Here is a 55,668-nt window from a genome sequence, read left to right on the forward strand (position 1 = left end):
CGCGGACATGCCCTACCGGCGCACCGGACGCAGCGGCCTGAAGCTCCCCGCGCTCTCGCTCGGCCTGTGGCACAACTTCGGCCCGGACCGGCCCGTCGAGACCCAGCGGGCCATCCTGCGCCGCGCCTTCGACCTCGGCGTGACGCACTTCGACCTCGCCAACAACTACGGCCCGCCGCCCGGCGCCGCCGAGTCCGCCTTCGGCGAGTTCCTGAAGGCCGACTTCGCGCGCTACCGCGACGAGCTGGTCATCTCCACCAAGGCCGGCTACCTGATGTGGCCCGGCCCGTACGGCGAGTGGGGCTCGCGCAAGTACCTGCTGTCCTCGCTGGACCAGAGCCTGAGCCGGATGGGCCTGGACTACGTCGACATCTTCTACTCGCACCGCCCCGACCCGGACACTCCGCTGGAGGAGACGATGGGCGCGCTGCACTCGGCGGTGCAGCAGGGCAAGGCGCTGTACGTCGGCGTCTCGAACTACTCGGCGGAGCAGACCCGCGAGGCCGCCCGCATCCTGGGCGAGCTGGGCACGCCGCTGCTGATCCACCAGCCGCGCTACTCGATGCTGGACCGCCGCCCCGAGGACGAGGGCCTGCTGGACGCGCTCGACGAGCTGCAGGTCGGCTCCATCGTCTTCTCGCCGCTGGAGCAGGGGCTGCTCTCCGCCCGCTACCTCGACGGCATCCCCGAGGGCTCCCGGGCCGCGAGCGACAGCCCGTTCCTGCAGTCCGACGCCGTCACCGAGGAGCTGGTGGGCCGGCTGCGCGACCTGAACGACATCGCCAAGGGCCGTGGCCAGACCCTGGCCCAGATGGCGCTCGCCTGGGTGCTGCGCGGCGGCCGGGTCACCTCGGCGCTGGTCGGCGCGAGCAGCCCGCAGCAGGTCGAGGACAGCGTCGGCGCGATCGGCAACCTCGACTTCGACGCGGACGAGCTGGCCCGTATCGACGCGATCGTCAAGCAGTAGCGGCCCGCCCGTCACGGACACACCTGCCCGGGGGCGCCGCCCCCGGGCAGACGCGCGCTAGGAGCCGATCCGCTCCTCCAGGCGCACGGTCACCGTCTCGCCCTCCTCCTTGCCGATGGCCCTGCGCAGCTCGGCCTTCACGGGCAGCTTGTGCGTGCCGTCGCCCAGGGCCATGAAGGAGCTGCGGAACGGATGTCCGTCGATCGTCCCGCGGACCTTGACCAGGCCGCGGGTGCCGAAGAAGTCGACGGACTCGGGCCAGACCAGATAGGTCCAGCCGCCCTCGGCGGGGCTCTTGCGCAGGACGGCGGTGAACTGCGCGTCCAGTGCTCCGGTCGTGCCCATGGTGGTGTCCTCCGGTCCTCGGCGGCTTCTCCCTCACACAGACCGCCGGACAGCGGGAAACTCATCGCGGGCAGGGCCCCCACGTCACAGGGGCACCCGGCCGAGGCGGCCGGGCACGGCCTCGACAGGCGCTCCGCTCACCGGCTGATGTGCTGGTCAGGGCCCCCGTCCCCGGGCCTGGCGGATTTCGGCCAACTCGGGCGCTGAATATGCCAGGAGAGTGGCCGGAAAGTCATGGTGACAGTGTTTCAGTAGTGAACATACTGACCTGCGAGAGCGTTTTCACATCCAGCGACGGCGCCCTCACGCACAGCACGCGAGCTACGGGAAGAGCAGGACCGGGCAGGCGCGCAGGGCAGCGGGGGAGGGACACGTGCACGACGAGTTTCTGTGCCACGTCACGGCGTACGGCGTGTGTGACGGCCGCCGCATCGGAGTCCCCCTGGGAACCTACCGCGCGCCCACGCTCGCCCTGGCGCTGTGGTGGTTGCGCGACCGTGCCTCCTGGATCGCCCAGCGGCTGGACCCCCAGCCCGACGCCGAGCACTTACCGCCGGGCGCGCTCGTGCCGGTGGCCGACACCGTGCCCGACGTGCCCATGCTGCTGCGTGCCTGGTGCGCCGACCCCGCCCAGCAGGAGCGGGTCGCCGAGGACCTGGCGGCCGGACGGCTGGTGCGCATCGCCACCAGCGACGAGACGACCGAGTACGAACTGCTCGCCGAGTCCGTGGACGCCCTGCGGATGCAGCGCGCCGCCCCCGTCCTGGGCATACCCGTCGCCTGACCTGCCGCCCCCTCCCTCCGCCGAGGCGCATAACAGGCCATATCGGTAGAATCTTGGCCATGGCGCAGCCGTCGGTAGCACCGGAGCTCGTCCTGGAGACGGAGACGGGCTCGACCGTGATCATCCCGGGCCACGACTACCACGTGGGACGCGACCCGTCGAGCGACATCGTCCTCGACGACGACCGGGTCTCCTGGCACCACGCGGTGCTGCGGCCGGAGGACGGCCACTGGACCATCGAGGACGAGAACAGCACCAACGGCACCTACGCCGACGGCCGCCGCGTCCACGCCCGGGACGTCGGACCCGGCAGCGTCATCCGCTTCGGCAACCCCGCCGACGGACCGCGCGTGGTCCTCACGGGCCGCCCCGCACCGGCCCCGGAACGCCCCTCCGCCGTCTCCATGCCCGCCCTGACCGGCACCTACCGGGCGCCCACGACCGTCCGGCCGCTGCCCTCGCGCACCGTGCGCATCGGCCGCGCGAGCGACAACGACCTCGTCATCGACGACCTCGTCGTCTCCCGCCGGCACGCCGAGCTGCGCGCCCTGCCCGACGGCACGTACGAGATCACCGACCTCGGCAGCCACAACGGCACGTACCTCAACGGCAGTCCGGTCACCACCGCCCCGGTCGGCCAGGGCGACATCGTCGGCATCGGCCACTCGGCGTTCTGCCTCGTCGGCGACCAACTCCAGGAGTACGTCGACACCGGCGAGGTCTCCCTGGACGTGCAGGACCTCGCGGTCTCCGTCGACCGCGGCCGCAAGACCCTGCTGGACCACGTGTCGTTCCCGGTCGGGGAGAAGTGCCTGCTCGCCGTGGTCGGCCCGAGCGGCGCCGGCAAGTCCACGCTTCTCAACGCCCTCACCGGCCAGCGCCCCGCCGGTCACGGCACCGTCCTCTACGACGGCCGCGATCTGTACCGCGACTACGCCGAGCTGCGTCAGCGCATCGGCCTCGTCCCGCAGGACGACATCCTGCACGCCCAGCTGACGGTCAGGAAGGCCCTCTCCTACGCCGCCGAGCTGCGCTTCCCGCAGGACACGGCCAAGGCCGAACGGCGTGCCCGGGTCGACGAGGTGATCCGCGAACTGGGCCTGGAACAGCGCGCGGACCAGCCCGTGCACAGTCTCTCCGGCGGCCAGCGCAAACGCGTCAGCGTGGCACTGGAGCTGCTGACCAAACCGTCGCTGCTGTTCCTCGACGAGCCGACCTCGGGGCTCGACCCGGGCATGGACCGCTCGGTGATGCACATGCTGCGCGGCCTCGCCGACGACGGCCGCACCGTCATCGTCGTCACGCACAGCGTGCTCAGCCTGGACGTGTGCGACCGGCTCCTCGTCCTCGCGCCCGGCGGCCGGATCGCCTACTACGGGCCGCCCGAGGACGCCCTGCCGTACTTCGGCTTCGAGCAGTGGCCGGAGGCCTTCGAGGCCTTCGAACGGGACGCCGAGCGGGACTGGGCGGGGGACTACCTCGTCTCGCCCTTCCACCGCCGCTACGTCGCCGACGCCAGCGCCCAGCCCCCGCAGCCCCGTTCCGAACCCGTCGTCATCGCCCCGCCGCCCCGGCCGCGCAGCCGTTCCGCACAGCTCGGCACGCTGGTGCGCCGGTACGCGTCCGCGCTGAGCGCCGACCGCACCTTCCTGATCATCATGATCGCCCTGCCGTTCGTGATGGGCGTGATGGCCCGGGCCCTCGCCGGCGGCGAACTCACCCGCGACACGGCGATGAACGCCCTGCTCATCCTCTGCGTGGGCGCGGTGCTCACCGGCGCGGCCAACGCCGTGCGCGAGCTCGTCAAGGAACGGGTGATCTACCAGCGGGAGCGGGCCGTGGGCCTGTCCAGATCGGCGTACCTGATGTCCAAGGTCGTCGTCCTCGGCGTCATCACCGTGCTCCAGGCGGTGGTGCTGACGCTGGTCGCGCTGCTCGGCGTGGACCTCGGCGCCCCGGGCGACGAGGGTGTGCTGATGCCGCCCCTGGTGGAGATCACCATCGCCGTCGCCCTGCTGGCGTTCACCGCGATGATGCTTGGCCTGCTCGTCTCCGCGCTGGTGCGCAAGGAGGAGGTGACGATGCCGCTGCTCGTGCTCATCGCCATCGTGCAGGTCGTCTTCTGCGGGGCCCTGCTGAAGCTGGACGGCGTTCCCGGGCTGGAGCAGCTGGGCTGGCTGGTGCCGGCGCGCTGGGCACTGGCCGCGATGGCCGGCACCGTCGGGCTGTCCCGGATCGTGCCCGACGACCTGACCGACGATCCGCTCTTCGAGCACTCGGCCGGCACCTGGCTGATCGACGTCGGCATGCTGGTGGTGCTGTCGGTGCTCTTCGGGTTCCTGGTGTCCCGCCTGCTGCGCCGGCACGAACCCGCCGTGATGCGGAAGCAGTGAGCGCCCATGACGACTCCCGGCTTCCGGCCCACGCACGTCGTCCCGCAGCACGGGATGCCGGCCTGGGAGGCTCCCGACTCGGCGCGGCCCACCGTCGACCTGGACCCGCTGCTGCCGGTGCAGCTTCTCGAACGGCAGGGCGACTGGGGGCACGTGCTGTGCTTCAACGGCTGGTCCGCCTGGGTCGACGGACGGCGGCTGGTCGCCGTACCCCAGGATCCCCCCACCACCGGCGGGCCGTTGACCCGCACCGCCGATCCGCGTCCGCTGCTGGCCCGCGCGGAGGACGCCCTGGCGCGCTACCGCTCCGCGGTCGAGGACCTCGCCGGCGGCCTCGACGGCGAGTCCTTCCGCACCCGCACCCGCGGACTGCGGATCGGCGTCGTGCTCGACGGCGAGTCCATGTGGCTCTACGACGCCGCCCACGGGCACTGGGTGTACGCCGACGGCACGCGGCTCACCACGTACGCGACGGACGAGACGCCCCGCAGCGACCCGGAGCACGGCCCGGCCGCGCCCCCTCCGGCGCGTCCGCCCACCCGGGTGGTGGCCCCAAAGGACCTGGCCGAACCGCCCCCCGCCGCCCGGCCGTCACGGCCACCGGACGCGCCCCCCACGCGCGTCGTCCCCCCGGAAGGGCCGGTGACCCCCGCGGCTCCCGAACCCACGCGGGTGGTGTCCCCCGAGACGCCCGGGACCCCCGCGGCGCCGGAGCCGACGCGGGTGGTCTCCGCGGAACCGGACGTCTCCGGACGCGAGGCTCCGGCTCCCCGGGCTCCCGAGCCCACGCGGGTCGTGTCACCCGAGGAGTTGGAAGGGGCCGAAGCGGGCGAGGAAGGGGAGCGGGCGGACGGGGCGCCGGCCACGCGGGTCGTGGGACACGAGCCCACGCGCATCGTGTCGCGCGAGGGTGACGGCCGTTGACCCGGGAGACGAGCCTGTTCTCGGGGCGGCCCTCCGAGCTGATCGGGCGGCAGATCGCCGGGTACCGGATCGAGCAGGAGATCGGGCGCGGCGGCATGGCCGTCGTCTACCGGGCCCGTGACCTGCGCCTGGAACGGACCGTCGCGCTGAAGCTGCTCGCCCCGGAACTCGCACGCAACGACACCTTCCGGCGCCGCTTCACCCACGAGTCCCGGGCTGCGGCCGCCATCGACCACCCGCACATCGTGCCCGTCTTCGAAGCGGGCGAGACGGACGGCGTGCTCTACATCGCCATGCGCTACGTCCCCGGCAGCGACCTGCGCCACGTCCTCGACCGGGAGGGCCCGCTGCCGCCCGCGACGGCCGTCCGCGTCGCCGCCCAGGTGGCCTCCGCGCTCGACGCGGCCCATGAACACGGCCTCGTGCACCGGGACGTCAAACCCGGCAACATCCTCGTCGCCCGCGGCACCGACAGCGACCACCCCGAGCACGTCTACCTCACCGACTTCGGCCTGACGAAGAAGTCCCTGTCACTGACCGGCTTCACCACGGTCGGCCAGTTCGTCGGCACGCTCGACTACGTCGCCCCCGAGCAGATCTCGGGCAAACCGGTCGACGCCCGCTGCGACGTCTACGGCTTCGCCTGTGTCGTCTACGAGGTCCTGGCCGGCCATCCGCCCTTTCAGCGCGACGACGACATGGCCCTGCTGTGGGCGCACCAGTACGACGACCCGCCCCCGCTGACCGCGTCCCGGCCGGACATCGCCCCGCAGGCGGACCCGGTCCTCGCCAAGGCCCTGGCCAAGAGCCCCGACGACCGGTACCCGTCCTGCCTGACGTTCGTGGCCGCGCTGCGCGCCGCGACCACCGGCGAGGCCGTGAGCGTGCGCCGGGCCACGAGCGCGGAGGGGCGGGCACCGGGCGGGCCGGAGCCGGCCAGGCAGCCCCCGCGCTGGGCCGAACCGGTCTTCGTGCAGCGGAACTAGGACCGTCAGGCCGGTTCGTCCGGGCGCACCTGGCCCCGCCGCCGGACGTGCCGTGCCAGCAGCGCCCCGGCGAACCCGGTCACCAGCCCCCAGGGCACGGCCAGCCCGACCGCGCCCCACAGCCGGGGGCGCAGGAACAACTCGCCCGCGAGACCGCCGCCCAGATCGCCGATGCCGAGCACGGACAGACCGTAGTGCGCGGAGACGCGCCCGACGAGGCAGATCATGAAGACCGTCAGCGCCAGCGCGACCGCCATGTGCAGGGCGTGCTGCCAGGCCCGCACCCTCGCCGGCGAACGGGCCGCCATCACGAACGCGGCGGCCAGCAGCAGCACCACGGCGGCGACGAGCAGCCACCACACCCGGCCGTCGCGCTCGGACAGCGTCCGCAGGTTCAGCTCGGAGATGTCCGGCGTGCGCAGCACCTCGTCCAGCACGTGCGGCATGGGCAGCCCGAACGGGCCCTCCACCCGGCCGGTCCAGGTGGCGCCCATACCGACGGTCAGCGCCGGCCACACCAGGTTGGGCAGGCCCAGCAGGATCACCGCGAACGTCTCCGCCGCGTGCCCCCGGGTCGCCGCCACGACCAGCGCGATCACCACGCCGAGCACCACGTACGCCAGCAGCAGCGCGACCATCGCGTACGCGGCCGGCCGCACGGACGTCTGGAAGCGCAGCAGCCCACCCGGCAGCGGCGCCCGGCGCGACACCAGCAGGGCGAGCACCAGCACCCCGGCCAGCCACACCACCCCGACGAACACGGACAGGGGGACGTCCGTGGTGAAGCCGATCCGGGGCGAGGCGCCGAACAGGTCACCGAGGTCGCCCAGCGCGTCGTCGCCCAGGGAGATGTCGAACGTGTGGCGGGCGGCGAGCGTCACGCCGATCAGCGCGAGCAGCCACAGGGCGGCGACCCGGGCGGCCCAGCCGGCCAGTTCCGCCGTGCCGGCGACCGCGCGGTGCCGCAGGGGCCGCAGGAAGCCCCAGGCGATGACCAGCGCCCCGGTCAGTGTGACGGACAGCGGGATCACCGTCAGGTCCGCCTGGGTGTCGGCGAGATCGCCGGCGTTCCCGGAGAGTCCCACGGTGCCGCCGACGGCGGTGACCACGGTCGCCGCGACCACCGGTGCGAACGCGCCGTCGGGAAGATCCGCGGCCCCGGCCGCCCAGAGGCCGAGGGCGGACACCACCGCCATGGCCAGCAGCGCGCCGACCACCGTGACGAGGGCGTGTGCCCAGCCGTGGCGGGCGACGGCCCGCTCGCCGGACGGTCGGACCTGGCCGGAGGGGGTGCGCGAACTCACGCTGCCACGCTAAGCAGCACCCGTGCCGGACGCCCGCCGGGCGGGTCCGTCCGCGTCGGCTTGCGGGGCCCCTGGGGCCGGAGCACACAATGAACACGTAGTGGAAAAACGGGAAGAACCGGGATCAATCAGCCCGGGCGTGCACAGGTCGCAGAGAACCCACGCGGGAAGAAGAGCTCGTGAGCGTCGAACCGCCGTCGTCCGGCCGCCCCACAGGACCTCCCTCCGGCCCGCTCTCGGGCCCCTCCCAGCCGCCGCCCGGAGGCGGCCCGCCCTCCGAGCCGACCGGCGGCGGGGGCGGCGAGGGCCCGGAGCCGCGCCGCCCCTGGTGGGGGTCGGTGCCCCGGGTCGCGATCATCGCCACCGCCGTGGTGGCCGCCGTGATCCTCGCCGTCGTGCTGTCCCGGCCGGACGGCGGTGGCACCGGCGCGTCCGACGGCGGCACCAGCACCTCCCAGGGCGAGATCTTCCTGCAGCCCGCCGCCGACACCGGGCCCGACCCGTTCACGGAGTCCACGGCCGCCGAGGAGAGCTCCGCCTCGCCGGTCTCGCCCTCGCCCACCGAACTGGCCCCGCGGAACACGGTCCAGGGCGTGCAGGGCGGCGCCCCCGGGCTCTACGGCGGCACCCGCAACGTGGCCAGCTGTGACGTGGAGAAGCAGATCACGTACTTCGAGGGGGCCCCGGACAAACAGCGGGCCTTCGCCTCGGTCGTCCGCGTCGAATCCTCCGACGTCCCCGCCTACCTGCGCTCGCTGACGCCGGTGCAGCTGCGGATGGACACCCGCGTCACCAACCACGGCTACAAGGACGGCGCCGCCACCAGTTACCAGGCGGTCCTCCAGACCGGCACGGCCGTCCTCGTCGACGACCGCGGCGTGCCCCGGGTGCGCTGCGCCTGCGGCAACCCGCTCTCCCCGCCGGTCGCCCAGCAGACCGCGCCGAAGACGACCGGCGAGGAGTGGCCCGGTTACGACAACGCCAAGGTCGTCATGGTCACCCCCGCCCCGGAACCGGTCGAGGTGTTCGTCATGTGCGAGCCCGACGGCGAGTGGTTCGAGCGGCACAAGGGCGACACGGGCAAGAAGGACCGCAAGACCGAGAAGCCGGACAAGCCCTCTCCCTCGGTGAGCGTGACCACGCCGACGTCGCCGACCGACTCGACCTCGACCGGGCCGCCCACGACCGAACCGCCGTCCTCCGGGACGGAGACCTCGCCGCAGCCGCCGAGCGAGCCGCCCTCGTCCGAGTCGCCGCCGCCCGGCAGCGACCCCGGCACGGGCACCGGTAGCGGAACGGGCAGCGGCACCGGCGGAACCGAGGGCGGCACGGACAGCGGCACGACGGACCAGGCCCCGGCCTCCTGAGACCGCTCCGGCGGTCCCTAGGCGGCCCGGACCACCAGGGCGTGCGCGCCGAGCCCGAGCAGCCGGTCGGCGGGCAGGTCGCCGTGGGCGGTGAGGACCGCTTCGAGGCGGCCGGTGCCGGGCTCGAACGCGACGTCCTGGACGGTGCCGAGCTGGTCGCCCGTCTCGGCGAGGATCCGCAGGCCCGGCAGCTCGTGATGGGGCGGCACCTCGGACGGCGCCGCGGCCGAGCGCACCAGCACGGCGTCCGGGCCCACGGCGTGCAGCGCGCCCCACGGCAGCACGGTCTCCTTGCGGTGCGGGCCCCGCACGCGGACGTGCGTGACCACACCGGACGCGGCGTCGACCGTCAGCGCCTTCACCGTGCCGAGCTCCTCCGCGTCGTCCAGCGTCAGCACCGGCAGCCCCCGCGCCTCGGAGAACAGCATCGTCACGGCGTCCCTTCGCGTTCGTCCTGGAAGGCACCGACCCGGGCGGTGAACTCCGCCAGGTCGTCGGCCACGTAGCGGACCGCGTCGGCGGGGATGACCAGGGCCCGTCCGGAGACGGCGAGCGTCTCGCCGCGCGGCACGTACACGCGGTGCCGACGACGCCGGGAGCCGGACACCAGCGCCTTCGCCGCGGCGATCCGGAAGCCCACGACCCGGCCACTGGCGCCGCCCTCGACGACCACGTCGAGCACCGTGCCGACCTCGGCGCCCTCGTCCGTGAGCACCTTGGCGTGCAGCACCCGGCCCTGCTGGGCCTCGCGACGCGCCACCACGACGGACGTGTCCTGCAGCGCGTGGGCGTCGCGGACCATGACGGCGTCCCGGCCCAGGGAATGCACCGCCGGCCAGGGCAGGCTCTGCTTGAGCGGGCCCGACAGCAGCCCGCGGCCACTGAGCGTGAATCCCGTGATGCGCCCGGCGGCGGCGTCGAAGACGGTGTCCTTGATCTGCGCGAGGGCGTCCCCGCCGAGGGTGACCACCGGCAGGGTCGTCAGGCTCCGCGCGGCCAGCAGCTCGTTCATCGCAGCCCCTTCCGGCCGGGCCTGCGCCGTACCGCGATCACCGTGCCGGACCGCCGTGCGGCCTGCACGGCGAGCGCCCCCACCGTGACGACGGCGAGCACCGCGATCACTGTCACCAGCCATACCCACCAGGCCACCGCGCACCTCCGGTGATCCGCCCGGCCGCCGTCGGCCGGCCCCGATGCCCTACCGGGTGCCCCGCGCGCGGGGGAGAATGCCCCCGGCAGCGCACAAGCCAAGACCGTCGAGACTGCCAGGACTGCACCAGGCGACTCGGGGTACGAGCACTGGTGCAGAGCATCCGGCCAGTCCGGCATCCCAGAGAGAAAAGTATGATCGACCACGTGGACGGGGCAGTGATACCGACTGGTTTCGACGTGCCCGTGGAACCGCTGAGGCGGGCGGCACACTACTCCGGCGAGCAGGGATGCATCGCCGAGGCGCGGTCGTTCGCCGCGCTCTTCCTCGACCAGCTGCGCACCGAGTGGTGCGCGCGGGTCGACGAGCGCGTCGACGGCGCCGTGCAACTGGTGGTGAGCGAGCTGGTCACCAACGCCGACCGGCACAGCAACGGGCCGTACATCCTGGAGCTCGTCGGCACGGACACCGCGGTGACCGTCTCGGTCTACGACAGCAGCTCCGCCCTGCCCCGCATCTTCCCCCGCGACCCCGAGCGCATCGGCCGCCACGGCCTGGAGATCGTCCACGCGCTCGCGGAGCAGGTCAGCGTCGAGCGGGTGCCGGTGGGCAAGCGGGTGCGCGCCGTGCTGCCGCTGACCGCCGGGTGAGTCACCCGGACCCGCGAACCGCCCCTCGCGTCGGTCCGGGCTCTTGCACGGCCGCACGCCTTCTCACCGACGTGAGTCTTCCCGTCGCTCCGAGCCCTCTCGCGCCCGTGAGCCTTCGTTCGAGGTGTCTCCGCGATCCGGGGCATGCGAGGAAAACGGAAAGCGGAAAACAAAGAAGCGGGTGCCATCCCACTCCCGCATGTGGGACGGCACCCGCTGGTCCGCCGTCTGCCGGTCCGCCGTCGGCGTCAGGCGCAGCCCAGCTCGCCCAGCATCCCCTGCCGCAGCCGGGTGATGATCCGCTTGATCAGGCGGGAGACGTGCATCTGGGAGCAGCCGAGGCGCTCGCCGATCTCCGCCTGGGTGGCCTCCTCCACGAACCGCATGTGGATGATCTGCCGGTCGCGCTCGCTGAGCTCCGCCATCAGCGGGGCCAGCGAGTGGAAGTCCTCGACGAGCCGCAGCCCGTCCTCCTCCACCCCGATGAAGTCGGCCAGGACCGCCTCGCCGCCCTCCGGCCCGTCGCCCGTGAGCGCGGCGTCCAGCGAGGAGGAGTTGTAGCCGTTGGAGGCGATCTGCCCCTCGACGACCTCCTTCTCGGAGATGTTCATCAGCGTGGCCAGCTCGGCGACCGTCGGCTCGCGGTCCAGCCGGCTGGCGAGCTCCTCGCGGGCCTTGGCGAGCTCCACGCGCAGTTCCTGCAGCCGCCGCGGCACGTGCACCGCCCACGTGGTGTCCCGGAAGAACCGCTTGATCTCACCGACGATGTACGGCAGCGCGAAGGAGGTGAACTCGACCTCACGCGACAGCTCGAACCGGTCGATGGCCTTGATCAGGCCGATCATGCCCGTCTGGACGATGTCCTCCATGTCGTCGCCCCGGCCCCGGAAACGGCCGGCCGCGAACCGCACGAGCGACATGTTCATCTCGATCAGGGTGTTGCGCGCGTACTGGTACTCGTGCGTGCCTTCTTCGAGTTCCGTCAGGCGCCGGAAGAACTGGCGGGACAGCTCACGGGCGTCCCGCGGGGCGACGGATCGCGGGTCCACGACGCCCGGCAGCGCTCCGTCACCCGTGCTGGCCTCGGCGTTCTCTTCGACGACCTGTGCCTTCGACCGGATCACGGCGGTCTCCATTACCTCTCCCGACACTCACGGCGGACATCTGCATAGGTGCTCCCGGGTTGCGGGTACCCGCAACGACGCGCATCATGCCCACCGAATTCACCGAGGGCGGAACCCGGGGCCCTTCCCCTCCCGGCCGGGATTCCTAGGCTGGAGCGGTGACCGATCACGTGCCGAACGAAACCCGTGTCATTCCCCTGCGCCCGCACGGCGCCCGGCCCCACGGCGCCCGCCCCGCCGCGGCCCCGCCACGCCAGGGGCCGCCTGCGGGCCCCGCCGCGAAGGAGCCCCTGTGGCGGGACCTGGTGGGGGACGTCCTGCGCCGGGAACGCCTCGCGCAGGAGCGCACGCTGAAGGACGTCGCCGACGCGGCGCGGATCTCCATGCCGTACCTGTCGGAAGTGGAGCGCGGCCGCAAGGAGGCCTCCTCGGAGGTCCTCGCGGCCGCCGCCCACGCCCTAGGACTGGGCCTGGGCGACCTGCTGTCCCGGGCCCAGGGCGAACTGATCCGCGTCACCTCCCGGTACGCGGGCAGCGGCCGCCGCGGGGCGTCCCCGTCGTCGCTCGACGGACTGTGCCTGGCCGCCTGATCCGGCCCCGGCCGGCGCCTCAGACCAGCTGCGGGCGCCGGCTGAGCACCTCGTCGGCCAGCCCGTAGGCCACCGCCTCCCGGGCGGTGAACACCTTGTCGCGGTCCATGTCGGCCCGCAGCGTCGCCACGTCGTGATGCGTGTGCCGCGCCAGCACCTCCTCCACCTGGGAGCGGATCCGCACCATCTCCTTGGCCTGCAGGGCCAGGTCGGAGACCATGCCGCGCTGCCCGCCGGTGGCCGGCTGGCCGAGCGTCACGCGCGCGTGCTCCAGCACGAACCGCCGCCCGGGGTCCCCGCCGGCCAGCAGCACGGCGGCGGTGGAGGCGGCCTGCCCGACGCAGCACGTCGAGATCGGCGCCCGCACGAACGACATGGTGTCGTAGATCGCCATGAGCGACGTGAACGAGCCGCCGGGGGAGTTGATGTAGACGGCGATCTCCGTCTCCGGCGCCGCCGACTCCAGGTGCAGCAGCTGCGCGATGACGACGTTGGCGACGCCGTCGTCGATCTCGGTGCCGAGGAAGACGATCCGCTCGTTGAGCAGCCGGCTGAAGACGTCGAAGGACCGTTCCCCTTGCGGGGTCCGCTCGATGACGTTCGGAATCGTGTAGCTCCCCATCACCGCAGCCCCATCCTCGGTCGTGCCGAAGCCGGGACGACGTCCGCGAGGGAGTCCACGACCCGGTCCACCATGCCGTACTCCCTGGCCTCCTCGGCCGTGAACCAGCGGTCCCGGTCGCCGTCCCGGGAGATGGTCTCCGGGCTCTGCCCGGTGTGCTCGGCGGTGATCCGCTCGATGGTCCGCTTGGTGAACTCCAGGTTCTCGGCCTGGATCTCGATGTCGGCGGTGGTGCCGCCGATGCCCGCGGACGGCTGGTGCATCATGATCCGCGCGTTCGGCAGGACGTACCGCTTGCCGGGCGCGCCGACGCTGAGCAGGAACTGGCCCATGCTGGCCGCGAAGCCCAGGGCCAGGGTTGACACGTCGTTCGGGACGAGCCGCATCGTGTCGTAGATGGCGAGGCCCGCGTGCACCGCACCGCCGGGGCTGTTGATGTACAGGCTGATGTCGGTGCGCGGGTCCTCCGCCGACAGGATCAGCAGCTGGGCACAGACCCGGTTGGCGGAGACCTCGTCGACCTGGGTGCCCAGCAGCACGATGCGCTGGGCGAGCAGCCGGGCGGCCAGCTGGTCGTCGAAGCGGGTCGGCGGGGTGTCGCCCTCCTCCGCCCTCGGGGCGAGTGTCGTGAGTGGGGTCATCGGTTCTCCTCGTGGTCGCGGAAGCGCCGTCGACCCCACTGTCGGCCCCGGACGAGGCCGGCAGCCGCTTTCTCTGCCCTCGGCAGATCCGCTGCCGGCAGAGCGCCGGGTCCCGCGTTCCGCCCGGCGGATTTCCCGCGGCACCGATGAGTTCCGGAGCGCCGCGGGGTCGATACCGGCGACAGCGATCCACGCTCCGGGAGGAACCCATGGCGACCGACGGCTTCACCACGTGTCTCTGGTTCGACGGCCAGGCCGAAGAGGCGGCCCACCACTACGTCTCCATCTTCAAGAACTCCAGCATCGGCAAGGTCGCGCGCTACCCCGAGGGCGCGCCGCAGCCCGCCGGCAGCGTGATGACGGTCGAGTTCACCGCCAACGGCCACCGGTTCCTCGGGCTGAACGGCGGCCCTCAGTTCCGGTTCAACGAGGCGGTCTCCTTCATGATCTTCTGCGAGAACCAGGAGGAGATCGACTACTACTGGACCCGGCTCACCGAGAACGGCGGCGAGCCCGGCCCCTGCGGCTGGCTCAAGGACAAGTACGGCGTGTCCTGGCAGGTCGTCCCGGACCGGCTCGACGAGATGGTCACCGACCCGGACCCGGAGAAGGCGGCCCGCGTCACGGCGGCCTTCATGGCCATGAGCAAGTTCGACATCGCCGCCCTGGAGAGGGCGTACGCCGGCGAGTGACGTGCCGCGGGGCGGGGCCGCGGCCCGGACCTGCCCCTACGCGGTCTCGGCCAGGATCTCGGCGATCACGTGCCGGGAGTTCTCCGCGACCGGCGGGTTCGTCTCCCAGTAGTACGGCAGCGCGACGACCGCGATCGACAGCGCCCAGCCCCGGCCGCGCGCCCACTCCGCCTCCCCGGCGCCCACGGCCTCGCGGAAGAGGCCGCGCACCCCGGCGGGCAGCACGCACCACGCGCTGATCAGGTCGACGGCGGGATCCCCGACGCCCACCGTGCCGTAGTCGATCACGGCGCTCAGGCGCCCGTCCCGCACGAGGAGGTTCCCGGCCATCAGGTCGCCGTGCGCCCACACCGGCGGCCCGGAGTGCCCGGGCGCGTCGAGGGCCTCCTCCCAGCGGCGAGCCACCGCCGCGGTGTCGACCCGCCCGGCCAGCCGGGCGAGCGCCTCCCGCACGGCACGGTCCCGGTCCGCCAGGGGCACGCCCCGGTAGCCGGCCGGCCCGTCCGACGCGTCGATCCGGCGCAGGGCCCTGACGTACGACGCGAGGTCCCGGGCCAGCGGGCCGGGCGCGTCGAGCGCCCCGGGCACCGGGTTGCGGCCGTCCAGCCAGCCGTACACCGACCAGGGCCACGGGAAATCGGCGCCGGGCTCGCCCCGCCCCAGGGGCTCCGGTGCGGCGGCGGGCAGCGCCGGGCCCAGCCGGGGCAGCCAGCGCAGTTCGTGTTCGACGGCGTCGACGGCGCGGGGATGCCGGGGCAGCCGTACGACCTTGTCGGTGCCGAGGCGGAACATGGCGTTCTCCGTACCGGAGGACTCCAGCCGCCGCAGGGGCAGCTCCGCCCAGTGCGGGAACCGCTCGGCGACCAGCCGCCCGACGAGCCGGACATCGAGGTCGACCTCGTCGGCATGCATCCGTACCGCGCCCATGGCGCCCCATTGGACCGGTCAGCGCGTCGACTGTCGAACGGTTTTCGTGATCTCGCGGGCGATCCGCAGGATGCCCGGGGAGGGCACCGGGCAGGGCTTCGGCCGGGACGTCGTCGGCGCGAGGCAGAAGTGCAGGTAGTCGTCGGCGCGGTGCAGGGCGGTCCGGTCGCGGGAGGGCTGGGTGCAGAAGCCCGGGCGGGCCCGCTCGAAGGCCGTGCACGGCAGGTACCGCGCCCAGGTGTAGCGGTCACCGACCGGGCTCACCGCCCTCCCGGCGTCGGCCACCAGCGCGCCGGAGGCCGCGGCCAGCCGCGCGTACAGCGCGTTGACGCGCCGCACCCGGTCGGGGGTGATCGGGTCGGGGCCCTGCGTCACCCAGACGATCCGCGGGCCCGAACCGCGCCCCGCCGCGGCGATCTGCTCGGTGAGCCGCCGCGCGTCGGCGGCGTACCGGGTGAAGTACCGGGACGGGGACTTGGCGTGGGTGATGCCGTCCATGCAGGGCGTGTAGCCCCAGGAGTTCCCCCAGAACTGCAGCACCACCACGTCGGGCCGCAGCCTGCGCACCAGCGCGGCGGCCTTGTCGGAGGCCGGCACCAGGGACCGTCGCGCCGTGCCCTCCAGGTAGTCGCAGAGCGTGGTGCCGGAGTAGGGGGCGCTGGTGTACTCGGCCCGCAGGTCCCGGCGCAGTTCCCGGCCGAGGACCTTCTGGTTCTCCATCGCCAGCGAATCGCCGAGGTACAGCACCCTCGGCGCCTTGTGCGGCCGCGCCGCGGGGGAGGAGGACGCGGCGGGGGAGGAGGACGCGGCGGGGGCAGGCTGCCCGGTGGAGGCCGTCGCGCGCGGTGCGGCCGGCGCCGGATCCCCGGGCGCCGACTCCGGGTCCCCGCACGCGCCGAGCAGCAGCCCGGCCAGCAGCACTCCCACGCCCCACGGCTTGCGCATACGGCAACTCCCGCCCCGGCCGGTGAAAACGGCACTCAGGCAAGCACAGCCGGCGCCCCCGGGGGAAGACACCTGCCGGACACTCCGCGCGACCGCCGCTCGCCCCCGGGCCGCCCCCCGTCCGTCTCGGCGCGCGGGTCCGCGCCGGGGTGACTAGCGTGAGGAAACGGACCGTTCCCCCGTCCGGAGAGGGCCGCAGTCATGGCCGTGCAACCCGAAGGAAGCCCGTGCTGGGCCGACGCGATGTTCAGTGACCTGGAAGGGGCCAAGCGCTTCTACGGCGAACTCCTCGGCTGGACCTTCGCCGAGTCGTCGACGGAGTACGGCAACTACACCGAGGCCTACGCGGGCGGCAAGGCGGTCGCCGCCGTCGTCCCGCCCATGCCCGGCCAGGACGGCCAGGAGGGCCTGTCGCAGTGGTGCCTGTACTTCGCGGCCGAGGACGCCGCCGCCACCGCCGCCCGGATCCGTGAACACGGCGGCCAGATGCTGATGGAGCCGATGCAGGTCGGCGACTTCGGCACGATGTGCCTGGCCCGCGACCCGGGAGGCGTCGTCTTCGGCGTCTGGCAGGCCGGGACCCACGAGGGGTTCCAGGCGATGGCCGAACCGGGCGCCTACGTCTGGGCGGAGGTCTTCACCCGCGAGCCCGAGAAGTCCGACGCGTTCTTCCCCGCCGTCTTCTCCTACCGGCAGAAGGACATGGAGGACGGCGAGACGGACTTCCGCGTCTACGACCTCGGCGAGCGCAGCGTGCTCGGCCGGATGAGGATGACGGACGACTTCCCGCCCGAGATGCCGCCGTACATCAACGTCTACTTCACCGTCGAGGACTGCGACGCCGCCGTGGCGAAGGCCACCGAGCTCGGCGGGGTGCTGCGGTTCGGCCCGATGACGACCCCGTTCGGCCGGTTCGCCGCCATCAGCGACCCGCAGGGCGCGAACCTCTCGCTGATCGACATCACCACGACCGAAGGGGACATGCCGAAGCTGACGGACGTGTCGTAGCGGCCCCCCTGGCGGCCGGACGGCCCGTGCGGCCATGGCATGATCGGGCCCATGCGTGAACGTGTGGTGGCCGCGTGCGACGGGGCTTCGAAGGGGAACCCGGGGCCCGCCGGCTGGGCCTGGGTCGTGGCCGACGCCTCGGAGAGCCCGGTGCGCTGGGAGGCCGGGCCCCTCGGCCGGGCCACCAACAACGTCGCCGAGCTGACCGCCCTGGAGCGGCTGCTGGCGGCGACCGACCCGGACGTGCCGCTGGAGATCCGGATGGACTCCCAGTACGCCATGAAGGCCGTCACCACCTGGCTGCCCGGCTGGAAGCGCAACGGCTGGAAGACGGCCGCCGGCAAGCCGGTCGCCAACCAGGAGCTCGTCGTGCGCATCGACGAACTGCTCGACGGCCGCTCGGTCGAGTTCCGCTACGTGCCCGCCCACCAGGTCGACGGCGACCGGCTCAACGACTTCGCCGACCGGGCCGCCAGCCAGGCCGCCACCGTGCAGGAACCGGCGGGCAGCGGCCTCGGCTCGCCCGAGCCGCCGCCCGCCCCCGACGTCCCGGCCAAGGCCCCCCGCGCCCGTGCGCGCGGCGGCGCCACCGCGCGCACGGGCAGGACGTCCGCCGCGAAGGGGTCCGCCGCGAAGGGGTCCTCGCGCACGATCAAGGCGAAGTTCCCCGGCCGCTGCCAGTGCGGCCGCGCCTACGCGGCCGGTGAGCCGATCGCCAAGAACGACAGCGGCTGGGGCCACCCGGAGTGCCGCACGGGCGCGCCGGTCTGATCAGGTGTCGAACGTGTAGTGCGGCGTGTGGTCGAGCAGATCCGCCGGGCTCGTGTCGTGCCACGGCCGCATCGTCTCGCGCAGGTCGATCACGTTCGGCGTGCCCGCGGCCGGCAGGTAGCCGGACCCGGGGTGCCGCCGCTGCCATTCGGCCCACAGCTTGTCTATGTAGGCGTGGTGCAGCCAGAACACCGGGTCGTTGGGGGAGACACCGGTGGCCATCTGCCCGCCGACCCAGACGTGGACGCGGTTGTGCAGGTTGACGCCCCGCCAGCCTTCGAGGTGGTTGCGGAAGCCGTCCGAGCCGCTGTTCCAGGGCGCCATGTCGTACGTCGGCATGGCCAGCACGGACTCCACCTCCGCCCGGGTCGGCAACTCCCGCACGGCCGTGCCGAGGGAGCGGCGCAGGAACGTCCGGCCGTCGACGCGCACGTTGATCGGCCAGTTCCCGGCGGACGCGGCGAACGGCCCGTCCGACACCCGGCCGTCCCGCTCCCGCCCGGTCCCGCCGAGGAAGTCGGGCGCCCACAGCGAGGCGCGCGGCGAGCGGTCGACGGTCCAGTCCCAGTACGGCAGCGTCACCGACGCGTCCACCGACTGCAGCGCCCGCTCGAACTCCAGGAGGAATCTTCGGTGCCAGGGCAGGAAGGACGGCGAGCGGTGGCCGGTGCGCTCGCCGTCGTCGGTGTCGGAGACGATGAACGCGTTGTGCGTCGTGACGAACTCGTCGTAGCGGCCGCTGCGCTTCAGGGCGAGCAGCGCGGCGACGAAACGCCGCTTCTCGTCGGCGGTCAGGGCGGACTGGTTTTTGCGGACTGCCATGTTCGGGTGCTCCAGGTGCCGTGCGAAGGACGTCAGTTGGCGGGGAAGGGCAGCAGGGGTGCGCCCTGCAGCTCGTCCACCGCGGCGCGGGCCGCGGCGCGCGGGGTGGGCACCGGGGCGTAGTGGCTGACGACGCTGATCCAGCTGCCGTCGGCGTTGCGCATCACGTGCAGCTCCACCCCGTCGACGAACACCGCGTAGCCGGCGCCGTGATGGTGGTGGCCGGACCCGGTGGCCGGCCGGCCCTGTATCCGGCGGCCCTTGTAGACCTCGTCGAAGGCCCGGGGAGCGCCGTGGTGGTCGGCGGCCGCTGCCCCCGGGGCGAGGGCGGGCAGGGCGCCGGCCGTTGAGGCGAGGACGGCCGCGGCGGTGAGCGCACGGCGACGGCTGAGTTCCGGCATACGGATCTCCTGGGTTCGTTCGGGTGATGGCACCGCATGCCTATCGGCCCTTCCGGTTCCGGGAGAAATCCCCGCGAGCCGGTTGGCTGCGATCCGGGCAATTCCCCTTATGTCGTGCAAGGTTGAACCAAGATGATCTTGCTCGGCGCAGGCGCGTGGACCGGTGCGGACGGGGAAATTCCGCCCGTTGGGGATGGTGTGGTGGATGTTTCTCCCCGGGGGTGGCGGTGTGCGTGGTACGCGTCACGCCGGGAAGCTGACGCGATTCCGCGCTCCGGCCGAGGGGGCCGGCGCACTGCTACTCTGCGTGCGCCATTGACCGCTCTCGGTAGTTCTCAGGGGTGTGCGTGAAGGTCGCCTGCGTCGGCGGCGGGCCCGCCGGTCTGTATCTCTCGATCCTGCTCAAACGGCAGGACCCGTCCCACGACATCACCGTCTACGAACGCGACCCGGAAGGATCGACCTACGGTTGGGGCGTGACCTACTGGCGCGGTCTGCTCGACCGGCTCCACGAGCAGGACCCCGAGTCGGCCCGCGCGCTCGGCGCCGGCTCCGTCCGCTGGCGCGAGGGCGTCGCCCACGTCGGGGACCGCACGACCCGGCACAGCGGCGACGAGGGACACGGCATCGGCCGCCACCGCCTCCTGGAGATCCTCGCCGCCCGCGCCCGCGCGCTCGGCGTCCGCCTGGAGTACGAGCGCGAGATCACCGCCGCCGAACTGCCCGCGGATGCCGACCTGGTCGTGGCGGCCGACGGCGTGGGCAGCGAGCTGCGCACGCGCCACGCCGCGCACTTCGGCACCCGGCTCACCGCCGGGCGCAACCGGTACCTCTGGCTGGGCACCACCAAGGCCTTCGACGCCTTCACCTTCGCCTTCGTGGAGACCGCCCACGGCTGGATCTGGTGCTACGGCTACGGCTACGGGCCCGACCGCGGCACCTGCGTCGTCGAGTGCGCTCCGGGAACGTGGACCGGACTCGGCCTCGACCGCGCGAGCGAGGCCGAGGGGCGAGCCCTGCTGGAGCGGCTCTTCGCCGGCGTCCTGGAGGGCCACCCCCTGCTGCAACGCCCCGGCGGGACCCCGTGGCAGACCTTCCGCACCCTCACGAACCGCACCTGGCACCACGGCAACCTCGTCCTGCTCGGCGACGCCGCCCACACCACGCACTACTCGATCGGCGCCGGCACCACCCTCGCCCTGGAGGACGCGATCGCCCTGGCCGCCGCGCTGCGCGAGCACGCCGAGCTCCCTCAGGCCCTCGCCCACTACGAGCGCGAGCGCACGGCGGCGCTGCTGCCGGCGCAGAGCGCGGCCCGCTACAGCGCCCAGTGGTACGAGGACCTGCCGCGCTACATCCACCTGCCCCCGGAGCGCATGTTCGCCCTGCTCGGTCAGCGCCACTCGCCCCTGCTGCCCCATGTGCCGCCCCAGCTGTACTACCGGCTCGACCGGGCCGCCGGGCAACTGGAGCCGCTGCGCCGGTTCAAGCGCTGGCTCGGCCCCAGGGTGGCGCGGACCGTCCAGGCGAGGACGGTGTCCTCGGGCGACTGACGCTCCCGCCGGACAGCCGGGTGCACTTCCCTGTCGCTGCTCTCCACTCGTGCGGGTGAATTCGGCGAGGCCGGCGAACCGGAGCGGCCCGGTCCGCGCCCGCCCGGGACGGATGACAGACTGACGCCCATGGACGAGCGCACATTCGAAAGATCGGGTCAGCACGCCTCCGTCGTCGGTCTCGGTACGTGGCAGCTGGGTGCCGACTGGGGAGACGTCGACGACAAGGAGGCCCTCGCGGTACTGGAGGCGGCCGCGGAGTCCGGGGTCACCTTCTTCGACACCGCCGACGTGTACGGCGACGGCCGCAGCGAACAGACCATCGCCGCCTTCCTCGCCGGGCGGCCGGACCTGCACGTCCTGGTCGCCACCAAGATGGGGCGCCGGGTCGAGCAGATCCCCGGGAACTACGTGCTCGACAACTTCCGCGCCTGGAACGACCGCTCCCGGCGCAACCTCGGCGTCGACCGGATCGACCTGGTGCAGCTGCACTGCCCGCCGACGCCCGTGTACTCCTCCGACGAGGTGTTCGACGCGCTCGACACCCTGGTGGAGGAGGAGCGCATCGCCGCGTACGGCGTCAGCGTCGAGACCTGCGCCGAGGCGCTCACCGCGATCGCCCGGCCGAACGTGGCCAGCGTGCAGATCATCCTCAACCCGTTCCGCATGAAGCCCCTGCGCGAGGTCCTGCCCGCCGCCCGGGAGGCCGGCGTCGGCATCATCGCCCGCGTCCCGCTCGCCTCCGGCCTGCTGTCGGGCAAGTACACGCGCGACACGGTCTTCCCGGAGAACGACCACCGCACCTACAACCGGCACGGTGAGTCCTTCGACGTGGGCGAGACCTTCTCCGGCGTCGACTACACCACCGGGGTCGAGGCCGCCGCCGAGTTCGCGGCGCTCGCCCCCGAGGGGTACACCCCCGCCCAGCTGGCCCTGCGCTGGATCATCGAGCAGCCCGGCGTCACGACCGTGATCCCCGGCGCCCGCTCGCCCGAGCAGGCCCGGGCCAACGCGGGCGCGGCCCGGCTGCCGGAGCCGCCCGCCGACACCCTGGCCGCGATCCGCGACCTGTACGAGCGGCGGATCAAGGACCAGGTGGAATCCCGCTGGTGACGGGCGGCCGGACCGTCACGGCTCCAGGAGCAGCTGCCTCTCCTGCTCCTGGTCGCCGGAGGCGGCACCGTCGTCACGTGCGGTGAAGACCCGGGTGAGCGTGTCGCTCGCCCGCCGCACCGCCTCCGGGGAGCCCTGCACGGTGACCGTCACCGGTGCCGTCAGGCTCCCCGCTCCTTCCCCGTCGCCTGCCTCGCGACCCGACGGCGCGTCGCCGTCGAAGGTCGCCGTGTGCACCGTCGCGTTCTCGTCGGCGGGAAACTCGTCCGGCGCGCCGAACGTGCCTTCCAGCGCCCGCACGACCGCGCGTGCGTCATCGGCGCCTCCGCCGCTGAGCGTCACGGTGAGCTGCGTTCCGGACATGAGTCCACGACCTCCTCGCGCTGTGCGTACTTCGAGCCGTCCGTGTAACCGTCCCCTGATCGCTCAAACCGCCGCCCACCCGGGAGGACGGCTCGTTCCGGGGCACCCGTGGGAAAGAAGAGGCCGGACCCTCACACCGGGAGGAAGCAGTGGCGGACACGGCACAGGGCGGGGCGATGCGCCGGGGGCGCAACGAGACGGAGGAGGAGAGAGCGGACCGGATGTGGCAGGAGCTCATCCAGGAGGTCCGCGTCGCCCAGATGGGCGTGCAGATCCTCTTCGGTTTCCTGCTGACCGTGGTGTTCACCGAGAAGTACGACGAGCTGACCGGAACGGATCAGACGATCTACCTCGTCACGGTGGTCCTCGGCGCCTGCGCGACCGGGGCGCTCATCGGCCCGGTGTCGCTGCACCGCCTGGTCTCGGGGCGGCGCGTCAAGCCGCAGGCGGTGCGGCTGGCCTCCCGGCTGACCCTGCTCGGCCTGGTGCTGCTGCTCGCCACGACGACGGCGTCACTGCTGCTGATCCTGCGCGTGGCGACACACGACGGCTTCGTGCCCTACCTGGTCGCCGGGGTGGTCGCCTGGTATCTGCTGTGCTGGTTCGTCCTGCCGCTGTGGACCAGGTACAAGCACACCTCGCAGTGACCGCGGCGCACCCGGGCACCGGCCGCCTCCGCGAGGTCCCGGTCCTCGCCCGCCCCGCTCTCAGCTCCCCGCGATGAGGGTCGCCAGGAAGTCGTCGACGCAGACCTCCTCGCGGCCCGGCGGGACCAGCTCGTGGGTCTCCCTGAGGAACGCCGCGAACGCCGGGGCCCAGGCGAACACCACCGCGTGGTGACGGCCGCCGTCGGCGTGCGCGTCACCGAAGAACTCCATCCGCAACTCCTGCCACACACCCCGCGACTCGGGACGCATCCGCACGTCCCCCACCCCGACCGGGCGCCGCAGCGCGTCGCCGAGCATCTCCCGGTCCAGCTGCCACCGGGCGAGCACGCGGCCGTCGTGGCTGAAGACGACCGTGACGGCGAAGGGGTCCGCGGTGTCGTAGCTGAGGTGGGCGAGCACGGAGAAACGCTCCGCTCCGCCCGCCTGCAGCTGCACCACCAGGGTCTTGTGGACGAACGAGTTCACGAGGGGGCCTCCGGGAAGAACCGACGTAGAGCCCTCTAGTACCCCCGATTCCTGCGAAATGCTCAGCTGTCCGGGTGAATCCCGCGGGCACCGCGCAGCGACTCGATACAGACCGCCACGGCCCGCTGGAGCTCCTCCAGGCGCTCGACCATGTCGTCCTCGTAGAACTCCCCGGCGTCGTCGAAGGTCAGCTCCTCGAACACCTTCGTGGCCTTCTGCAGGCTGGAGTAGAACTTCGTGCGCCGCTCCCGCACCCGCAGCCCCGGGTCGGCCTCCACGGCCTCGACGACCAGCGACTTCATGGTGTCGTAGGCCTCGGTGGCCCACTCGCCGGCGTCCTCGCCCTCGTCGAGCAGCGACAGATGCCGCTCGGCCTCCTGGCGCAGATCGGCGGGCGCGTCGACGGTCTGCCCCGCGGGGGTCTTGATCAGCCCCGACTCGGCGATCTGGCGGACGTAGCCGATGCGGTCGGCGGCCCTGCTCTCCCCGGCGACGGCCTTCTTCAGCTCATCGGTGCGCACCACGTCACGGGCCAGCTCCGACTGGAGCTCAGGGTCCTCGCGGACCCGGTCCAGCAGCGCCTGGCGGGCCGCGCGGGCGGTGGAGGGGTCGGCGAGGATCGCGGCGCGCAGGGCGGTGGGGTTCTCCGCGACCTCCAGCGCCTTCGTGGGCCGGATGCCCTCCGCCTCGGCGGCCTCGGCGATGGCGGTGCCGCGCTCGGAGGCGGCGCTGCTGCGGGAGACGTAGTAGCCGAGCCACACGTCGGCGTCCGGCAGCTCCACCTCCTGACCGGGCGCCAGGGCCTCGAAGTGGGGCACCATCCCGTCGTCGGCGGCCCGGTCCCACGCCTTGTAGTAGCGCATGACCCGCTCCGGGGAGCACCCGGCGAGTTCGGCGAACTCCTTCGCTGAGACCTTCGGCGTCCCGTCCGCGCCCTGCCCGCCGGGCCGTACGCTGCGCGCCACCATCAGCCCGAAGGCCCACCCTCCGGTCCGGGCGTACGCCCCGAACTCCCGCGCGTCGCGCGCGACCAGGTCGGACAGCGGCGCCGGGGAGGCGGGGGGCGTCTCGGGCGGGGTGAGGGCAACGGTCACGGACGACTCTCCTGGACGCGCGGGATTCGGGCGGGTGCGGAACCGGGGTACGGGATTCCGACGGCAGCCTACCGGCCGCCGCCGGCCGCGCCCTGCCGCCGACGGCCCCGCACTCTCGGCACGTCGGGGGCGTGCCGGCACGCGGATTCGTGCACCGGTGGCCGGGCCGTGATCCGCTTCCCGGACCGGCCCGCGTCGGCGACGATGGCGGCATGAGGCGTCCCGAGGTCGGTGCGGTGCCGCGGCGTTGCGCGCAGTGCGGCGGATACGAGTACGGCGGGGCGCCCGCGTGCGGGGCCTGCCGCCGGCTGGTGGACGGCGTCGTGGAGGAGGAGTGGGGCGCCTTCCTGCGGCGCTGGGACGTCGCGGGTGGTGACGAGGAACGCTCCCTGGCCGAGATGGTCGCCGCCGAACCCGACCGGTACGACTGGCGCGTGGTGGACGCCGCGCTCGACCGGCTGGAGTGCCCGGACTGCGGGGAGCGGCTCGCCCGCGGGCCGGTGGGCTGCCCGGCCTGCGACCTCGCGCACGGGTTCCGCTACGCCGCGATCGAGACGGACCGGCCCGGTGTCCCGCCGGGCAACGAGCACGCGATCCGGGTCAACGTCTCGGTGGTGCGCCGACCGCACGTCACCTCGGACGGTGAGCTGCTCGTCAGGCGCCTGCTGCTGCCCCTGCTCCTCGTCGGGTACCTGCCGGCCACCGAGGAGGCGCAGCGGCTGAGCGCACAGCTGAAGAAGAGCCCCCCGGAACGGAGGGCCCTTCTGGCGGAACGGGCCGTGGAGGCACTGGCGGCAAAGCTCAGCCGAACGCCTCGCGCAGCGCGGGCAGCAGCGTCTTCTCCGACCAGTCCAGATACGCCGGCTGCGACTCGCCGCCGATCTGCACGAGGGCGACCTCGGTGAACCCGGCCTCGGCGTAGGGGCGGACGGCTTCGACGAAGGCGTCCGGGTCGTCGCCGCACGGGATCGACTCGGCGACGTCGTCGGGGGTGACGAACTGGGTCGCCGCCTCGAAGGAATCCGGGTGCGGCAGCTCCGAGTTGACCTTCCAGCCGCTGCCGAACCAGCGGAACTGGGAGTGCGCCCGCTTGACGGCCGTGTCCCGGTCGGGGTCGTAGCACACCGGCAACTGGCCCACCCGGGGCTTGCCCTCACCGCCGTGCCGGTCGAACGCCTCCAGCAGGCCCGCCTTGGGTTCGGTGGCGATCACCAGATCGCCCAGCCGGCCCGCGAGCTTGCAGGACCGCTCCCCGGAGACGGCGATGCCGATGGGCGGCGCCTGGTCCGGCAGGTCCCACAGCCGGGCCGACTCCACGTCGAAGTGGGTGCCGCGGTGGTTGACGTGCCCGCCCTCGAAGAGCGCGCGGATGATCTCCACGGCCTCCTCGAACATCTCGTGCCGCACGTCCACGGACGGCCAGCCGCCGCCCACCACGTGCTCGTTGAGGTTCTCGCCCGAACCGAGCCCCAGCCGGAACCGCCCCTCGGACAGCAACTGCACCGTCGCCGCCTTCTGCGCCACCACCGCCGGGTGGTAGCGGAACGTCGGGCACGTCACGTACGTCATCAGCGGGATACGTGACGTGGCCTGGGCGGCCGCGCCGAGCACCGCCCACGCGTACGGCGAGTGGCCCTGCGAGCGCAACCACGGGAAGTAGTGGTCGGAGGTCACCGAGAAGTCGAAGCCCGCCTCCTCGGCCCGCACCACGTGGTCCACGAGCTCGCGGGGGCCGGCCTGCTCCGTCATCATCGTGTATCCGATTTGCACCATAACCACCGGGTCCCCGCGCAGTGGACGCGGAAACGGGTCGATCAAGCCCCGTGGACGGGGGCAGGATGCCCGCATGAGTGCCTCCGCCCTGCCGACCTCCGGCCCCGCAGCCCAGGGCGTCGACGCCGCCGGTGTCCACGCCTTCCTCGACGCCCTCGAAGCCGCCCCCGAGATCGAGCCGCACAGTGTGATGATCATGCGGCACGGACACCTCGTCGCCTCCGGCTGGTGGGCGCCCTACACCGCCCACCGGCCCCACCTGCTGTACTCGCTCAGCAAGAGCTTCACCGGGACCGCCGCCGCCCTGGCCGAGGCCGAAGGGCTGCTGGACTTCGACGCGCCGGTGATCTCGTACTTCCCGGAGTTCGAGGCCGACATCACCGACCCGCGCAGCCGGGCCATCCTGGTACGGCACGTGGCGTCCATGGCGAGCGGCCACGAGCGGGAGACGGTCGAAGAGGCCTACGGCCGCGACCCCGCCGAGCCCGTGCGGGGGTTCCTGCTCCTGCCGCCGGACCGCGACCCCGGCACGGTCTTCGCCTACAACCAGCCCACCACCTACACCCTCGGCGCCATCGTCCAGCGGGTGACGGGACAGTCCCTCTCCGCCTACCTGCGGCCCCGGCTGCTCGACCCGCTGGGCATCGGGGAGGTGTTCTGGCGGCGCGACCGCACCGGGCGTGAGATCGGCTTCAGCGGTCTGCACGCCACCACCGACGCCGTCGCCCGGCTCGGCCAGCTGTACCTGAACGACGGCCTGTGGGAGGGCAAGCGGCTGCTGCCCGAGGGCTGGGCGGCCCGGGCGGCCCGGCCGCGCATACCGACCGGGGGCGCCATGGGCGACGCGGACCGCCAGGACTGGGACCAGGGCTACGGCTACCAGTTCTGGACGTCCCGGCACGGCTACCGGGGCGACGGCGCCTACGGCCAGTTCTGCCTCGTGCTGCCCGAGCACGACGCGGTGATCGCCACGACCGCGGCGACCGAGCGGATGCAGGACTTCCTGAACCTGGTCTGGAAGCATCTGCTGCCCGCCTTCGGGCCCGGGCCGCTGCCCGGCCGGGAGGCCGCGGACGCGGATCTGCGCGAGCGCCTCGGCCGGCTCGCGCTGCCGCCCGCCCCCGGTGCGCCCGCACCACCGGAGCGGGCGGAGGACTGGGCCGCCGCCGCGTTCACGGCCGACGGCACCGGGCCGGTCCGGGAGGCCCGGCTCGACCGGGACGCGGACGGCTGGACGCTGACGCTCACCGGGGACGGGGACCCGGAGCAGGACCGCGTCCGGCTGCGCGTCGGGTCGGAGGGCTGGACGGTCGCCGGGGAACCCCTGCCGACCGCGGTGAGCGGCGGCTGGACCGGCGCCGGGACGCTCGCCGTCGACGTGGTGTTCCTGGAGACCCCGCACCGCCTGGTCGTGACGTGCTCCCTCGCGGAGGGGACGGTCGGCGCGCGCTGGCGCACCGAGCCGCTGGAGCGCGGCCGGCTCACCTCGCGGCGGGCGCCGCGCGGCTCAGTCTGACCCCGGGCGGAAGGTGGCCAGGACGGTGCGCAGCGCCTGCCGGTTCGCCTCGTCCTCCCAGTCGGCGTCGGGGGTCGTCCAGCGCAGCGAGAAGCTCCGGCCCCCGCCCAGCAGGAAGCCCCGGCCGAAGGTCCGCACCCGGGTGCCCTCGACGTCCGCCGTCCACTCCATGTCGGCGGCCTCGCGCCCCTGGTACGTCGTCGCCCGGATCTCGCCGATCCGCTCGTAGTCGCCGGAACGCCGCAGATTCGGTTCGACGTCGTCGCGCCAGACGGCCACCGGGTCCGGGCCCACGCGGGCGCTGTAGGTGACGGCCAGGGTGCGGCCGTCGCCGTCGTCGCCGAAGACGACCCGGTAGGCCAGGTCGCCCTGGCGGTCGGTGTCCAGCCGCTCCCAGTCCTTCGGGAGGGCGACGGAGAAACCTTCGGGTGCGTGGTAGAGCCGGAAGTCCGGCGGCAGCGCGGCCGGGTCGGACCGCGTCGGGGTCGGCGTCGGGGACGGGGTCGGGGACGGGGGCGGATCGGTCGGGGTCGGCGTCGGTGCGGGGGCCCCGGTCGGCTCGGGGCCGGTGTCCTCGCCCGGTGAGGCGGCGGAGGCCGGCGGCCGGGCCGGTGCGTCGGCCGCGTCGCCGCCCGAGTCGCCGCCGGGCAGCCCCTGGGTGGCGGCGAGCACGGCGACCGCGACGGTGACGACGGCCAGGGCGGTGCCCGCGATCACGGTCCGTCTGCTCCAGGCCGGAACCCCCGGGCGGACGGCCGTGTACACGCCGCGCAGCCGCGGAACGGGCACCGCGCCCAGGGCCGCCGTGTCGGGGTCCTCGTTCAGCGCCCGGGTCAGCGCCGCACGGACCACCGGCCGCGTCAGCCGCTCCCGTGAGTCCTTGCGCAGCAGCCCCTGCACGACCTGCGCGAGCGGGCCGGCGCGCATCGGCGTGCGCAGCGGCAGCCGGTCCACGCCCTTCAGGGTGTTCTCCGGGCGGCCCCGGTCGCGGAAGGGCGGGCGCCCCTCGACCATGGTGTAGAGGATCGCGCCCAGTGCCCACAGGTCGGCCGCGGGCCCGATCCGCTGGTCCCTGGCCTGCTCCGGCGAGGCGTACGCGGGTGCCGTCAGACGGGGTGCGAGGGTGGCGCCGGCCAGGCCGAAGCCGGTGACGACGACCGACTGGTCCTCCCGGACGAACACCTGGCCGGGGCTGAGCTCGCCGTGGGTGATGCCCTCGGCGTGCGCCGCGTCCAGCACGTCGAGCACCTCCAGGCCGATCCGCGCGGCCCGCACGTAGTTGAACGTGCCCTGCTCGGTGAGGAGTTCGCCGAGCGGCGTGCCGTCGATCCACTCGTTGACCGTCCACAGCGCGCCCGCCTCCTCCACCGCGTCGACGACCGTGGCGATCCGGCCGGGGCGGAGCAGGGCCATGTTCTCGGAGGTGCGCAGCAGGCGCGCGGCCGTACTGCGCTCGGTCCCGAGGGGGTCCTGCGGCAGCCCGATCTGGGTGACCAGGCACGGCCGGGAGACCTCGCCGGCGCCGAGGTCCTCGGCGTACCAGCAGATGCGGTTGGTCTCGCGCTGGATGATCTCGAGCAGCCGGTACCGGCCGGCGACCAACTGGTGTGTGGAGACGTGCGCCCTGCCCATGGCCATCCCTCGCTGGAAACCTGGCTCTCACCCTTTTCCAGAGGTACGGGGAGCGAGGCTGCCTCCGTTCAAAAGGATCGCAACTCCGCGTTCATTCTTGTCTTTTATTCAAAAGAGGGGAGCAAGTGTGCGAGGGAAAACGGTCTTTCGGGCTCTGCGGGGCGCTCACCTCGGCAGTTCCGTATTCACCCCGGCCGGCCTCGGGGTAACCGGGGGTAAATACCGAGGTGTCCGGGGTTCGAACTCACCACCCCTCCGATGAATTCGAACGGGTGATTCCCCGAGAGCGCCCCGATGCTCAGCGCAGGCCGAAGTGCCGGGACCAGCCGATCATGTCGCCCGTGGTGGCATTGCCTCCGCACACCACGAGACCGAGCCGGGCCCCGTCCCCGACCCGTTCCAGCACCCGCCGGGCGGCGGGCAGCAGACAGCCGGCAGCCGGTTCGGTCCACAGCTTGGCGTGGTCGGCCAGGTCGAGACAGCCCCGCACGGCCTCCCGGTCCGGGACCACGAGCACCTCGGTGACCAGCTCGGACACATGGTCGTACGTCAGCCGGGAGACCGACGGCGCGCTGAGGGTGGAGACGATCGAGGACAGGGCGACCGGCCGCGGGCCGCCCGCCGCCAGCGCCTCGGACATGGCCTGCGCGCCCTCGGTCTCCACGCCCCACACCCGCACCCCGGGCCGGTGCGCCCGCAACGCGGCGGCGACACCGGCGATGAGGCCGCCGCCCCCGACGCTGACGAGTACGTCGGTGAGCTCGCCCGCGTCGGCGGCGAACTCCAGGCCGACCGTGCCCTGCCCGGCGACCACCACCGGGTCGTCGAAGGGGTGGACCAGGGTCAGCCCCTCCTGCTGGAGCCGGGTCGTGAGCGCGAACGCGCCGTCCATGTCGTCGGTCAGCCGCACGCAGGCGCCGGAGTCCTCCGCGATCTCCGCGGCCCGGGCGGGCGCGGAGCGCGGCATGACCACCGTGGCCTTCACGTCGAGCGCGGCGGCCATGACCGCGAGGGCGATCCCGTGGTTGCCGCCGCTGACCGCGACCACCCCGGCGGCCCGTTCCGCCTCGCTGAGCGACAGCAGCTTCGCCGTCGCCCCGCGCGCCTTGAACGAGCCGGTGCGCTGCAGCAGTTCGAGCTTCGCGGTGACCGGGACGCCGAGCAGCGCCGACAGACCCGGACTGGGCAAGGTCGGGGTGCGCACGACGTGCCCGGCGATCCGTTCCGCCGCGGCTTCGATCTCCGAGATGCCGATCACTGCGGTTCTCCCTCCGGCGCGGGGTCGCGGAACGCGCCGACCGGCACCCTCACCCGACGAGGGGGCCCGGGTCAACGCCGTGCCCGGACGGTGAACCACCGCGCTCCGGCGGGATCCGGACCGGACGCGCCGGACCGAGGGCTCGGGGCCGCGCCGCTCCGACGGCTGGTGGTCGCGCCGGGCCGGCGCCCCCGGGTCGCGCCTGTGCGGTGGCTCAGAGGTCGCGTCGGGCCGGCACCCCCTGGGTCGCGCCTGTGCGGTGGCTCAGAGGTCGCGTCGGGCCGGCACCCCCTGGGTCGCGCGTGTGCGGTGGCTCAGAGGTCGCGTCGGATCAGGAAGCCGAGCAGTGAGCGCAGGTCGGCGGCGGCGCGCGGGGTCAGGGGTACGGCCTCGAGTGCCGTCTCCACGGCGGTGACGTGGCGCCGGGCCTCCGCCAGGGCCGCCGCCCGGCCGCCCGCCCGCTCGATCAGCGCCGCCGCGGCGCCGAGGTCATGGCCCGACCGCAGGAGCGCGGCGAGCCGGTCGCCCCTCGGCGAGTCGAGCGCGACCAGCACCGGATAGGTCTTCTTCCGCTCCCGCAGGTCGCCGTGGACCGGCTTGCCGGTGACCCGGGGATCGCCCCAGATGCCCAGGACGTCGTCCACGATCTGGAAGGCGATCCCCAGGTGCCGGCCCGCCCGGTCGAGTGCCTCGGCCGTCCCGGGCGGGGCACCGCCCAGCAGGGCGCCCAGCGCGGCGGCGCCCCCCAGCAGCGCGCCCGTCTTGTGCTCCGCCATCACCCGGTACTCCTCCGGCCGCACCCGGTCGGGTCCCGTCCAGGGGCGGTCGGCGAACAGCAGGTCGTCCGCCTGGCCCCGCACCAGGTCGCCCAGCGCCACGGACAGCGCCCGCACGGCTCCCAAGCCGCCCGGCTGCGCCGCGAGCGTCTCGACGGCCAGCGCGAACAGGGCGTCGCCGGCCAGGACCGCGGGACCCGTGCCGTAGGCCTTCCACACGGCCGGACGGCGGCGGCGGTCGGTGTCGCCGTCCATGATGTCGTCGTGCAGCAGGGAGAAGGTGTGCACCAGTTCCACCGCCACGGCCGCGGGCACCCCGGCCCGGCCGGGCGACCCGGCCGCCTCCGCGCCCAGCACCGCGAGCGCCTGCCGCACGCCCTTGCCGCCCGAGGCGGCCACGGGCGCACCGCCGACCTCGCACCAGCCGAACGCGTAGCCGGCCATCTCGGCGACCCAGGGGTGCAGCCGCCCCACGGCCTCGACGAGAGCGGGCCGGACCAGGACGCGGCAGCGGTCCAGGGTGCGCGCGGCGTCGCCCGCGCCGGAGCCCGGTTCCGTCCCGGTCGTGCCGTGCCGGTCCGTCCGCCCGTCCCTGCCGGTCGTCTCGGTGTCCCGCCCTGCCGTGCCGCCCGGCCGTACCACCCCCGCCGCCGTCGGCAGTGCCGTCACAGCGCCGCCTCCGTCGCCTTCGTGTCCGCCGGTATGCCGAGTTCCTCGTAGGCCCGGGCCACCATGGCGTGGGCGTGCCGGAGACCGATCCGCTCCAGGGTGCCGGCGAGGTCGGCCAGTTCGGCCGCCGTCTCGTCGCGGTCGCGGCCCAGCCGGGCCAGGGACTTGGCGAGGCCGAGGCGGGACAGCGCCTCCCCGCGCGGCTCGCTCATCTCCCGGAACTCCGCGAGCGCCTGCTCGTAGAGCTCCCGCGCCTGCGCGTACCGCCCGGCCCGGTACAGGACGTTGCCCCGCATCTTGTGGTTGTAGGCCAGCGCGCTCGACAGCCGCATCGCGCGGCACGTGCCCTCCGCCTCGGTCAGCAGTTCCAGGGCCCGCTCGGTGTCCCCGTCCCGCGCCGAGACGACGTCGGCCAGCCCGCGCAACGCCCAGGCGTGGCCCCGCCGGTCGTCCGCGCCTGCGGCGATCCCGGCGGCCTCCTCGAACAGCTCGTAGGCCGTGTCGTAGTCGCCGGAGTTGCGGTGCATCTGCGCGATGCCCTCCAGCGCCCAGACGGTGTGCCGGGCCTCTCCGCGCCGGCGGGCCTCGGCGAGCAACTGCTCGTGCAGCCGTCCGACGGCCTCGTAGTCGCCCTGGATGCGGCCGGTCTCGGCCAGGCCCGCGAGCGAGTAGCCGCGGACGACGACGTCCCCGCCGCGCTCGCCGAGGTCGGCCGCGAGCTGCAGCAGCCGGCGGGCCAGCGGGAATGCCCCCCGCTGCCGGGCCAGGGTCCCGCCGCTCCACAGGGCCCAGGCCATCGCCGCCACGTCCCCCGCCTGACGGGCGGCGCGGTAACTCGCCTTCCAGGCCCGGTCAGCGTCCTGCACCCGGCCCAGCCGCCGGTGCGCCTCGGCCACCGCGAGGCCGGAGCGCGCCGCCTCCGCGGGCTCGCCCGCGCGCTCGGCCGCTCTCAACTGCTCGGTACCGGCGGCCAGGACGTCGGTCAGTGAGGAGTTGACGGACAGGGTGGTGAGCGCGCCCTGGTATTCGGGGGCGAATGCCTTGCCGTACATCGATGCCTTTCGGTCCGTATACGCCTCATGTATACCCAGTGCGTATACATGGTGTGTATAGGGGGTGGAAACCTGCCCTGGCCCGGGGGCCAGGGCATCACCTGTTGCCGATCAAGACGTCGGCGGAACGGACCGGGTTGCCTGTGAGGCGCAGATCACCTGACAGGCAATCAGCGGGGTCTCAGTGCTGGCCGGGCTTCTGGGGGGTCGCCTCGCTCGGCCGGACGACGACGTACCCCTCGCCCTGGAGCAGCAGTTGCACGGCCTCGCCGGAGCCGCCGCGCAGCATCGAGCCGATGGACTGGGAGCGGTGCAGCGAGGTCTGCAGGCCCGCGGTCCAGCCGACGATCGCGTCGGTGTCCACGTACACCGGGTACTGCGCCGAGACCGGGATGACGAGCGGGTTGCCCTCGCAGATCAGGCCCAGTTTGCCGTGGCCGGTGAAGACGCTGTTGAACAGGCCGCCGCCGGTGATGCCCGCGCCCTTCACGGTGGCGATGCGGTAGGACAACGTGGCGTCGAAGCAGAGGACGTTGCGGCCGTTGACCGTGAACTCGTCGCCCGGTTCCACGTCGACGATGAAGCAGTTCTGCGCCTCGTGCGCGAACCACGCCTCGCCCTGCCCGCGCACCGCCATCAGTGGCAGTCCCTCACCGGTGACCGCGCGCTTGAGCATGCCGCCCACGCCCTGGCCCTTGCGCTCGAACTGGAGGTTGCCGCGGTAGGCGATCATCGCGCCCTGCCGGGCGAGCATCTCGCCGTTCACCGTGTACCGCACGCACTTGGTGTTCTCGATCGTCATGCCCGCCGCGACGGCCGGCTGTGCCATGTGTTCGCTGGAAAAGAGGTCACCCTTCATGCGGGCATCCTCGCCCGGAGGGTTTCCCTCCGCCAAGATCGCGCGTGCGGGCCCGGGGTGGAGCACGGTGACGCGGGTCAGCCGCCGAACATCTGGGTCCAGTACGTGCCCGCCCGGCCGCCGCCGGCGAGACCGATGCCGATGTGGGTGAAGTCCGGTCCGAGGATGTTGGCCCGGTGGCCGGGGCTGTTCATCCAGCCCTCCACCACGTCGGCCGGGGAGCGCTGGCCACAGGCGATGTTCTCGCCGATCGTCCGCTGGGTGGAGCCCGCCGCGGCGGCCCGGTCCCGGGGGCGGCTGCCGTCGGGTGCGGTGTGCGCGTAGAAGGCGCGGGCCACCATGTCCGCGCTGTGGGCCTGCGCTGCGGCGGTGAGCCGCGGGTCGGCGGCCAGCGGAGGCAGCCCGGCCCGTGTGCGGGCGCGGTTGGTGAGGTCGATGACGGTCTGCGCGGTGCTCTCCAGCCCGGCCGGGGTGAGCGGCGCGGCCCACAGGGCGGTCCAGTAGGTGTCGCCGGAGCGGCCGTCGCGGACGTGCGCCACCCCGGCGTGCCGGAACGCGGGCTCCTGCACGCTGCGGCGGGACGCGTCCGCGCGCAGGCAGTACGCGACGAACTCGGCGGCCGTACGCGGCCCGGACACCAGGTGCTCACCGATCGTGAGGTACGCGTACCCGGCGTCGATCACACGCTGGTAGACGGAGACGCCGTCCCGGGTCTCCACCCCGAGACGCCCGGCCGCGGCCATCGCGGCGGCGTGCTCCCGGGCCGCCGCGACGAGACGGCTGTCAAGGGAGACCGGCGGCGAACCGGCGGTGTCGCGAGCGGAGTTGACCAGCGGGAGGAAGCCGTCGGGGTCGGGGACGGCGGGGGAGCGGGCGGCGGACGGACGGTGCGTGGGCGGGGCCGAGTCCGCCGCGCGGGCGGACGGTGACGTCGGGGTGGAGCCCGCCGCCGGCCCCGGCCGGTCCGGGTGGGGCGTCCTCGCCGGTGGGCCGTCCGGCCCCGGCAGGCCCGGGCGGGACGGCGGCTGTGGCGGGCCGTCCGGCGCCGGTGTCCCGTCCAGTACCTCCACGCCGAAGTCCCGCGCGAGCCCCGCCAGTCCGTCCGCGTAGCCCTGCCCCAGGGCGCGCAGCTTCCAGCGGTCGCCGCGCCGGTAGAGCTCGGCGAGCAGCAGGACCTCCTCCTGCCCGGCGCGCGGCGGGGTGAAGCGGGCGAGCGCGCGGCGCCGGGCGTCGGTGACGTGCAGGGTGGGGGAGGGCAGGGCACCGAGGGCGGTGGCGGGATCGGCGGGGCTCACGGCGACGGTGACGCGGGTCGCGCCCGGACGCAGCTCCGCGGGGTCGACGACCAGCGTGTCGCCCCGCAGCCGGGCCCCGGGCGCCGAGGGCTGGTTGTAGAAGACGAAGTCGCCGTCGTCCCGGACCTTTCCGCCGTCGTCCGTGACCAGCGCGGACACGTCGAACGGGCCGGGTACCCGGACGGTCACCGCACCGTCCGGCAATGCCACGTTCCCCCCGGGGACCAACTCGGTCATCACGCCCCCCGCCCTCGTCGTGCCGCCCCTCCCTGAAACGGCCCGGCGCCCGGCGGAGTTCCCCCTCGCCGCGGACAACGGCCTGCCGCCGGCGACCCGTTGCGGGGGAACCCTGCTTCTCTCATCTCTGCTTCTTTTATTGACAGCGGAAAATAACCCCCTTACGTTCCGGTCATGCACTCGTCACGCCGCGCCGAGACGTTCCCGGTGAACACCCCGGCCGCGTCCCAGGTCTTCACCACCGTGCTGTCCCACGGCCCGCTCACCCGGCTGGAGGCCGCCCGCCGGGCGGGGCTGTCGCCGGCCGCCGTCACCAAGGCGGTGCGGCCGCTGATCGAGGCCGGTTACCTGGCGGAGGACACGGACGGGGAGGCGCGGCCGACCCTCGGCCGGCCCGCCAACCCCCTGCGGGTCAACGGTGACCGGGCGCTGTTCATCGGGGCCAAGGTCACCGGCGACGAGATCATCGGCGTGCTCACCGACCTGTGCTGCCGGATGCGTGTCTCCCGGCACGTGCCCCTGTCCGGCCCGGACCCACAATCCGTCCTTCAGGCCCTCACCGCCGTGGTCCAGGACCTGCTGAGCGAGGCGCACGGTCTCGGCGCGGCGGTGCTGGGCCTGGGCATCGCCGTCTCGGGGGACGTCGACCGCGCCGCCGGTGCCGTGCGCTACTCGCCGTTCCTGGAGTGGCGCGACGTGCCCCTCGCCGAACTCGCCTCGACCGCCACCGGTTTGCCCGTCACCGTCGACAACGACGTACGGGCGCTGACCGTCGCCGAGCAGTGGTTCGGCGCCGGGGCCGGACTGTCCGACTTCGCCGTCGTGACCGTCGGCGCCGGCATCGGCTGCGGCCTCGTCGTGCACGGCCGGGTCGTCGCCGGCGCGCACGGCGTCGCCGGGGAGATCGGGCACGTCACCGTCGACCCGGCCGGGCCGCCCTGCCACTGCGGCAACCGCGGCTGCGTGGAGGCCCTCGCGGGCGACGCCGCCATCGTCCGCCAGGTCGCTGACGCGACGGGCCTGCCGGTGGCCGACACCGCCGACGCCCTGGAACTGGCCCACCGGGGCGTCACCGGAGCGCGGGAGGTGTACGCCCGGGCGGGTGAGGCCATCGGCCGCGGCATCGCCACCGTCGCCAACCTCCTCGGACCCGAACGCGTGATCATCTCCGGCGAGGGCCTCGCCGCCTACGACCTGTTCGCCGAGCAGATCCGCGACGCCTTCGCCGCGGCCGCGTTCGGCTCCGCCGCCCGGTGCGACGTCCAGACCCGCCCGCTGCCCTTCGAGCAGTGGGCCCGCGGGGCCGCGGCCACCGCGATCCAGTCCTTCATCCGAGCCGACGACCAGCGGCCCAGCCGCTGACCGACCCAGGAGGTACGGCCCATGCGGTCATCCTCGTACTCCGCCCTGCCCGCACGCGCCCTCAGGGCCCTCGTGGTGCTGGCCCTCGCCGCAGGCGCCGTCACGGCCCTGCCCGGACCCGCCGGGGCCGGCACCGCCCGGTCCGCGACGACCGGAACCACCCCCGCCGCGCCCCTCGCCGCCAAGCCCTACATGGGCTGGTCCAGCTGGAGCATGCAGTCCTCCAAGTACCCCGGGCTCAACCCCGACGGCGACTACAGCTGGCTCACCGAGGCCAACGTCCTGAAGCAGGCCGACGCTCTCGCCGCCAAGCTGAAGAAGTACGGCTACGAGTACGTCAACATCGACGCCGGCTGGTGGCGCGACAAGGACTGGAAGCCCGGCTTCGACCGCTACGGCCGCCAGCAGGCCGATCCGATCCGTTTCCCGCGCGGCATGAAGGCGGTCGCCGACCACCTCCACGCCAAGGGCCTCAAGGCCGGCATCTACCTGCCCGTCGGCCTGGAGAAGGAGGCCTACGGCGACGGCAAGGTCCCCGTCCTGGACGCCGAGGGCTGCACCACCGCCGACATCGTGTACGGCGACCTGCGCACCACCAACGGCTGGGACAGCGCCTACAAGCTGGACTTTTCCGACCCCTGCGCGCAGAAGTACGTCGACTCCCAGGCGAAGATGTTCGCCGACTGGGGCTACGACTTCCTCAAGCTCGACGGCGTCGGACCCGGTTCCGGAAAGAGCGGCGACCGCTACGACAACGTTGCCGACGTGGCCGCCTGGAACAAGGCCATCGCCGCCACCGGCCGCCCCATCCACCTGGAACTGTCCTGGTCCCTGGACATCGGCCGGGTCGCCGACTGGAAGAAGTACTCCCAGGGCTGGCGCATCGACACCGACGTCGAGTGCTACTGCAACACCCTCGTCAGCTGGGAGAACTCCGTCGACGACCGCTGGGACGACGCCCCCGGCTGGACCCGGCACGCCGGACCCGGCGGCTGGAACGACCTCGACTCCCTCGACGTCGGCAACGGCGAGATGGACGGCCTCACCAAGGCCGAACGGCAGAGCTACGCCACCCTGTGGGCCATCGCCAAGTCGCCCCTGTACACCGGCGACGACCTCACCCGGCTCGACTCCCACGGCCTGTCCCTGCTGACCAACCGCGAGGTCATCGCCGTCAACCAGGGCGCGACCCCTCCCGCGCGTCCGGTCACCCCGTCCGACCCGCAGCAGGTGTGGGCGGCGAAGAACCCCGACGGCAGCTGGACCGTCGCCCTGTTCAACCTCGCCGACCGGCCCGCCGCCGTCACCGCCCACTGGGCCTCCCTCGGCCTCACCGGCAAGGCGGCGGTGCGCGACCTGTGGAACCACGAGAACCTCGGCAGCTACCAGGACCGGATCACCCAGGCCCTGCCCGCCCACGGCTCCCGCCTGTTCACCGTCACCCCGCGCGGCGGCACCCTCACCACCACCGGCTACGAGGCCGAGTCCGCCGCCAACACCCTCTCCGGCAACGCCTCGGCCGCCGACTGCTCCGCCTGCTCCGGAGGGCGCAAGGTCGGCAACCTCTACCTCGGCGGCAAGCTCACCTTCCAGAAGGTCGTCGTGGACCGGCCCGGCACCTACCAGGTGAAGGTCGCCTACGTCAGCGGCGATCCCCGCTCGGTCGAGGTCTCCGCGAACGGCGGCGGCGCCACGTCCCACAAGTTCCCCTCCACGGGCGACTGGGGCACCGCCGAGACCGTCAGCGTGCCCGTCACGCTCAAGGCCGGCACCAACACGATCACCTTCGACAGCGGTTCCGGCTACGCACCGGACATCGACCGCATCGACGTACCGAAGTCGTCCTGACCGGAACGGAGGCACCCCCATGGACAGCAACCCGCCCAGACGCAGCCTGCTCGCCCTGGCCGCGGCGACCGGTGCCCTGGCCGCCCTGCCCGCCTACACCGCGACGGCCGCACCCCGGCGCCCCGCCGCGTCGGCCGTCCCCGCCGGCGAGACCCGCCACACCCTGTGGTGGCGGGCACCCGCCGACGGGACGTCGATGATCGAGCAGGGCCTGCCCGTCGGCAACGGCCGCCTCGGCGCCCTCACGAGCAACGACCCCGGCCGCGAACTCCTGCTGATCACCGACGCCACGATGTGGACCGGCGGCCTCAACGACACCCTGGACGCCGACGGCCAGTTCCCCTACGGCCGCGACGAATTCGGCTCCTTCACCCTCCTCGCCCGCCTCACCGTGGAACTGCCCGGCCACGACCTGTCGGCCGTCTCGGACTACCGGCGCACCCTCGACCTCGCCCGGGGCCTGGTGAGCTGTTCCTACACGCGCTCCGGAGTGACGTACCGCCGGGAGATCTTCGCCAGCCGCCCGGACGACGTGATCGTCCTGCACTTCTCGCAGAGCGGAGGCGGCCGCCACAGCGGCACCGTCGTCCTCGAGGGCACCCACGGGGAGGGCGAGGGCGTCTCCTTCGGTGGAGCGTTCCCGGGCGGGCTGCGCTACGGGGCCGCCGTGACCGCCCACGGCAGCGGCGGCCGGGTCCGCGTCGACGGCACCCGGATCGCGTTCACCGACTGCCGCGACCTGACGGTCGTGGTCAGCGGCGGCACCAACTACAAGCCCGACGCGGCCACCCACTACCGCGACCCCTCCCTCGACCCCGAACACCTCGCCCGGACCAAGGTCCGGGCCGCGGCCGGGCACTCCGCCGCCACCCTCCTGCGCACCCACGTCGCCGACCACCGCGACCTCTTCGAGCAGTTCGACCTCACCCTGGGCACCTCGACCGACGACCAGCGCTCCCTGGACACCTGGGAGCGGATCCGGGCCCGCGCCCGCGACGGCGCCCCCGACCCGGAACTGGAAGCCGCCTACCTCCAGTACGGCCGGTACCTCACCCTCGCCGGGTCCCGCGGCAGCCTCCCGCTGGGCCTACAAGGGCTCTGGCTCGACGGCAACGACCCGGACTGGATGGGCGACTACCACACCGACATCAACATCCAGATGAACTACTGGCTGGCCGACCGGGCCGGTCTGCCGCAGTGCTTCGACGCGCTCACCGACTACTGCCTCGCCCAGCTCCCCTCCTGGACCGACCTCACCCGCCGGCTGTTCAACGACCCTCGCAACCGCTACCGCAACTCCACCGGGAAGAACGCCGGCTGGACCGTCGCCATCTCCACCAACCCGCACGGCGGGAACGGCTGGTGGTGGCACCCGGCCGGCAACGCCTGGCTGTGCGCCACCCTGTGGGAGCACTACGAGTACCGGCCCTCGCGCGCCTACCTGGAGCGGATCTACCCGCTGCTCAAGGGCGCCTGCGAGTTCTGGGAGGCCCGGCTGCTCACCACGACCCTCCCCGGGGAGTCGCGCGAGGTGCTGATCGCCGACAGCGACTGGTCACCCGAGCACGGGCCGCTCGACGCCAAGGGCATCACCTACGCCCAGGAACTGGTGTGGGCCCTGTTCGGCCAGTACGGCACCGCCGCGGCCGAACTGCGGCGCGACACCGGCTACGCCGAGACCATCGCGGGCCTGCGCGAGCGCCTGTACCTGCCCGAGGTCAGCCCGAAGACCGGCTGGCTGGAGGAGTGGATGTCCCCGGACAACCTCGGCGAGACCACCCACCGCCATCTCTCGCCCCTCGTCGGCCTCTTCCCCGGCGACCGCATCCGCCCCGACGGCTCCACACCGAAGGAGCTCCTCGACGGCGCCACCGCCCTGCTCGCCGCCCGCGGCATGAACAGCTTCGGCTGGGCCAACGCCTGGCGCGGCGCCTGCTGGGCGCGCCTGAAGGACGCCGGCAAGGCGTACCAGCTCCTGGAGAACAACCTCCGCCCCTCGACCGGCGGCACCAACGGCACCGCCTTCAACCTGTTCGACATCTACGAGGTGGAACGCGGCCGCGGCATCTTTCAGATCGACGCCAACCTGGGTACTCCCGCAGCCATGATCGAAATGCTCGTGCAGTCACGGCCCGGACACGTGGAACTGCTGCCCGCCCTCCCCGAGGCCTGGGCGGACCGGGGCAGCGTACGGGGAGCCGGCGTGCGGGGCGGCTTCGTCCTCGACCTGAGCTGGCGGCACGGCCGGCCCGTCGAGGCCACCGTGCGCAGCGTCGGCGGCCGCGCCACCACCGTGACGTACGGCGGAACGACCCGCAGGATCCGCCTCGCGCCCGGCGGTTCCGTGACGTTGCGGAACCTCGCACCGTGACACCGCCCGTAAGCGACCGACCGGCCGAAGGAGCACCGCCGATGCCCCGTACCGCACGCCCCCGCGGCCGTGCCGCCCTGGCCGCCCTGTCCTGCTGCGTCGCACTGGGCTGCGGGACCCGGACGCCCCCCGGCGAGCGGTCGGACCCGCCGTCCGGCGCGCCGACGGGCTCGGAATACGGCGTGGTCACCTGGGCCACCACCGCCGACCGCGTCGGCGAGGCCGTCGAAGGCCGCAGCTACCGGCTGATGGTGCACACCAGCGTCGGCGGGGGCGGCCTCCGGGTGCGGCTGTCCAACGCCTTCGGCGACCAGCCGGTGACGTTCGACGACGTCCACGCCGGACTCCAGCGGGAGGGGGCCGCCCTCGTCCCCGGCAGCAACCGGCGCCTGACCTTCGACGGCGCCCGCACCGTCACCGTCCCGCCCGGCGGCATCCGCTACAGCGACCCGCTGCCCGGGCACGTCCCCGCCGCGAGCACGCTCGCCGTCAGCTTCCACGTCGCGCGCGCGGGCGGCGCGCTCACCGGGCACTGGATGGCGCTGCAGACGTCGTACACCGGCGACGGCGACCACAGCGCCGAGGAGAGCGCGACGCACTTCGAGCAGCGCACCGGCTCCTGGTTCTACCTCGACGCCGTCACCGTGCGGCCGCGCGGGAAGACGGGTGCCGTGGCCGTCCTCGGCGACTCCATCACCGACGGCTGGCAGTCCACGACCGACACCGACCGCCGCTGGCCCGACTATCTGGCCCGCCGCCTGGCGAAGGACCGCGCCGGCCTCGTCAAGGGCGTGGCCAACGAAGGGCTCAGCGGCAACCGGGTCCTCACCGACGGGCCCGGGCAGAGCGCCCTGAACCGCCTGAACCGGGACGTGCTGTCGCTGCCGGGTGTGCGCACGGTCTTCCTGTTCCAGGGCGTGAACGACATCAAGGGCGAACCGGCACCCACGGCCGACGAACTCGTCGCCGGGTACAGGACCCTGGCCGAGCGGGCGCACGCGGCCGGGAAGTGCGTCGTCGGCGCCACGATCGCCCCGTACAAGGGCTGGCCGGAGTGGGACCCCGAGGGCGAAGCGGTGCGGCGGGAGGTCAACGCCTTCGTCCGCGGCAGCGGCACGTTCGACGCCGTCGCCGACTTCGACCGCGTCCTGCGCAGCCCCTACGATCACGAGCGGCTCCTGCCGGCCTTCGACGGCGGCGACCACGTGCACCCCAACGACAAGGGGATGCAGGCGATGGCCGACGCCGTCGATCTCAGGAGCCTGGACTGCCGGACCGGCCCATGAGAGGCACGACCGGGTCCGCCACGCCGGGCCCCCGGGCAGGTCAGGCGGCTCTCAGGACGCCGACGGCTCCGGGGTGATCAGGCCCTCCCGGTAGGCGATCGCCACCGCCTCGCCGCGGCTGGACGCGCCCAGCTTGGCCAGGATGTTGGAGACGTGGACGCTCGCCGTCTTGCCGCTGATGAACAGCTCCTCGCCGATCTGCCGGTTGCTGCGGCCGAGCGCGAGCAGCCGCAGCACGTCCTGCTCGCGCGCCGTGAGCACACCCGCCCGGTCACCGGCGGGCGGGGCGTCCGCCAGCCGGGCACGGCGGACCAGGGCGTCCACCCGTTCGCGCAGCGGTGCCGCCGCGAGCCGGTCGGCGGTCTCCCGCACGAGTCGGGCCTCGGCCGCCGCCTCCTCGCGGCGCCCGGCCGCCACCAGGGCCTCGGCGTGGCGCAGCCGGCAGCGTGTGCGCTCGTAGACGTCGCCGTAGCCGAACGCCGCCACCGCCCGGGCCCAGGCCTCAGCGTCCGGCCCCGCGACGGCCCGGAGCCCCTCCGCCTCGGCTCGGGCCAGCCACGCCGTCCCCTCCGGGCCCTGGGGAGTGCCGTCCTCACCGCGCACGGCGACGTCCCGGGCCAGCTCCACCAGCTCGGCCGCCGTGTCCGTCCAGCGGCGGGCGGCGGACTCGTCGCCGCCCAGCCGCAGTTCCACGGCCGCGTCGGCCACGGCCGACAGCGCCAGGGCGGCGAGCCGGACCGTCACATCGGGACGGGTGCCCGCCTCGTCGGTGAGGGCCGCCACCGTGGAGCGCATCCAGCGCACCGCCTCCTCGGGATCACGCCGCTGCGCCGCCGCGTCGGTGAGGACGATCCCCGCCACCAGGGTCGCCATCCAGTCGAAGGGCCCCTCCAGCAGGGCGCGCGCCCGCTGCTCCGCCGTGCGGTCACCGCGCGCCAGGGCCACGTACAGCGCCGGACCGACGGTGTACCCGCCGGCCGCCGGCAGCACCTCCGCGTCGGCCGCCGCCGCCTCCACGCACTCGTCCCAGCGGCCCAGCACCTGCAGCACCAGCAGCCGCAGATACCGCATCTCCAGCGGGTACGGCGACGACAGCAGCCCGGCCCGCCGGGCCCGGTCCAGCCCTTCCGTCAGCCAGGGCACGCACTCCGCCAGCGCCCCCGACTCGTAACAGCCCATCGCCAGGTTGAACAGGGCCCGCAACTCCACGGCCGCGTTGCCGGAACCGCGGGCCAGCTCCCGGGCCCGCAGCAACTGCTCACGGCCCTCGGGATCGCGCCGCCCGCCCGCGTCGAAGACGGCCAGGGAGATCAGCAGATCCGCCTGGGCGTCGGTCACCCGCAGCTTCTCCGCCACGCTCAGCGCCCGCCGGGCGACCCGCAGCGCCGTCTCGTTCTCCCCGATGTGACGTGCGGCCATGGCGTGCGTGGCCGCCGCCCACACCCAGGTGCGCGACGGCGGCTCCTCGGGGATCATCGCCAGCGCCTCGCTGCTGTAGGCGAACGCCGCGCTCAGGCTGTCCACGCTCAGCAGGTTCCCGGCGAGGGTGTAGCGGACCCGGGCGGCCAGCTCGGAGTCGGCGTCCTGGCCCAGCTGGGTCAGCGCCGACCGGGTCAGCGAGACCGCGCGGTGCAGCTCCCCGGCGTGCGCGGCCGCCGCCGAGGCCCGCAGCGTCAGCGTCACCCGGTCGGCACCCGGCGGCCGGTCCCCGGCGGCCACCGCCGACCACACGTCGAGGGCTGCTTCGAGGTGCCGGTGCTCCTCCGCAGGCGCCCCCACCCGCTGGGCGTGGTCGGCGGCCTCCAGCGAGGCGGCCAGCGCCTCGGCGAGGTCGTGGCTCTCCCGGTAGTGGTGGGCGCGCTCGGCGGCGCTCTCGGCGCGGCGGCCGCGCCCGGCGAGCAGCCGCGCGAACGCGCCGTGCAGCCGGGCCCGTTCCCCCGGCAGCAGATCGGCGTAGACGGCCTCGCGGGCCAGCGCGTGCCGGAAGGAGTACGTGTCGTCGTCCCCGGCGACCAGCAACTGCCGCCCCACCGCCTCGCGCAGCGCCGACTCCAGCTCCTCCTCCGGCAGCCCGACCGCCTCGCGCAGCAGGTCGTGCTCGACCCGGCGCCCGGCTACGGCCGCGGTGCGCAGCACCTGCTGGGCCGTGTCGGAGAGCTGCTCGAAGCGGATCAGCAGCACGTCGGCGAGCCCGCTCGGCACCCCGCCGGCCCCGGTGTCCGTCGCCGCGAGCAGCTCCTCCGCGTAGAAGGCGTTGCCCTCGGCCCGCTCCACGATCCGCCGCACCGTGGTCTCCGGCAGCGGCCGGCGCTCCAGGGCCCGCACGAGCCGCGCCACCTCCGGATCGGGCAGCGGCCGCAGCTCCAGCCGCTCGACGGCCGGCAGCCGTACCAACTCCGCGAGCAGCGGCCGCAGGGGGTGCCTGCGGTGCAGGTCGTCCGCCCGGTACGAGGCGAACACCGCCAGGCGCCGCCGCAGGACGCCCCGCCCCAGCAGGAACCGCAGCAGGTCCCGGGACGACTGGTCGGCCCAGTGCAGGTCCTCCAGCACCAGCAGCAACGGCGCCACGTCCGCGACCTCGGCCAGCAGCCCGGCGATCCCCTCGAACAGCCGCAACCGCCCGTCCACGTCCCGCACGGCGTCGCTCCCCGACCCCAGCAGCCGCTCGGCGACCGGATGCCCGGCCACGGCGGCCGAGAACCGCTCGTCGGCGGCGAGCACGCCCAGGATCTCGGTGAACGGCAGATAGGGCAGACCGACGTCGCCCAGATCGACGCAGTGCCCGACGACCACGGTCATACCGGTCGCGGCGGCCCGTTTCCCGGCCTCGTCGAGCAGCCGCGTCTTGCCGACGCCGGCGTCCCCGGCGAGGAGCACGGCGCGCGCCTCACCCGCGCGCGCCCCCTGCAGCACCTCGGAGAGGCGCGCGAGTTCGGCTTCCCTCCCGACGACCGGCGCGATGAACGAAGCCTGCGGCACTGGACCAACCTTCTTCTCCGGACGCGCGGGCACCTGCGCGCTCCACCATGAACGACCCGCGGCCGACGGCCGGCGGCACGCCGTGGGCTACCCCCGCAGCACCGTGGCCCAGTCCGCCGGCACCCGCCCGGCCGGCCCCGGCGCGGGCTGGTCCTCGGGATGACTCACCGGCGCGGCCAGTTCGGGCCCGCCCTCGTACAGCTCGTTCGTCTCGTAGCTCCAGAACCAGCTCTCACCCGGCTCGTAGCTCTGCACGAACGGGTGCCCGGTCTCCCGGAAATGCGCCGTGGCGTGCTTGGCCGGCGAGCTGTCGCAGCAGCCCACGTGCCCGCACTGCGCGCACCGCCGCAGGTGGAACCACCACCCTCCGTCCGCGTCGCACTCCGCGCACCCGCTGCCGCTCGGCGGCACGCTCGGGTCGATGCCGTTCTCGTCACTCATTCCGACTCCTCCTCGGCCGCCGTCAGCGGCAGCAGCACCTGGAACCGCGTGTCGCCCGGCTCCGATTCCACCTGGATGTTGCCGTGATGCTTGTTGACCACGATCCGCCAGGAGATGTCGAGGCCGAGCCCCGTGCCCTCGCCCACCGGCTTCGTCGTGAAGAAGGGGTCGAAGATCCGCTCCCGGTCCTGCGGCGGGATGCCGACGCCGGTGTCCCGGAACTCCACCAGCAGCCGGTCGTGCTCCCGGGCCGTGCGGACGGTCAACGTCCCTTCGCCGCCCGCGCTGTTCATCGCCGAGACCGCGTTGTCGATCAGGTTCGTCCACACCTGGTTGAGCTCCGCCGGGTACGCCGGGATCCTCGGCAGCGTACGGTCGTAGTCCTTGACGACCTTGATCCGCGGGCCCGTCTTGCCCGACAGCATCAGCAGGGTGCTGTCGAGGAGTTCGTGCACGTCGGCGTTCTGGAACGGCGCCCGGTCGAGCTGCGAGTACTGCTTCGCCGCGTCGACCAGGTGCGAGATGCGCGTGGTGGAGTCGCTGATCTCGTCCATCAGCAGCTCGGTCTCGACGGTGTAGCTGAGCCAGCCGATCGCGCTCGGCAGCATCTCCTCGTCGACGGCGGCCGCGACCTGGTCCAGCCAGTCCACGTCCAGTCCGGCCTGGACGAACGTGGGCGCGATCCGCCAGCCGTCCTGGATGCCGTGGTCGTCGAGCCAGTCGGCGAGCGCGTCCTCCCGGTCTGAGGCCTCCAGCGGAGTCAGCACGGGTGCCTTGGCGACGCGCTCGGCGGTGCGCTCCTGGATGTCGATGAGGTTCGCCATCACCTCGGGGGAGTACGAGCCCTGCGCGATGATCGCCAACTTGTGGCGCATCTTGCCCACGCGCTCCCGCAGCGTCGCGGTCGCCCGCACCGCCGCCGCGGCCGGATTGTTCAGCTCGTGCGTGAGACCCGCGGACAACGAGCCGAGCGCCAGCAGCCGTTCGCGCTGCCCGATGGCCCGCTGGGTGTTCTTCGAACCGAAGAAGAGCCCCTCCAGCAGGTGCACCGCCATCGGGAACCACTCCTGCATGATCTGCGCGAACGTGTCGGCGGGCAGCACGAAGAAGCGCGTCGGCTCGGTCACGCGCATGGAGTTGTTGTAGACCTGCCGCACCCGGTCGCCGAGGTAGGCCTGCATCGAGCCCGCGTACACCCCGCGCTGGGAGGTGCGGCTCACCTCCACGTCGTCCCCGCCGACCCGGCGGTAGAGCACGACCGTGCCTTCCAGCATCACGTAGAAGCAGGTGGCGGGGTCACCCTCGGTGTACACCGGGCCGGGCTCGAACCGCTCCACCCGCCCTTCGGCGCACAGCCGCCCGAGCTGTTCGGGCGTGAGCTTCTCGAACAGGAACAGCGCCCCGATCTCCTCGGGGTTGCACGGCAGGCACGCCCCGCTCACGACTGCTCCAGGTAACGGTGGACGAGCATCACGGCCATGGCTCCCTCTCCGACGGCGGACGCGACCCGCTTGGCGGACTCGGAGCGGGCGTCGCCCGCCACGAACACGCCGGGCACGTTGGTCTCCAGGTGGTACGGCGGCCGGTCCAGCTCCCAGCCCTCGGGCGGACGGCCGTCGGCGGTCAGATCGGGCCCGGCGAGGATGAACCCGCGTGCGTCGCGCAACACCGTGCCGTCCAGCCAGCCGGTCAGCGGGGCGGCGCCGATGAACACGAACACGAACTGCGCGTCCACCTGCTCCGTCTCGCCGGTGTCCACGTCCCGCAGGGTCAGCCGCTCCAGATGGCCGTCGCCGTGCGCCTCCTCGACGACCGTGCGGGCACGCACCCGGATGTTGGGCGACTCCTCGATCTGCTGGATCAGGTAGTGCGACATCGACGCCGTCAGCGACTCGCCGCGCACCAGCAGCGTCACCGACTTGGCACCCCGCGACAGGTACATCGCCGCCTGTCCCGCGGAGTTGGCCCCGCCGACGATGTACACGTCCTGCCCCTGGCAGGCGGGCGCCTCGGTCAGGGCGGAGCCGTAGTAGACCCCGCATCCGGTCAGGTCGTCGCAGCCGGGCGCCTGGAGCTGCCGGTAGCTGACGCCGGTCGCCAGGATCACGCTGTGCGCGGCGACCGCCGAGCCGTCCGAGAACCGCACGACGCGGGCTGCGCCGTTGACCTCCAGGGCCGTCACCTCGCGCGCGGTGAGGATCTCCGCGCCGAACTTGGCGGCCTGCCGCCGGGCGCGGTCGGTGAGCTGCGCCCCGGACACGCCGTCGGGGAAGCCCAGGTAGTTCTCGATGCGGGAGCTCTGCCCGGCCTGCCCGCCGGTCGCCGACCGCTCCACCAGCACCGTCCGCAGCCCCTCGGAGGCGCCGTAGACGGCCGCGCCGAGCCCGGCGGGGCCACCGCCGATCACGACCAGGTCGTAGAAGTCCGCGGTCGGGGTGGTCGCCAGGCCGACCCGGGCCGCGAGGTCGACGGCCTCCGGCTCGACCAGCGGTGTCCCGTCCGGGGTGATCACGACCGGCAGCCGCAGCCCGTCCGCGCCGGCCGCGGCCAGCAGCCGCCGCCCCTCCGGCTCGTCGGAGGAGTACCAGCGGTAGGGCACCTGGTTGCGGGCGAGGAACTCCCGCACGTCCGAGGAGCGCGCCGACCAGCGGTGCCCCACGACCTTGGTGGCCGGCACGGGCCGGAAGTCGCTGGACCGCCAGGCCTGCAGCAGGTCGTCCAGCACCGGGTAGAGCTTCTCCTCCGGGGGGTCCCACGGCTTGAGGAGGTAGTGGTCGACGTCGACGACGTTGATCGCGTCGATCGCCGCGTTCGTGTCCGCGTACGCGGTCAGCAGCACGCGCCGCGCACCCGGATAGACGTCCAGCGCCTGTTCGAGGAACTCGATGCCGTTCATCTGCGGCATCCGGTAGTCCGCGAGGATCACCGCGACGAGATCACCGCGCAGCTTCAGCTCCCGCAGCGCGTCCAGCGCCGACTCGCCGGACTCCGCCCGCACGATCCGGTACGACGCGCCGTACCGCCGCCTCAGGTCCCGGGCCACGGCCCGGGAGACCCCCGGATCGTCGTCCACGGTCATGATGACGGTCCGCGCCGTATCGGCGGCCTGTGCCATACGTCCCCCACACCGGGCGGTCGACTCACGGCACGGCGTCCCGGGCGCCGCGCCGACCTTCGCCCATCGTATGTTCGATCGCCGCGGAACGCCCGGATACGGAGATCACCGCCACACGGCGCCCGGCCGGCGCGGAGGTTGGGGAAGACTGATCACCATCGCCAGTGACCTACACAAGGAGGCAGCCGGATGACACGCCCGATCACCGCAGGGGTCGACGGAACGCAGGAGAGCCTCGCGGCCCTCGGCTGGGCGGCCCGCGAGGCGGTGCGGCGCGACCGTCCGCTGCGCGTGGTGCACGCCTGGGGGTTCCAGCCGCAGGAGGCGCTCGAGGCCGGGATCGAGGGGGACGCGGACAGCCAGGCCGAGTGGGTGCACAGCGCCGTGACGGAGGCCGTCACGACCGTGACCGAACGTCACCCCGAGCTGGAGGTGACCACCGACGTCGTGCAGGCCCCGGTCGTCGACACCCTGGTCGCCGCCGCTGCCGACGCCGAGCTGCTCGTCCTCGGCTCGCGCGGGCACGGGCCGATCGTCGGCTTCCTGCTCGGCTCGATCGGCCAGCAGGTCATCGCGGAGACCACCCGGCCCGTGGTGCTCGTCCGGGCCGGCGACCAGCCTTCGGGCGAGGCGGCCGGGCGGGAGGTCGTCGTGGGCCAGCAGGGCGACCCGGAGGACAGCGCCGACGCGCTCCGCTTCGCGTTCGAGACGGCGGCCGCGCGCGGCGCGACCGTGCGGGTCGTCCGGGCCTGGACCCTGCCGCCCGTGTTCGCCTACAGCCCCGGCTCGCTGAAGCTGCTCGACGAGGCCGGGGGCCTGGAGCCGTACGAGAAGAAGGCCCTGGCCGCCGCGGTCCGGCCCTGGCGGGAGCGGTTCCCCGAGGTGCCGGTGGAGGAGCACGTGGAGATGGGCAGCGCCGGCCAGGTGCTGCTGTCGGTGGCCGGGACGGCGCAGCTGATGGTCGTCGGCCGGCGCGCCCACCGTACGGCCGTGGGCGCCCGGATCGGCTCGGTGGCCCACGGGATGCTGCACCACGCGGACTGCCCGGTGGCCGTGGTGCCGCACGTCTCGGCGGAGCGGTAGCTCACTCCGCCGTCGGCTGCAGCGTCTTGCGCGCCTTCGGCAGGATGTTCTTGATGTAGTCCTCGACCGCCGTGTCGAGGCCGATGTCGTGCTGGGCCCGCTCGGACAGGTACCAGCGGTGTTCCAGGAGCTGGTGGTAGATCTCCGCCGGGTCCATGGAGCCGCGCAGTTCGGGCGGGACGGCCCGCACGGTCGGCCGGAAGACCTCCCGCACCCAGCGGTGGGCCAGTACCTCGGGGCGGGCACCGAGAGGATCGCCGGGCGCGTAGTCGTCCTGGGTGGCCATCCAGCTCTCCAGGTCGTTCAGCAGCCGCCGCGCCTGGTTCTCCTCGGTGTCGAGACCGGTCAGCCGCAGCAGCTGGCGCTGGTGGTGTCCCGCGTCGACGACCTTGGGCACGAAGGTGACCGTGTCCCCGTGGGCGGCGTGCTCGATCTGCATCTCGGCGACGTCGAAGCCGAGTTCGTTCAGGCGGCGGATGCGGCGTTCTATGTAGTGGTGCTTGCCCGCCGGGTAGACGGACGTGCGGGTCAGCTCGTCCCACAGGCCGCGGTAGCGGGCGCAGATCTCCATGCCGAACTCGATCGGATCCACCGACGGGTGCAGCGCCCCGGAGGCCTCCAGGTCCAGCAGCTCGCCGCTGATGTTGACCCGGGCGAGATCGAGGTCGTACTCGCGCTGCCCCTGGCTGAGCTGCGGGTGCAGGTCACCGGTCTCGGCGTCCACCAGGTAGGCCGCGTAGGCGCCCGCGTCGCGGCGGAAGAGGGTGTTGGACAGCGAGCAGTCACCCCAGGCGAACCCGGCGAGGTGCAGCCGCACCAGCAGGACGGCGAGCGCGTCCATCAGCCGGTGCATGGTGGCCGGGCGCATGGTCGTCTCGAACATCGAGCGGTACGGCATCGAACCGCCCAGGTGCCGGGTGACCAGCACGCTCTCCAGCGGGGCGCCGTCCGCGTCGGTGCGGCCCGTGACCACGGCCAGCGGGTCCACCGCCGGGATGCCGAGCCGGTCCAGGTCGCGCAGCAGTTCGTACTCGCGCAGCGCGGGCCGCTCGGCCAGCTCCTTGACGGCGATCACCTCGTCCCCGGCGCGCGAGTAGCGCACGACGTGGCGGGAGATGCCACGCGGCAGCGGGACCAGGTACTCCTCCGGCCAGTCCTCCAGGGGCACGTCCCAGGGCAGCTCCAGCAGGAGCGCGGGGTGCTCCGGGTTCGTCGCGCTGATCTGCAGTGCCATGCGCCGGGTGTCCTTGTCTCGCCGCCGATCGTCGCCTCACTCTAGAGGGCGCGTTCCCGGGCGAGGTGTGCGGCGTCGCGCAGCGGACCGCTGTGCAGCGGCCCGTGCCCGGGCAGCAGCAGCTCGCCCTCCAGATCGGCGAGGACGTCGAGGGAGGCCACCGCGCGCGGCCGTTCGTGGTGGAACATGTCGGGCAGCAGCTGCGGACCCTCGATCCGCGAGGTGGCGTGCCCGCTGACCAGGGCGTCGCCCGAGATCAGCGCACCGATGCCCGGCAGGTGGTAGGCGCAGTGCCCGTCGGTGTGGCCCGGCGTGTGCACCGGCACGGGGCGGCCGGGCAGGTCCAGGGCGCCCGCCCGTGGGAACGGCTCGGGGGCCGTGACGGGGTGCTGCTGCGTGCCGCCGGACCGGAGCACGTGCGCCGTCCACGACAGCACCCCGGGGCGCCAGGCGTTCCGCAGCACCGTCCCGACGGTCACCTGCTGCAGGAAGTCCCGTCGGGCGTGCGGCACTTCGGCCTCGTGCAGGTACACGGGCGTGCCGTACGCGGCCCGCAGGTACTCGGCGGATCCGAGGTGGTCGTTGTGCGCGTGCGTGATCAGCACGGCCGCGACCGCCTCCGGGGCGGCGCCCACCTCCGCGAGCGAGGCGAGGAGCTGCTCCCGGTCACCGGGGTAGCCGGTGTCGACCAGGGTGACGGCGTCCCCTTCCGTGAGGATCACCCAGTTGGTGTTCGAGCCGTGCACCAGATAGGTGCCGTCCGCCACGTGCTGTACGCCTGCCCGCATGATCGCCCCACGCTGTGTGGTCCTTCTCCCGCTCCGACGGGAGAAGGAAAGCAGACCGCGCGCTCGGCGCAGCCGCCGGGTCCGGCCGAACGGGCCCGCGGGGCGGGGACGTTCGGGGCGGCGGCTCAGTGCACGCCGTGCGGGCGGAACTGGATGCTGATGCGCGGACCGGCCGCCCGGGTGCTCTTCGGGATCGCGTGCTCCCAGGTGCGCTGGCAGGATCCGCCCATCACGACGAGGTCGCCGTGGCCCAGCGGGCGGCGCACGGTGTCCCGGCCGCCCCGCAGGGGCCGCAGCAGCAGGTCCCGGGGTGCCCCGACGGACAGGATGGCGACCATCGTGTCCTCACGGGCGCCGCGCCCGATCCGGTCGCCGTGCCAGGCGACGCTGTCGCGGCCGTCGCGGTAGTAGCACAGACCGGCCGTGGTGAACGGCTCGCCCAGCTCCTCGCCGTAGTGGGCGCTCAGCGCGTCCCGCGCCTCGGCCAGTACCGGGTGGGGCAGCGCCTCGCCGGCGCCGTAGTACGCCAGCAGCCGGGGGACGTCGACGACGTGGTCGTACATCTGGCGCCGCTCCGCGCGCCAGGGCACCTCGGCGGCGAGCTGTTCGAACAGCGCGTCGGAGCCGGAGAGCCACCCGGGCAGCACGTCGAGCCAGGCGCCGAAGCCGAGCTCGGTGCGGTGGATTCCGTCGAGCGGACCGAGGCGCAGCTCGTCGGTCTGGTCGAAGAGGGAGCCCTGGAGGTGCATGTCTGCAGCGTACCTCTTAATCGAAAGTGTGTTCCATCTCGGATTCGGCTCTTTCGATACAGCGATGTATCGAATACATTCCCGTATCGAAAGGAGGCCGACCGTGCAGACGACGACCGGCCGCGTGACCCGGCGCAGGATCCGCACCCGCGCCAACCTCCTGGACGCCGCGTTCGCCGTCTTCGCGGCCAAGGGCTTCGGGCACGTCTCGATCGAGGAGATCTGCGAGGCCGCCGGCTACAGCAGGGGCGCCTTCTACTCCAACTTCTCCAACCTCCACGAGCTGTTCTTCGCCCTGTACCAGGAGCGGGCCGAACTGATCGCCGAGCAGGTGTCCGGGGCGCTCGCCCAGGACGGACCCGGCCTCGACGTCCCGGCCGCCGTGGACCGCGTCACCGACGTGCTCCTCCTGGACCGGGACTGGCTCCTGGTGAAGACGGACTTCCTCGTGCACGCCGCCCGCGACCCGGACGTGGCCCGCACCCTGCTGGAACACCGCGCCCGGCTGCGCGGGGCGATCGCCGACCGCCTCGCCCGCGCCCGCGGGCACACCGCGCTGCCCGCCGTCCTCGGCGACACCGACGGCGCCGCCCACGCCGTGGTCGCGGCGTACGACGGCGTCACCACGCAACTGCTGCTGGACCGGGACCTCGAACACGCCCGGACCTGGCTGAAGCAACTGCTCACGGCCCTGCTGACCGACGGCAGCGGCACCCCCGATCACGCGAAGCACTGAGGAAGGGAACGGTCGCCATGGATGCCGACGTCATCGTCGTCGGAGCGGGCCTCGCCGGCCTGGTCGCGGCACACGAACTGACCAGCAGGGGCAGGAGGGTCGCCCTCGTCGACCAGGAGAACGCCGCCAACCTCGGCGGCCAGGCCTTCTGGTCCTTCGGCGGGCTGTTCCTCGTCGACTCGCCGGAACAGCGCCGCCTCGGCATCAAGGACTCCTTCGACCTCGCCTGGAGCGACTGGCGGGGCAGCGCCGGCTTCGACCGCCTCGACGACGAGGACTCTTGGGCCGTGCGCTGGGCCCGTGCCTACGTCGAGTGGGCCGCGGGGGAGAAGCGGTCCTGGCTCGACGGCCACGGCATCAGCTTCCTGCCCACCGTCGGCTGGGCCGAGCGCGGCGACCTCACCGCGCACGGACACGGCAACACCGTGCCCCGCTTCCACGTCGCCTGGGGCACCGGAACCGGTGTGGTCGAACCCTTCGTCCGCCACGCGAAGCAGGCCGCGCGCGACGGCCTGCTCACCTTCCACCACCGCCACCGCGTCGACGCCCTCGTGGTCGAGGGCGGCACGGCCACCGGCGTGCGCGGCACGGTCCTGGCCGACGACACCGCGCCCCGCGGCGTGGCCTCCAACCGCGACCCGATCGGCGAGTTCGAGCTCACCGCCCAGGCCGTCGTCGTCACCAGCGGCGGCATCGGCGCGAACCACGACATCGTCCGCCGCCACTGGCCGGAGCGCCTCGGCACCCCGCCGAAGGAGATGGTGACGGGGGTCCCCGCCTACGTCGACGGGCGGATGCTCGACATCAGCGCCGAGGCCGGCGTACGCCTGGTCAACCGGGACCGCATGTGGCACTACACCGAGGGCCTGCAGAACTGGGACCCGATCTGGCCCGGGCACGGCATCCGCATCCTGCCCGGCCCGTCCTCGATGTGGTTCGACGCCCTCGGCCGCCGCCTGCCCGGCCCGTACCTGCCCGGCTACGACACCCTCGGCACGCTGAAGCACCTGCGCACCACCGAGGACATCGCCGGGTACGACCACTCCTGGTTCATCCTGACGCAGAAGATCATCGAGAAGGAGTTCGCGCTGTCGGGCTCGGAGCAGAACCCCGACATCACCGCCAAGGACCGCGCCGGGTTCCTGAAGGAGCGCATCCTCGGCAAGGGCGCGCCCGGACCGGTGGACGCGTTCCTGCGCAAGGGCGCCGACTTCGTCACCGCGCCCGGCATCGAGCAGCTGGTGGAGAAGATGAACCAGCTCACCGACAAGCCCCTGCTCGACGCCGCGGAGATCAGGCGCCAGATCGAGGCCCGCGATCTGCAGATGGCCAACCCGTACGCCAAGGACGCCCAGGTCCAGGGCATCCGCAACGCCCGCCGCTACATCGGCGACCGCCTCGGCCGGGTCGCCGGCCCGCACCGCATCCTCGACCCGGCCGCCGGCCCCCTCATCGGCGTCAAGCTGCACATCCTCACCCGCAAGACGCTCGGCGGCATCCAGACGGACCTCGACTCCCGGGCCCTCGGCGCCGACGGCAAGCCGGTCGAGGGCCTGTACGCGGCGGGGGAGGTCGCCGGCTTCGGCGGCGGCGGGGTGCACGGCTACAACGCGCTGGAGGGCACCTTCCTCGGCGGCTGCCTCTTCTCCGGGCGCGCCGCGGGGCGGGCGGCGGCCCGGCAGACCGGCTGACGCGGCGGGCGACGGCCCGCCGTCCCGCGCCGGGCGGCGGCCCGCCCTCCCGCGCCGGGTGGGGCCTGCGCTCCGAGAGGGTTCCGCTTTGAGCGAGCCACCGCTGCGAGGGAGCCACTGCTTTGGGGGAGCCACCGCTTCGAGGGGGGCTCGGCTTCGGGGGCCTCCACTTTCGGGGTGGGGCCTCCGCTTTCGGGGGCCCCGTGTTCGGGGGCGGGGCTCCGCTTTCGGGGTGGGGCTGCGCTTTCG

Annotated in this window: 51 protein-coding genes and 1 pseudogene (1 of these 52 only partly in view); 23 read left to right on the top strand and 29 right to left on the bottom strand. The window is 73.5% G+C overall.

From position 1 onward, the window contains the following. Positions 1-967, top strand: the 3' portion of a protein-coding gene (gene mgrA / locus ACIGAQ_RS26905) for an L-glyceraldehyde 3-phosphate reductase (protein WP_362285264.1). 26 nt of this gene lie to the left of the window's left edge; only the last 967 of its 993 coding nucleotides appear in the window; the start codon falls outside the window, past its left edge; its stop codon occupies positions 965-967. A gap of 57 nt (positions 968-1,024) precedes the next feature. On the opposite strand, the gene ACIGAQ_RS26910 is transcribed toward mgrA, so the two are convergent. Next, a complete protein-coding gene (locus ACIGAQ_RS26910) occupies positions 1,025-1,312 on the bottom strand; it encodes a DUF1905 domain-containing protein (RefSeq protein WP_311678973.1) in 288 nt (95 codons plus the stop codon). 373 nt (positions 1,313-1,685) lie between these two features. On the opposite strand from ACIGAQ_RS26910, the gene ACIGAQ_RS26915 reads away from it, so the two are divergent. The 4 genes and pseudogenes from ACIGAQ_RS26915 (at position 1,686) to ACIGAQ_RS26930 (ending at position 6,399) form a co-directional block, all read left to right on the top strand. After that, the gene (locus tag ACIGAQ_RS26915; protein WP_311678971.1) at positions 1,686-2,096 is read left to right on the top strand and encodes a hypothetical protein; all 411 of its coding nucleotides are present in this window, start codon (positions 1,686-1,688) and stop codon (positions 2,094-2,096) included. 59 nt (positions 2,097-2,155) lie between these two features. Then, positions 2,156-4,489, top strand: coding sequence for an FHA domain-containing protein (locus ACIGAQ_RS26920; RefSeq protein ID WP_399786999.1), 2,334 nt, complete (start codon positions 2,156-2,158; stop codon positions 4,487-4,489). Positions 4,490-4,495: 6 nt separating this feature from the next. Continuing rightward, positions 4,496-5,044 (top strand): annotated as a pseudogene (locus tag ACIGAQ_RS26925) (hypothetical protein); the annotation flags it as partial. Between the two features lie 365 nt (positions 5,045-5,409). After that, positions 5,410-6,399: a serine/threonine-protein kinase gene (locus ACIGAQ_RS26930; protein WP_399787002.1), complete on the top strand. Its 990-nt coding sequence runs from the start codon at positions 5,410-5,412 to the stop codon at positions 6,397-6,399. 5 nt (positions 6,400-6,404) lie between these two features. On the opposite strand, the gene ACIGAQ_RS26935 is transcribed toward ACIGAQ_RS26930, so the two are convergent. Next, positions 6,405-7,703 (bottom strand): streptophobe family protein, encoded by a 1,299-nt coding sequence (locus ACIGAQ_RS26935; protein ID WP_399787005.1) that lies wholly within the window; start codon positions 7,701-7,703, stop codon positions 6,405-6,407. Between the two features lie 179 nt (positions 7,704-7,882). Between ACIGAQ_RS26935 and ACIGAQ_RS26940 the strand changes: the two genes are divergently transcribed. Next, a complete protein-coding gene (locus ACIGAQ_RS26940) occupies positions 7,883-9,070 on the top strand; it encodes a DUF6777 domain-containing protein (RefSeq protein ID WP_311678963.1) in 1,188 nt (395 codons plus the stop codon). A 17-nt stretch (positions 9,071-9,087) separates the two neighbouring features. Here ACIGAQ_RS26940 and ACIGAQ_RS26945 read toward each other — a convergent pair whose 3' ends face one another. The 3 genes from ACIGAQ_RS26945 to ACIGAQ_RS26955 are packed head-to-tail and all read right to left on the bottom strand — an operon-like array spanning position 9,088 to position 10,219. Next, a complete protein-coding gene (locus tag ACIGAQ_RS26945) occupies positions 9,088-9,498 on the bottom strand; it encodes a PRC-barrel domain-containing protein (RefSeq protein ID WP_311679280.1) in 411 nt (136 codons plus the stop codon). A gap of 2 nt (positions 9,499-9,500) precedes the next feature. Continuing rightward, positions 9,501-10,082: a PRC-barrel domain-containing protein gene (locus ACIGAQ_RS26950; protein WP_311678961.1), complete on the bottom strand. Its 582-nt coding sequence runs from the start codon at positions 10,080-10,082 to the stop codon at positions 9,501-9,503. Continuing rightward, positions 10,079-10,219 (bottom strand): hypothetical protein, encoded by a 141-nt coding sequence (locus ACIGAQ_RS26955; RefSeq protein WP_362285275.1) that lies wholly within the window; start codon positions 10,217-10,219, stop codon positions 10,079-10,081. Before ACIGAQ_RS26955 ends, ACIGAQ_RS26950 begins: the two co-directional genes overlap by 4 nt. A 195-nt stretch (positions 10,220-10,414) precedes the next feature. Between ACIGAQ_RS26955 and ACIGAQ_RS26960 the strand changes: the two genes are divergently transcribed. Continuing rightward, entirely contained in the window at positions 10,415-10,870 is a 456-nt protein-coding gene (locus ACIGAQ_RS26960) for an ATP-binding protein (RefSeq protein WP_311678958.1), read from the top strand. 248 nt (positions 10,871-11,118) lie between these two features. Here the strand turns inward: ACIGAQ_RS26960 and ACIGAQ_RS26965 are convergent, their stop codons facing one another. Further along, positions 11,119-12,006: an RNA polymerase sigma factor SigF gene (locus tag ACIGAQ_RS26965; protein WP_399787009.1), complete on the bottom strand. Its 888-nt coding sequence runs from the start codon at positions 12,004-12,006 to the stop codon at positions 11,119-11,121. Between the two features lie 146 nt (positions 12,007-12,152). Here ACIGAQ_RS26965 and ACIGAQ_RS26970 point away from each other — a divergent pair, with 146 nt between their 5' ends. Then, a complete protein-coding gene (locus ACIGAQ_RS26970; protein ID WP_399787012.1) occupies positions 12,153-12,584 on the top strand; it encodes a helix-turn-helix domain-containing protein in 432 nt (143 codons plus the stop codon). 19 nt (positions 12,585-12,603) lie between these two features. Here ACIGAQ_RS26970 and ACIGAQ_RS26975 read toward each other — a convergent pair whose 3' ends face one another. Then, positions 12,604-13,206, bottom strand: coding sequence for an ATP-dependent Clp protease proteolytic subunit (locus tag ACIGAQ_RS26975; protein WP_311678953.1), 603 nt, complete (start codon positions 13,204-13,206; stop codon positions 12,604-12,606). Next, a complete protein-coding gene (locus tag ACIGAQ_RS26980; protein WP_399787016.1) occupies positions 13,206-13,847 on the bottom strand; it encodes an ATP-dependent Clp protease proteolytic subunit in 642 nt (213 codons plus the stop codon). Before ACIGAQ_RS26980 ends, ACIGAQ_RS26975 begins: the two co-directional genes overlap by 1 nt. 209 nt (positions 13,848-14,056) lie before the next feature. On the opposite strand from ACIGAQ_RS26980, the gene ACIGAQ_RS26985 reads away from it, so the two are divergent. Next, positions 14,057-14,539, top strand: coding sequence for a VOC family protein (locus ACIGAQ_RS26985; protein ID WP_311678949.1), 483 nt, complete (start codon positions 14,057-14,059; stop codon positions 14,537-14,539). Between the two features lie 36 nt (positions 14,540-14,575). Here ACIGAQ_RS26985 and ACIGAQ_RS26990 read toward each other — a convergent pair whose 3' ends face one another. After that, positions 14,576-15,466 carry an aminoglycoside phosphotransferase family protein gene (locus ACIGAQ_RS26990; RefSeq protein ID WP_399787019.1) on the bottom strand — a complete coding sequence of 297 codons (891 nt, stop codon included), beginning with the start codon at positions 15,464-15,466 and terminating at the stop codon, positions 14,576-14,578. 18 nt (positions 15,467-15,484) lie between these two features. Beyond that, positions 15,485-16,411, bottom strand: a complete 927-nt coding sequence (locus ACIGAQ_RS26995) for an SGNH/GDSL hydrolase family protein (protein WP_399787022.1) — start codon at positions 16,409-16,411, stop codon at positions 15,485-15,487. 201 nt (positions 16,412-16,612) lie between these two features. Here ACIGAQ_RS26995 and ACIGAQ_RS27000 point away from each other — a divergent pair, with 201 nt between their 5' ends. Then, a complete protein-coding gene (locus ACIGAQ_RS27000; protein ID WP_399787025.1) occupies positions 16,613-17,419 on the top strand; it encodes a VOC family protein in 807 nt (268 codons plus the stop codon). 39 nt (positions 17,420-17,458) lie between these two features. Continuing rightward, the gene (locus tag ACIGAQ_RS27005; protein WP_311678942.1) at positions 17,459-18,190 is read left to right on the top strand and encodes a ribonuclease H; all 732 of its coding nucleotides are present in this window, start codon (positions 17,459-17,461) and stop codon (positions 18,188-18,190) included. Here ACIGAQ_RS27005 and ACIGAQ_RS27010 read toward each other — a convergent pair whose 3' ends face one another. Both ACIGAQ_RS27010 and ACIGAQ_RS27015 read right to left on the bottom strand, forming a co-directional pair. After that, entirely contained in the window at positions 18,191-19,012 is an 822-nt protein-coding gene (locus ACIGAQ_RS27010; RefSeq protein WP_399787028.1) for a tyrosinase family protein, read from the bottom strand. 32 nt (positions 19,013-19,044) lie between these two features. Continuing rightward, the gene (locus ACIGAQ_RS27015; RefSeq protein ID WP_362285296.1) at positions 19,045-19,413 is read right to left on the bottom strand and encodes a tyrosinase cofactor; all 369 of its coding nucleotides are present in this window, start codon (positions 19,411-19,413) and stop codon (positions 19,045-19,047) included. A 347-nt stretch (positions 19,414-19,760) separates the two neighbouring features. On the opposite strand from ACIGAQ_RS27015, the gene ACIGAQ_RS27020 reads away from it, so the two are divergent. Together ACIGAQ_RS27020 and ACIGAQ_RS27025 are read left to right on the top strand one after the other, a co-directional pair. Next, a complete protein-coding gene (locus tag ACIGAQ_RS27020; RefSeq protein WP_399787031.1) occupies positions 19,761-20,966 on the top strand; it encodes an FAD-dependent monooxygenase in 1,206 nt (401 codons plus the stop codon). 129 nt (positions 20,967-21,095) lie between these two features. Next, complete coding sequence (locus ACIGAQ_RS27025) at positions 21,096-22,079, top strand: aldo/keto reductase (RefSeq protein ID WP_362285301.1); 984 nt, start codon at positions 21,096-21,098, stop codon at positions 22,077-22,079. A gap of 15 nt (positions 22,080-22,094) precedes the next feature. Here the strand turns inward: ACIGAQ_RS27025 and ACIGAQ_RS27030 are convergent, their stop codons facing one another. Continuing rightward, positions 22,095-22,442, bottom strand: coding sequence for a hypothetical protein (locus ACIGAQ_RS27030; RefSeq protein ID WP_399787034.1), 348 nt, complete (start codon positions 22,440-22,442; stop codon positions 22,095-22,097). 176 nt (positions 22,443-22,618) lie between these two features. On the opposite strand from ACIGAQ_RS27030, the gene ACIGAQ_RS27035 reads away from it, so the two are divergent. Further along, positions 22,619-23,089 (top strand): DUF6328 family protein, encoded by a 471-nt coding sequence (locus ACIGAQ_RS27035; RefSeq protein ID WP_399787178.1) that lies wholly within the window; start codon positions 22,619-22,621, stop codon positions 23,087-23,089. Between the two features lie 60 nt (positions 23,090-23,149). Here ACIGAQ_RS27035 and ACIGAQ_RS27040 read toward each other — a convergent pair whose 3' ends face one another. Together ACIGAQ_RS27040 and ACIGAQ_RS27045 are read right to left on the bottom strand one after the other, a co-directional pair. Continuing rightward, complete coding sequence (locus tag ACIGAQ_RS27040; protein ID WP_311678931.1) at positions 23,150-23,575, bottom strand: SsgA family sporulation/cell division regulator; 426 nt, start codon at positions 23,573-23,575, stop codon at positions 23,150-23,152. A 62-nt stretch (positions 23,576-23,637) separates the two neighbouring features. Further along, entirely contained in the window at positions 23,638-24,669 is a 1,032-nt protein-coding gene (locus ACIGAQ_RS27045) for a hypothetical protein (RefSeq protein WP_399787037.1), read from the bottom strand. Positions 24,670-24,881: 212 nt separating this feature from the next. On the opposite strand from ACIGAQ_RS27045, the gene ACIGAQ_RS27050 reads away from it, so the two are divergent. After that, positions 24,882-25,574, top strand: a complete 693-nt coding sequence (locus tag ACIGAQ_RS27050; protein WP_311678929.1) for a hypothetical protein — start codon at positions 24,882-24,884, stop codon at positions 25,572-25,574. Here ACIGAQ_RS27050 and ACIGAQ_RS27055 read toward each other — a convergent pair. After that, positions 25,471-26,442, bottom strand: coding sequence for an LLM class F420-dependent oxidoreductase (locus tag ACIGAQ_RS27055; RefSeq protein ID WP_399787040.1), 972 nt, complete (start codon positions 26,440-26,442; stop codon positions 25,471-25,473). The genes ACIGAQ_RS27050 and ACIGAQ_RS27055 overlap by 104 nt on opposite strands. 73 nt (positions 26,443-26,515) lie before the next feature. Here ACIGAQ_RS27055 and ACIGAQ_RS27060 point away from each other — a divergent pair, with 73 nt between their 5' ends. Then, complete coding sequence (locus ACIGAQ_RS27060; protein WP_399787042.1) at positions 26,516-27,958, top strand: serine hydrolase domain-containing protein; 1,443 nt, start codon at positions 26,516-26,518, stop codon at positions 27,956-27,958. On the opposite strand, the gene ACIGAQ_RS27065 is transcribed toward ACIGAQ_RS27060, so the two are convergent. From ACIGAQ_RS27065 to ACIGAQ_RS27090, 6 genes are all read right to left on the bottom strand, one after another. Next, positions 27,950-29,590 carry a serine/threonine-protein kinase gene (locus tag ACIGAQ_RS27065; RefSeq protein ID WP_311678924.1) on the bottom strand — a complete coding sequence of 547 codons (1,641 nt, stop codon included), beginning with the start codon at positions 29,588-29,590 and terminating at the stop codon, positions 27,950-27,952. The genes ACIGAQ_RS27060 and ACIGAQ_RS27065 overlap by 9 nt on opposite strands. 298 nt (positions 29,591-29,888) lie before the next feature. After that, the gene (locus ACIGAQ_RS27070; protein ID WP_399787045.1) at positions 29,889-30,848 is read right to left on the bottom strand and encodes a threonine/serine dehydratase; all 960 of its coding nucleotides are present in this window, start codon (positions 30,846-30,848) and stop codon (positions 29,889-29,891) included. A gap of 314 nt (positions 30,849-31,162) precedes the next feature. Then, a complete protein-coding gene (locus ACIGAQ_RS27075; protein WP_399787181.1) occupies positions 31,163-32,143 on the bottom strand; it encodes a polyprenyl synthetase family protein in 981 nt (326 codons plus the stop codon). Positions 32,144-32,289: 146 nt separating this feature from the next. Next, positions 32,290-33,345: a tetratricopeptide repeat protein gene (locus ACIGAQ_RS27080; RefSeq protein ID WP_362285322.1), complete on the bottom strand. Its 1,056-nt coding sequence runs from the start codon at positions 33,343-33,345 to the stop codon at positions 32,290-32,292. 181 nt (positions 33,346-33,526) lie between these two features. After that, complete coding sequence (locus ACIGAQ_RS27085; protein WP_311678919.1) at positions 33,527-34,204, bottom strand: AIM24 family protein; 678 nt, start codon at positions 34,202-34,204, stop codon at positions 33,527-33,529. 77 nt (positions 34,205-34,281) lie between these two features. Further along, positions 34,282-35,736, bottom strand: a complete 1,455-nt coding sequence (locus tag ACIGAQ_RS27090; protein ID WP_399787049.1) for a CAP domain-containing protein — start codon at positions 35,734-35,736, stop codon at positions 34,282-34,284. Between the two features lie 174 nt (positions 35,737-35,910). Between ACIGAQ_RS27090 and ACIGAQ_RS27095 the strand changes: the two genes are divergently transcribed. From ACIGAQ_RS27095 to ACIGAQ_RS27110, 4 genes are read left to right on the top strand one after another with little or no spacing between them, the layout of a single operon-like run. Further along, positions 35,911-37,098 (top strand): ROK family protein, encoded by a 1,188-nt coding sequence (locus ACIGAQ_RS27095; protein WP_399787052.1) that lies wholly within the window; start codon positions 35,911-35,913, stop codon positions 37,096-37,098. Positions 37,099-37,119: 21 nt separating this feature from the next. After that, entirely contained in the window at positions 37,120-38,946 is a 1,827-nt protein-coding gene (locus tag ACIGAQ_RS27100) for an alpha-galactosidase D (RefSeq protein WP_399787055.1), read from the top strand. A 19-nt stretch (positions 38,947-38,965) separates the two neighbouring features. After that, positions 38,966-41,317 (top strand): glycosyl hydrolase family 95 catalytic domain-containing protein, encoded by a 2,352-nt coding sequence (locus ACIGAQ_RS27105; RefSeq protein ID WP_399787058.1) that lies wholly within the window; start codon positions 38,966-38,968, stop codon positions 41,315-41,317. Between the two features lie 41 nt (positions 41,318-41,358). Then, positions 41,359-42,603, top strand: coding sequence for an SGNH/GDSL hydrolase family protein (locus ACIGAQ_RS27110; protein WP_399787061.1), 1,245 nt, complete (start codon positions 41,359-41,361; stop codon positions 42,601-42,603). Positions 42,604-42,654: 51 nt separating this feature from the next. On the opposite strand, the gene ACIGAQ_RS27115 is transcribed toward ACIGAQ_RS27110, so the two are convergent. The 4 genes from ACIGAQ_RS27115 to ACIGAQ_RS27130 form a co-directional block, all read right to left on the bottom strand. Beyond that, on the bottom strand, positions 42,655-45,582 hold the full coding sequence (locus ACIGAQ_RS27115) for an AAA family ATPase (protein ID WP_362285342.1): 2,928 nt from the start codon (positions 45,580-45,582) through the stop codon (positions 42,655-42,657). Between the two features lie 87 nt (positions 45,583-45,669). Next, on the bottom strand, positions 45,670-46,023 hold the full coding sequence (locus tag ACIGAQ_RS27120) for a UBP-type zinc finger domain-containing protein (RefSeq protein WP_311678907.1): 354 nt from the start codon (positions 46,021-46,023) through the stop codon (positions 45,670-45,672). Beyond that, positions 46,020-47,465: an ATP-binding protein gene (locus tag ACIGAQ_RS27125; protein WP_399787065.1), complete on the bottom strand. Its 1,446-nt coding sequence runs from the start codon at positions 47,463-47,465 to the stop codon at positions 46,020-46,022. Before ACIGAQ_RS27125 ends, ACIGAQ_RS27120 begins: the two co-directional genes overlap by 4 nt. After that, the gene (locus tag ACIGAQ_RS27130) at positions 47,462-49,138 is read right to left on the bottom strand and encodes an FAD-dependent oxidoreductase (RefSeq protein WP_399787068.1); all 1,677 of its coding nucleotides are present in this window, start codon (positions 49,136-49,138) and stop codon (positions 47,462-47,464) included. Before ACIGAQ_RS27130 ends, ACIGAQ_RS27125 begins: the two co-directional genes overlap by 4 nt. A gap of 189 nt (positions 49,139-49,327) precedes the next feature. On the opposite strand from ACIGAQ_RS27130, the gene ACIGAQ_RS27135 reads away from it, so the two are divergent. Beyond that, positions 49,328-50,221 (top strand): universal stress protein, encoded by an 894-nt coding sequence (locus tag ACIGAQ_RS27135; protein WP_311678904.1) that lies wholly within the window; start codon positions 49,328-49,330, stop codon positions 50,219-50,221. A 1-nt stretch (position 50,222) separates the two neighbouring features. Here the strand turns inward: ACIGAQ_RS27135 and ACIGAQ_RS27140 are convergent, their stop codons facing one another. The 3 genes from ACIGAQ_RS27140 to ACIGAQ_RS27150 form a co-directional block, all read right to left on the bottom strand. Next, a complete protein-coding gene (locus tag ACIGAQ_RS27140; RefSeq protein WP_311678902.1) occupies positions 50,223-51,455 on the bottom strand; it encodes a DUF4032 domain-containing protein in 1,233 nt (410 codons plus the stop codon). A gap of 41 nt (positions 51,456-51,496) precedes the next feature. After that, positions 51,497-52,243: an MBL fold metallo-hydrolase gene (locus ACIGAQ_RS27145; protein WP_399787072.1), complete on the bottom strand. Its 747-nt coding sequence runs from the start codon at positions 52,241-52,243 to the stop codon at positions 51,497-51,499. A gap of 125 nt (positions 52,244-52,368) precedes the next feature. Further along, positions 52,369-52,992, bottom strand: coding sequence for an alpha-ketoglutarate-dependent dioxygenase AlkB (locus ACIGAQ_RS27150; protein WP_311678899.1), 624 nt, complete (start codon positions 52,990-52,992; stop codon positions 52,369-52,371). A gap of 103 nt (positions 52,993-53,095) precedes the next feature. On the opposite strand from ACIGAQ_RS27150, the gene ACIGAQ_RS27155 reads away from it, so the two are divergent. Both ACIGAQ_RS27155 and ACIGAQ_RS27160 read left to right on the top strand, forming a co-directional pair. Further along, positions 53,096-53,728, top strand: a complete 633-nt coding sequence (locus ACIGAQ_RS27155; RefSeq protein ID WP_399787075.1) for a TetR/AcrR family transcriptional regulator — start codon at positions 53,096-53,098, stop codon at positions 53,726-53,728. Between the two features lie 17 nt (positions 53,729-53,745). Then, positions 53,746-55,419, top strand: a complete 1,674-nt coding sequence (locus ACIGAQ_RS27160) for an FAD-binding dehydrogenase (RefSeq protein ID WP_399787078.1) — start codon at positions 53,746-53,748, stop codon at positions 55,417-55,419. The last annotated feature ends 249 nt before the right edge of the window (positions 55,420-55,668 follow it).

This window comes from Streptomyces sp. NPDC085932, from assembly GCF_044540525.1.
Classification (GTDB): domain Bacteria; phylum Actinomycetota; class Actinomycetes; order Streptomycetales; family Streptomycetaceae; genus Streptomyces; species Streptomyces levis.

Coding starts and splice junctions, on each gene's coding strand:
- ACIGAQ_RS26910 (WP_311678973.1), bottom strand. CDS start 1,312: ATGGGCACGACCGGAGCACTGGACGCGCAGTTCACCGCCGTCCTGCGC.
- ACIGAQ_RS26920 (WP_399786999.1), top strand. CDS start 2,156: ATGGCGCAGCCGTCGGTAGCACCGGAGCTCGTCCTGGAGACGGAGACG.
- ACIGAQ_RS26945 (WP_311679280.1), bottom strand. CDS start 9,498: ATGCTGTTCTCCGAGGCGCGGGGGCTGCCGGTGCTGACGCTGGACGAC.
- ACIGAQ_RS26950 (WP_311678961.1), bottom strand. CDS start 10,082: ATGAACGAGCTGCTGGCCGCGCGGAGCCTGACGACCCTGCCGGTGGTC.
- ACIGAQ_RS26960 (WP_311678958.1), top strand. CDS start 10,415: ATGATCGACCACGTGGACGGGGCAGTGATACCGACTGGTTTCGACGTG.
- ACIGAQ_RS26965 (WP_399787009.1), bottom strand. CDS start 12,006: ATGGAGACCGCCGTGATCCGGTCGAAGGCACAGGTCGTCGAAGAGAAC.
- ACIGAQ_RS26975 (WP_311678953.1), bottom strand. CDS start 13,206: ATGGGGAGCTACACGATTCCGAACGTCATCGAGCGGACCCCGCAAGGG.
- ACIGAQ_RS26980 (WP_399787016.1), bottom strand. CDS start 13,847: ATGACCCCACTCACGACACTCGCCCCGAGGGCGGAGGAGGGCGACACC.
- ACIGAQ_RS26985 (WP_311678949.1), top strand. CDS start 14,057: ATGGCGACCGACGGCTTCACCACGTGTCTCTGGTTCGACGGCCAGGCC.
- ACIGAQ_RS26990 (WP_399787019.1), bottom strand. CDS start 15,466: ATGGGCGCGGTACGGATGCATGCCGACGAGGTCGACCTCGATGTCCGG.
- ACIGAQ_RS26995 (WP_399787022.1), bottom strand. CDS start 16,411: ATGCGCAAGCCGTGGGGCGTGGGAGTGCTGCTGGCCGGGCTGCTGCTC.
- ACIGAQ_RS27000 (WP_399787025.1), top strand. CDS start 16,613: ATGGCCGTGCAACCCGAAGGAAGCCCGTGCTGGGCCGACGCGATGTTC.
- ACIGAQ_RS27005 (WP_311678942.1), top strand. CDS start 17,459: ATGATCGGGCCCATGCGTGAACGTGTGGTGGCCGCGTGCGACGGGGCT.
- ACIGAQ_RS27010 (WP_399787028.1), bottom strand. CDS start 19,012: ATGGCAGTCCGCAAAAACCAGTCCGCCCTGACCGCCGACGAGAAGCGG.
- ACIGAQ_RS27015 (WP_362285296.1), bottom strand. CDS start 19,413: ATGCCGGAACTCAGCCGTCGCCGTGCGCTCACCGCCGCGGCCGTCCTC.
- ACIGAQ_RS27025 (WP_362285301.1), top strand. CDS start 21,096: ATGGACGAGCGCACATTCGAAAGATCGGGTCAGCACGCCTCCGTCGTC.
- ACIGAQ_RS27030 (WP_399787034.1), bottom strand. CDS start 22,442: ATGTCCGGAACGCAGCTCACCGTGACGCTCAGCGGCGGAGGCGCCGAT.
- ACIGAQ_RS27035 (WP_399787178.1), top strand. CDS start 22,619: ATGCGCCGGGGGCGCAACGAGACGGAGGAGGAGAGAGCGGACCGGATG.
- ACIGAQ_RS27050 (WP_311678929.1), top strand. CDS start 24,882: ATGAGGCGTCCCGAGGTCGGTGCGGTGCCGCGGCGTTGCGCGCAGTGC.
- ACIGAQ_RS27055 (WP_399787040.1), bottom strand. CDS start 26,442: ATGGTGCAAATCGGATACACGATGATGACGGAGCAGGCCGGCCCCCGC.
- ACIGAQ_RS27060 (WP_399787042.1), top strand. CDS start 26,516: ATGAGTGCCTCCGCCCTGCCGACCTCCGGCCCCGCAGCCCAGGGCGTC.
- ACIGAQ_RS27065 (WP_311678924.1), bottom strand. CDS start 29,590: ATGGGCAGGGCGCACGTCTCCACACACCAGTTGGTCGCCGGCCGGTAC.
- ACIGAQ_RS27080 (WP_362285322.1), bottom strand. CDS start 33,345: ATGTACGGCAAGGCATTCGCCCCCGAATACCAGGGCGCGCTCACCACC.
- ACIGAQ_RS27085 (WP_311678919.1), bottom strand. CDS start 34,204: ATGAAGGGTGACCTCTTTTCCAGCGAACACATGGCACAGCCGGCCGTC.
- ACIGAQ_RS27090 (WP_399787049.1), bottom strand. CDS start 35,736: ATGACCGAGTTGGTCCCCGGGGGGAACGTGGCATTGCCGGACGGTGCG.
- ACIGAQ_RS27095 (WP_399787052.1), top strand. CDS start 35,911: ATGCACTCGTCACGCCGCGCCGAGACGTTCCCGGTGAACACCCCGGCC.
- ACIGAQ_RS27100 (WP_399787055.1), top strand. CDS start 37,120: ATGCGGTCATCCTCGTACTCCGCCCTGCCCGCACGCGCCCTCAGGGCC.
- ACIGAQ_RS27105 (WP_399787058.1), top strand. CDS start 38,966: ATGGACAGCAACCCGCCCAGACGCAGCCTGCTCGCCCTGGCCGCGGCG.
- ACIGAQ_RS27110 (WP_399787061.1), top strand. CDS start 41,359: ATGCCCCGTACCGCACGCCCCCGCGGCCGTGCCGCCCTGGCCGCCCTG.
- ACIGAQ_RS27120 (WP_311678907.1), bottom strand. CDS start 46,023: ATGAGTGACGAGAACGGCATCGACCCGAGCGTGCCGCCGAGCGGCAGC.
- ACIGAQ_RS27130 (WP_399787068.1), bottom strand. CDS start 49,138: ATGGCACAGGCCGCCGATACGGCGCGGACCGTCATCATGACCGTGGAC.
- ACIGAQ_RS27135 (WP_311678904.1), top strand. CDS start 49,328: ATGACACGCCCGATCACCGCAGGGGTCGACGGAACGCAGGAGAGCCTC.
- ACIGAQ_RS27140 (WP_311678902.1), bottom strand. CDS start 51,455: ATGGCACTGCAGATCAGCGCGACGAACCCGGAGCACCCCGCGCTCCTG.
- ACIGAQ_RS27145 (WP_399787072.1), bottom strand. CDS start 52,243: ATGCGGGCAGGCGTACAGCACGTGGCGGACGGCACCTATCTGGTGCAC.
- ACIGAQ_RS27150 (WP_311678899.1), bottom strand. CDS start 52,992: ATGCACCTCCAGGGCTCCCTCTTCGACCAGACCGACGAGCTGCGCCTC.
- ACIGAQ_RS27160 (WP_399787078.1), top strand. CDS start 53,746: ATGGATGCCGACGTCATCGTCGTCGGAGCGGGCCTCGCCGGCCTGGTC.